This is a genomic window from Flavobacterium subsaxonicum WB 4.1-42 = DSM 21790, from assembly GCF_000422725.1.
Classification (GTDB): Bacteria; Bacteroidota; Bacteroidia; order Flavobacteriales; family Flavobacteriaceae; genus Flavobacterium; species Flavobacterium subsaxonicum.
The window spans coordinates 115,344-173,014 of the sequence record NZ_KE383911.1 but is presented as its reverse complement, the minus strand read 5'-3'; the positions used below and the strand labels follow the sequence as shown (position 1 = coordinate 173,014).

Genomic DNA, 57,671 nt, shown 5'->3' with positions numbered 1-57,671 from the left:
TCCCTACGGGAAATCTATCTTATCGTGTAAATTTTTTCTACCGAAATGTAATCCCTACGGGATATAGTAGAGGTTTAGCTTTCTTATTGGGGAATAATTTTGATGTTATAACAAATTGTTTAAGCTTATATTGCGAAAATAATTTGATACAAAAGTGAGGGATATTGCTTGATTTATCCCGGAGGGATTACATTTCGGTAGAAAAAGAGAAGGCTGGTTTTAATTTTCCCGTAGGGAATTAATACTAACTGCTGCGATAGCGCAGATTAACTAAAGAAGTAAATGGTATACGAAAATTGGGAGTTTTCGAGTAAGGCAGAGGTTGAAGATATATTGGGTATAGGTACAAGCGATGCTATTGTAAGGGCAATTGTAGGGGCTGTAAATGGTATTGATGATTGGGTCTGGCTACAGGATTTATGTTGGAAATATACGGATCATCCTGATTTTTGGGTAGCTAATGCTGCGATACGAGGTTTAGGTGATATTGCCCGACTACACAAAACTTTAGATGAAGCCAAGATTATGGAAAATTTTAATAAAATTTCAAGCGTAAGATTACAATCTTCTATAAAGGATGCTTTAGAGGATATTGAGATCTTTTTGAGGTAAAATTTGTGTGATTATAATTATATAGGTTGAAATTCCACAATCCAAAATTGTTAATTATGAAATTATTCGACATTTCCGGTTCTAAGGATTCTCTTAAAGGCAAGATAGAAGCTATTAAGGTTGAGATGGAGAAAACTACTTTGCTTAGTTTTAGTGGTAAAGTAGATGTAATGCATTATGGTGCTTACGAGATAAATCCTAAGTATCTGGTGTTTTGGATATGTATAGGTGCTGATGAAGACAAGAAAAGCTTACAAAATAATGTAGAGCTAAATAGCCGGTTACGAAATTTACTAATTGAACATAAATATCCGGCGGAAGCTATTGGCGAAGTTTATATAGGATTTGAATCTCAGGAAACCGTAGACAGAGAGTCTGGTGGAAATTGGTGGCACCATTTTAAGTAGTAGTCATCAGCCCCTTTACTGAAACAATCCTTTCAGTACTACATTAAAAATAGCAGCGTAATTTTGCAGCTATAAATACTTCCCGTTACATATTTGCTTAGTTACCTTTTAAAATGTTTAACCATTTTAAGCCAACGCCCAAAAAAGCAATTGCCGGGGGTGGCACGCCTCAAAATAAACAACGAACTTATATTAAATTCGGTTATTTTTTAGGCGACCCTGTTGCGCTTGCCAGAGCCCGGCATCCTAAAGCCGACCCAATTCCTGCTGAAAGCCCTGTTTCTGAACCTATACTTACGCAGATTCCTGCCCTTATACGTCCTAAAAAAATAGCAAAGAAGGCCTCTGCGCGCAGTTATCTGTGTAAAGACTCTTCTGTTTTGGGCGTAAATATCAATTTCACAAACCGCAAACGTAGCCTTACGGCTGACGAATTATTTGGGATTATGCCTAATACCAACACATCGCAACAACATTGCCGTGGCGGGCCGTAAACTTTAATTTTCCTAATAGTGTAACCTGATTTCCTTCCGTTCTTTGACATATTGAAATTAATGCGTAACATCTAATTATCCAATAATCTAAAAATCTAACCATCAAATTTTTGCTTTCTTTTCTTCGGCAAGTTCTATATCATCGGCATCGGCTTCCATAGACTCCTGCTCGTGTACGGCTTTGGCTTCGTACTGAAGGTTAATATAGATGGGAAAGTGATCGGAATCAAAGTTGTTTAAACGCCTCATTTCTTTCAGCTTAAAGTCGGTCGAAATAAACGCGTGGTCTAACGGAAACCGCATTATGGGGTAGTGCGCATGAAACGAATTAAAAAAGCCCCTGCCACGGCGCGGGTCGAGCAGGCCACTCATTTTAAGGAACAACTCTGTAGTGTAGCTCCAGGCCACATCATTAAGGTCGCCAATAACAATAACCGGCAGGCTGTTATCTTTAGCAAGGTCGGCCACCAATAGCAACTCCTTATCGCGCTCGGTACTTCTGGGGTTCTCGTTGGGTACCGGCGGGGTGGGGTGCACGGCGTAGAGCTGTACCTGCTGCCCGTTCTTTAACAGTACTTTGGTGTGGATGGATGGTATGTCTTTTTCAACCAAAAACTTAATTTCAGAGTCTGCCAGTTCCAGTTTAGAGTATAGTAGCATGCCGTACGTGTTGTCTATAGGTACTTTTACGCTAAACGGATATTTAGTACTCAGTTCGGCCGTTTCGTTATCCCAGCGGTGGCTGGTTTCCAATAGCAGTACAATATCGGGGTTGGCTTTGTTAATCTCGGCCAGGCAGCCTTTGTAGTTGGTGTTATCTTCAAAAACGTTGGCAATCATCAGGCTCACGCTTTGGTCGGCCACGTGTTTTGTAACGCGCAGCACCTGCTTTTTTCCAAAAACGGTAAAAGGCGCAATTAAATACGCCAGGTATATAATGTTGGCACCAATGGCAATAGTTAGGCACCAGTGCAAAATATCATCTCGTTTGAAGTAGTTTATGAGCAAAAAAAAGCTCACGCAAGACATGGTAAATTTTTGCAGCCTGGGGTAATCAAACACCCTGAACACCCAATAATCGTTTTTTATTAGGGGCAGCAACGTAAAAATTAAGAGCAGTATAGCGAGCAACGTAGTAAAAATAATCATGTAGTAGCGTGGGTGGGGAATTACGTGTTAAAAAACACCTCAAAGATAAACGCTAATGTAAGGTGCTGCTGTTATAAAATACTTAAAAGATTACACTACGGTGGGTAGAAAAAAAGGCAGCCAACTTTCGCCGACTGCCTTCTGCACAAAAAAAAATTCCCAACCCTATTTCTTTATAATTTTTTTGGTAGACGATTCGCCGCCCTCAAAATCCATTTGCATAAAGTAAACCCCCGGCAGTAGTGTGGTTATGTTTACCGAATTATTAGTTATCTGGCTGTGGCTAAAAACTTTAATAGCCTGGCCTATAGTATTTATAAAAGTAATAGTGCTTAAAGCAGAAGTATTGCCCTGTATGTATACCATATCTTCGGCAGGGTTTGGATATACCATCGTTGCTGTAGTAAGCTCCTGGTCTTTAGTGCTAAGAATGCCGTTATGTTCTACTACAAAAAACAACTGGTTTGAAAGGTTTACATCGTTCCACTTGCCTTTTGTGCCCAAAGGCCAGTTGGTAAGGGCAAGGCCAAGGCCGTCCTGCCCGCCGTTTGGCCCCCAGTTATCAGGTTCGTTGCCCCAGTTGGTGTAACGGCCATCTACGGCCTGCCCGCTTGCCGTGCCCTGCCAAAACTGGTTGGCAACAGCATCGTTATTGCCGTTCCATACCCAGGCACCTTCGCTGGCCATATCATTGCCGCCAATCCAAACGTACGATGCTCCGCCGCCATCGGGCGCAACAGTTGCTGCCATTGTTAAATTGGCAAGCTGCAGTTGTATGTTTATGGCGTTTTGTTCGTAAGCGGTACCAATCTCGGCCAGGTAGCCACCGCGTGCAACAGCGCAGGCGGCAGCATCTGCCCAGGTTTTAGCCTCTTTAATAATCTCGTAGCTTTTGCCGTTGTGTGTAAACGTTAATACGTTATTTGGGTTAGCGCATTGTGCAAAGCCGGTAAATAAAGGGGCCATAATAAAAAGCAATAGTAAAGGAGTTTTCTTTTTCATAATCGTATCGTTTTAAGATTTCTATCAGTAATTTCTATAGCCAAAACTATAAATTACTAACAAAAAGCAGATTATGAAAAACCCGTGTTTACTTATGGATTTCGATTTAATGCAATCTTTTTAGGAGAGTGGTTTAATCGGATAAGTTATCTAATTTTAAGGATGGTTACAGATAGTCTTTTATTTTATGAGACAATACGGCAATAAGTTCTTTTTGGTAGTATTTGAATTTATCGGGTATATTGAGCACCACTATTTTGCCACCGTGCTTGTTTGCAGTGTATTGTTTTACCGTTTTAGAATGGCTGCTTTCCATCACAAAAATAATATCGGCCCAGCTTAAAAGATCTTCGGTAATGGGGTTGGTGCCTTCTTTTTCACACAGTTTAATGTTGGTGCCACACGATTTAAAATGCAGGTGGGGGTAAAGGCCGTTAAAATAATCTTCGCCGGTTTTAGAACGCTGCTTATTAGCCGAACACACAAATAGAATTTTCCGGCTCATGTATTCTTATTTTTTGAAGATGCGATGTATAAGTAGGAGGCAATTGCAAAGAGTATAAACCAGTGTACTATATTAAAAAGTAGTATATAGAACCAGTACATTATAGAACCGCCACCGTCTGACTGATAAATAAGCCCATACACAAAGTAAGAGGTGTAAACCAAATTAGCACCCCCATTTATAAACAGCACCACTTTTTTATTTTTACTTTTTGATACGAGCCAAAACAAAGTTGCCCAAAAAATAACGAATACTAAAATAAGTAATTGGTTGTCGCTGTTCATCTAAGTCTATTTATATGCTTCTTTAAAAGTAACAGCCAAATATTGTTGTACGTCGTAAAAGATTTTTAATGCAGATACATGATGTAAATCCTCCGCATCTATCAATACCCATCTATAGGTGGCTGATTTGGATTGTGGTCCATTTATGATGATGGTTACCATAGCATCGTGAGATGCCTTTGGAAGGCTGTAACTTAGATAGTGCTTTTTACTTTTTTGTTTTGCCTTATCGTTTTTTTTCTGAATTTCATCTTCTGTAAGTTGTATAATGTAGTTCAGGTTCTTTTTTAAAAGATTTTGGTAGATTACATCAGCGTCAAAAGTAAAGATTTCTGTGAGCATAGGTTGTGTGCTTTCAATTTTTGGCAACATATCATTCTCCAAATTTTTAATAAGATATCCGCTATAATTATTGTCGACTTTAGTGATGTAAAATTCGCGGTAATTTTCCGGAGTTTTAATAATTACCGAATTTTGAGGATTGATTAACTTTATGATGGAATCGCCAACATGGCTAAAAGATAAAGTGCTCTGTGTTCTCGTAGCTTTAGTAAGCTCTTGCGATCTCAGGTTAAAACCTGAAATAAGTAATAGCAATAGAATAATGATTCTCATTATAGGATTCTTAGTTATCAAATATACCCAAATAACCGTAACCTAAAAACAAAAACCACCCTTGTGGGGTGGCTTTGCTGTAAATATTCAGATAATTAGTTTCGGTTATACACCCTTATGTAGTCTACCAGCGTAGTGCACGGAAAAACCGCACTGGGTACAATGGCACCGCCATAGCTGTAAGTATCATTACCGCCCACACCCGCCGAAAGTATAAAGTAAAATTTATGCTCAAAAGGTTTCCATTCGTTAAAATGGTTAGTGTACTCTGATTTCATTACGTTCTTGCCGTTAATGCTAACGGTGCTCTTAGCATCCTCGCCATCGGGGGTGTTGCCCAGGGCAGCGCCATCGTTCATGTAATTAATATGATACACATGCTCGTCTATACTAAACTCAATACGGTCCATGTACCAGTCGATCCTGTATAAATGATAACCGCCAGATCCTGTATTAGGTGTATTATCTGCCACCGGCCATCCGCCAAACTGAGGGTCGGTGTTGGGTTTTTGCTGTTCGGCATAATTGTAGTAAGCGCCCATGTGGCCGTGGTTCCAGCTCTGAAACTGGTTGTTCTCCCAAAACCAGGCATAGTGCACGCTGCCAAGGTTGGCATAGGGTATGGCGCCCACATATTCCATAACATCAATTTCGCCGCCCTGTGGCCACATAATATAAGGCTGGTCGGCAGGTTTTTCGGCAGGCATCATCCAGAAGGCAAAGCCCTGGCCCTTGTATTTTACATCGCGCGCCCAAATGCGCGCCTCGATACGCGTGCCCGGCCCGGCCGAAAATTTAGTGTTGGTATTAATGCGTCCGCTGGTATAATTGCGGTCCATATAGGTTTCTTTTCGGGTAGTAATGGCAAGGGCACCCTCGGTAGTAGCGGTAGGGGCTAAAAAGCTTACATTCTCCGGCCTGTCGGTGGCGCGGTCAAGCTGGCCGGTACCAAAATCGCCGTTAACACCGGTACCGGTTTCGTACACCCATTTTGTAGGGTCTAAGGCGGTGCCTTCAAACTCGTCGTTCCACAGCAGGGTATAGCCCTGGTATTGGGTAATTACAGGCACAAGCACAGCAGGTGGAGTTTCGGGGTCGGGTTGTGGCTCGGGGAATATAACAACAGGCTCATTGGCGGTAGCAGAATCGTCGCTGCCGCAGCCCGCAAGCACTGCGAGCATAAAAAATGCACTAAAAATACGTTTCATAAAAATGCGAATTTGGGTTAGAATAATTGGATCTGGAAAAGTTTTTTTTATAAAAAATGGATACGCAAATATAGCTAAATTTTGGTTTTACTATATCGGTTTCGAAATTTTATGTGTTTGATATGGTGGGAAGTAATAGTGTGTTTTTTACACTAAAGGAAGGTTGGGAGGTAAGGATGCCTGAAGATGTGGCGTATTACTAAAACGTGGTGTATATGCTACCTTTTCAGGACTGGTTGCGGAGCAGGCATAAAAAAACCACCGCGTGGGTAGTTTAGATTGTTATTTTATTTTAGGCAACCCCGTTTTTTTTAAGGTTGCATTTGCCTTGTCTAATTTATCCTGAAAAAGTGGTTTCGTTTTATATTCTTCCAAACTTTTGTCGATTATAATAGACGGGATTTTGTATATGTTCATTGTGTCTTATATTTTATGTATTGACCATCTGGAATTTGGTTTTAACTGTGAAACTCCATCTATCTTAATAATTTTTCCATCCCTACCATCTCTCAACATTTGTCTAAAATTAAAGCCGGGCTTAGGTCCAATTTTATTAGATAAAATTCCGTTCTCATTTAATAGTTCGGCACATTGATCCGCAGTTAATGAAGATATATTGTTTTCAATCATATATGACTGAAGAAAAGTAGAGGCAGTTTTAATCAGGAGTTCGTTATATGATATCATAACAATTAATGTTTTTGTTTCAGATTAAGATGTGATTTTATTATTACTCTCAAATATAATCATTTAAAACAAAAAAAACCGCCCTCATCAGGCGATTTCATATATAAGGTACAAGAGAAGTTATATTCTCTTTAACTGCTGTTTCATCATCGTAACCTGGTCTTTCAGCATGTTTTGCTTGTCCAGTTTTTTAACCTCTGCAAGTAAGCCTGTGGCTTCTATCTTACGGCGTTTTGTAATGGCAATACCGGCAAGGTTAAGTTTGGCCATAGCCATATCTTGGTCCATATTAAGGCCAAGGGCAACTGCTTTTTTAAGGTGCTTTTCGGCTTCCTTAAGGTTGGTCTGGCTTAGCATAAGGCCTTTAAGGTAGTTATAGTAGCCTTCCTGCTTAGGCACAAGGGCCGTGTGCGGGTCTTTTATTTTATCCAGCCATTTGTTGGCGCCTTCAAAATCCTGTTTTCTTAATTTTAAGAAGGCCAGGATAATAATTTCGTTTTTAAAATACAGTAAAACAAACATACCGGCCAGCAATAATAAGAAAATGCCGTTGCCAATATTACTCTCTGTAAACTGCCATACGGCTGTTATAACGGTTAAAGCGGTAAGAACCAGCTTAAGGTTTTTATTAAACATAAGGTTTATATAATTTTACGGCTGCAAAGGTAGTAAATTCCAATAAAAAATATTTTTTTAAAAAGTACTTGTGCAAAAAAAAAAGGTTTGTATATTTGCACTCGGTTTTAGGGTAGCTATATCCTTATTCCTAAGATAAAGATATTTCAACACAAGATTTAAAGATACAAAGCAATGAGTAAGAGAACGTTTCAACCATCGAAAAGAAAAAGAAGAAATAAGCACGGTTTTATGGACAGGATGGCTTCTGCCAACGGAAGAAAAGTGCTTGCTCGCAGAAGAGCTAAAGGAAGACATAAGTTAACTGTTTCTTCTGAGCCAAGACATAAAAAATAATGTTTATATTAAACATATATAAAGGTGTTACTTATTTTTAGTAACGCCTTTTTTTATACCCAACAAAAAACCCCCTTCCGTAACTACCGGAAAAAGGGGGATTTTTTTGAAAAATAAAGAGTAAATTTGCACCGTCGCCCCGCAGGGAATTTTAAACACAACTACAATACAAAAAAATGCCTAAAGACACTTCCATCAAATCTGTTTTAATCATCGGCTCAGGCCCTATCGTTATTGGCCAGGCCTGCGAATTTGATTATGCCGGCTCTCAGTCTGCGCGCTCTATCAGAGAAGAAGGTATAGAGGTTATCCTGATAAACTCTAATCCTGCTACTATTATGACCGACCCATCAATGGCCGATCATGTGTACCTGAAGCCGCTTACCACAAAGTCGATCATAGAAATACTTAAAGCACACCCAAATATAGATGCTGTACTGCCTACCATGGGTGGCCAGACGGCGCTTAACCTTTGCCTTGAGGCCGAGGAAAAAGGTATTTGGAGCGACTTTAACGTAAGGCTGATTGGTGTAGATGTTAATGCCATTAATATTACCGAAGACAGGGAGCAGTTTAAACAATTGCTTGAGCGTATAGGCATACCGGCAGCACCGGCTAAAACGGCTAACTCTTTTCTTAAAGGTAAAGAGATAGCGCAGGAGTTTGGTTTCCCGCTGGTTATACGTCCGTCATTTACCTTAGGGGGTACAGGGGCCGCTTTTGTACACCGCAAAGAAGATTTTGACGACCTGCTAACCTACGGATTAGAAATGTCGCCTATACACGAGGTGCTTATAGATAAAGCCCTTTTAGGCTGGAAAGAATACGAATTAGAGCTACTGCGCGACCAGAATGATAACGTGGTAATTATTTGCTCTATCGAAAATATGGACCCAATGGGCATCCACACCGGAGACAGTATTACTGTAGCGCCTGCAATGACGCTTAGCGATACTACCTTCCAGAAAATGAGGGATATGGCCATCCTGATGATGCGCAGCATTGGTAACTTTGCCGGTGGCTGCAACGTTCAGTTTGCGGTAAGCCCCGATGAGAAAGAAGATATCGTGGCCATCGAGATTAACCCTCGTGTGTCGCGTTCATCGGCCCTGGCCTCTAAAGCTACGGGGTACCCAATTGCAAAAATTGCCTCTAAACTGGCATTAGGCTATAACTTAGACGAGCTTCAAAACCAGATAACAAAATCTACATCGGCCTTATTTGAGCCTACGTTAGACTATGTTATCGTAAAAATACCACGCTGGAACTTTGACAAGTTTGAAGGGGCTGACAGAACGTTAGGCCTTCAGATGAAATCGGTAGGCGAGGTTATGGGCATTGGGCGCTCGTTCCAGGAGGCGCTGCACAAGGCTACACAATCGCTCGAAATTAAGCGTAACGGGCTTGGTGCCGATGGTAAAGGCTACACAAACTACGAGCAAATTATAGACAAACTTACCCACGCAAGCTGGGATCGTGTGTTTGTAATTTATGATGCCATACAAATGGGCATTCCGTTAAGCCGCATCCACGAAATTACTAAGATAGATATGTGGTTCCTTAAACAATATGAGGAGCTTTACAGCCTTGAAAGAGAGGTTTCTAACTTTAAGATAGACACACTGCCTAAAGAACTTTTACTTGAGGCTAAGCAAAAAGGCTTTGCCGACAGGCAAATTGCCCACATGATGGGTTGCCTTGAAAGCGAAGTGTACAACAAGCGCGAAGAAATGGGCGTTAAGCGCGTTTATAAGCTGGTTGATACCTGCGCAGCCGAGTTTGAGGCTAAAACACCTTACTACTATTCTACTTTTGAAGCCGAAATTGAAAGGGCAGACGGTAGCCGATATGTACATAACGAAAGTATAGTATCTGACAGGAAAAAAGTGGTGGTACTGGGCTCTGGCCCTAACCGAATTGGCCAGGGTATTGAGTTTGACTACTCTTGTGTGCACGGTGTTCTTGCCGCGTCTGAGTGTGGTTACGAAACTATTATGATTAACTGTAACCCGGAAACAGTATCAACCGATTTTGATACGGCCGATAAGCTGTACTTTGAGCCGGTGTTCTGGGAGCATATATACGATATTATCCGCCATGAAAAACCGGAAGGTGTAATAGTTCAGTTGGGTGGGCAGACTGCCCTTAAGCTGGCCGAAAAGCTGGACCGTTATGGCATTAAAATATTAGGTACCAGCTTTGATGCGCTGGATCTTGCCGAAGACAGGGGCCGTTTTTCTGAACTGCTTACCGAGCTTGGCATTCCTTTCCCACAATTTGGTATAGCCGAAAGCGCTGATGAAGCGAGCAAGCTTGCCGAAACGCTGGACTTCCCGCTATTGGTGCGCCCATCGTACGTACTGGGTGGCCAGGGTATGAAGATCGTTATCAACAAACAGGAACTTGAAGAGCACGTTATCGACCTGCTTAAAAGCATACCGGGCAACAAGCTGCTTTTAGACCATTACTTAGATGGTGCCATAGAGGCTGAAGCCGATGCCATTTGCGATGGCGAAGATGTTTACATTATAGGCATCATGGAGCACATAGAGCCTTGTGGTGTACACAGCGGCGATAGTAACGCTACCTTGCCACCGTTTAACTTAGGCGAGTTTGTAATGCAGCAAATTAAAGACCACACCAAAAAAATAGCGCTGGCGCTAAAAACGGTAGGCCTTATAAACATACAGTTTGCCATTAAAGACGATATTGTTTACATAATAGAGGCTAACCCACGCGCAAGCCGCACGGTGCCATTTATTGCCAAAGCGTATGGCGAGCCGTATGTAAACTACGCTACCAAAGTTATGCTGGGCGCTAAAAAAGTAAAAGACTTTACTTTTAACCCGCAGCTTAAAGGCTTTGCTATCAAGCAGCCGGTATTCTCTTTCAGCAAATTCCCTGGAGTGAATAAAAAACTTGGACCGGAAATGAAATCAACCGGAGAGAGCATCCTCTTTATAGACGACCTTAAAGACGACCAGTTTTACGAACTGTACTCACGCCGTAAAATGTACCTGAGCAGGTAACATTATCCGGTAGAGGCGTTGCACCGCAACATCTAAATATGGATTGCAAAGCAATATTTATTATAACCAAAAGCCCTCAATCGAGGGCTTTTGTTGTTTATATCGGGTTTTGATATTACTTTTTAATTCGCGTTAGCAGCACATCCAGCCTGCGTTTGTTGTACTGCTGTACCAGCGCCGGATAAAAATGGAATAGCACATTGCTTATCAATAGCGGTACTACGGCCATGTTATGCGGCTTATAACGGTAGGCAAAGGCAGCTACAGCCAGTACGCATATAAACGCAACAAGGTGACTAATTTCGGCGTAGGTCATTTCTTTTCTAAGGTTAAGCAGTTCGTCTCGCGTAGCCCTCCCGGTAATTTTAATTTTAGGATTAAAGTGCCTCCAAAAGCTGGTTATAAGCATCTGCCTGAAATAAAGCACTCCCAAATATTTATTGGCCTTATCACTTTTTACAAAATTAAGGTGCGACAGCCTATGGTAAAACGGCAGGTTCATTAAAATATAATTAATAAGCAGGCCCACAACGGCAAAACCAAAGGCAATAGTTATAGATCCGAATACAGAGGCAAGAGTCATAATCAGTGGTTTATAAAAAGGTAAATATAGCTAAATCTAAAAATTGGGCAAAACAAAGCCCCACAATTGCAGGGCTTTGAAATTTATAAATGATCTATATCTTATTTAAGATGCCTTGCAAAAAAGCCCATCATGCATTTGTACAGCTCAATGCGGTTCTCTTCGCGGCCAAAGCCGTGGCCTTCGTCATACTTAACCATGTATGGGGTGTCCATGCCTTTTTTTCTAAGGCTTTCAACAATCTGGTCGCTTTCGTTAATGTTAACCCTTGGGTCGTTAGCACCCTGAACCACAAACAGCGGTTTCTTCATCTTATCGATATTCAGTGCCGGAGATACCGCCTTCATAATCTCCTGGTCGGCAGGGCTGTTCTCGTCATACCACTGCTCATACACCTGTGCCAGGTACGGTTTCCAGTACGGTGGGAACGATTTAAAGAACGTAAACAGGTTAGAAACCCCAACGTAGTCGATACCGCAAGTGTATAAATCAGGCGTTTTTACAAGGCTGCCAAGGGTAGCAAGGCCACCGTAGCTGCCGCCGTAAATAGCCACTTTATCTTCTTTAATTAAGCCAAGCGTTTTAGCGTAGGCAACACCATCTTCGAGGTCGTTAAGCATATTGCGGCCAATTTGTTTGTTGCCTGCCATAGAAAACTCCTTGCCATAACCACCGGAGCCACGGTAATCTACCTGCAAAGTGGCATAGCCCCTGCTGGCAAACAATTGCGTTTCGGGGTTAAAGCCCCAACTGTCTCTTGGCCCGTAAGGCCCGCCATGCGGATTAATAATCAACGGAACTTTCTTAGATTTAGAAGCCTCTTTAGGTATGGTAAGGTATCCGTAAAGGTCTAAACCATCCCTCGACTTGAATTTAATAGGGCGCATTTCGGCCATATCTTCTTCCTTAAGCTGTGGCGCAAGGTTAAACAGCTCTTTAAAGGTGCCTTTGGTAATATCATATAAATAATAGGTGCCATACAGCTTATCGCTGGTAACATACACCAGGCATTTATCCTCATTATCGGTAACGCCGGCAATGCCAAAATCTTTATCGCCAAATTGCTTTTGCATCTGGGCATGGACCTTTTTATAGGTAGCACTTACGGGTATGGTAAAATCTTTCTGGCCGCTGTAAAAATAGTAATCTACCTCGTAGCCCCTTTTGCGCGATGTTACCAGTCCGCCAACGTCAAACGTGGAGTTAGCGTACACCTTTTTAATGGTTTTCTTTTTCTCAAGGTCGTATAAAATAATCTCGCGGGTGTTGTTTTCCAGGTTGGTAAGCACATACGCATCGTGCGGGTTAGGCGTGGTATAGTCGAAATCAATAATCGAAAAATCGTCTTTCCACGTGGTTTTCATAACCTGTACAAACGGTTTGTCATCTGCAGTGCGGTAAAACAATACATTATCGGTACCGTTTTGTTGCTGGGTGTAGCCGCGCAGCTTACCGTCTTTATCAAAATCGTAACCGCCAATAGGGTTGGCAGCATCTTTATTTTCGTACAGCTTAACCAATTCGCCGGTTTTAATATTTACTTTATACGGCTCAAAAATTTCTTTGTTGTCCTTATTCATAAGCACGATCATAAAATCGGGCTGATCTTTTAATAGCTTCAAAATATTGGCCTTAACACCATCAAAAGGGGTAAGGTCTTTTTTGTTGCTGCCATCCAGGTCTACCGCGTTGATGTGAAAGTTCTCATCGCCACCCTTATCCTGCATAAAAATAAGGCGGGCATTACCGGCCCATGCATAGCCGCGAATAAGCTCGTCTTTTTCTTCAATAACCTTTTTAACATCGTTATTGGTAGTGTTTTTTACATACACGTGGCTCTTGCCATTAGCATCGCGCTCTTTGTACGACAGGTACTGCCCGTTAGGCGAAAACTGAAACGAGCTTTGCGATGGTTTTTTAAAATAATCGGCTACAGAGTATTTGTAGGTACCGGTTTCGGCGGCAGCAAGCTTAGCCAGGTCTTCTTTAGACGATACCAGCGCCGGGTTGCCGGGCAGGGTTTCTTTGGCAGTCTGCGCGCCTGCAAGGCTAACGGCGCTACATGCCACAATGGTTGCTAACAGTTTGTTCATTTTGTTGTTAATTGATTTGATGATTATAAGATTGTACCCAAATATAGAAAATATTAGTAAAAGTAATTTTACAAAATGCATTGTTCTTATCAGGGTACTGCTAATATGTCGGCAATTTTAATAAAATGTTACAGTAATGTTAAATAAAAGTATTGGCCGATACCAAATTAATATTACATTTGCCCAAACACGTAACCTTTAACATGAAACCAAAACTACTAACCCTTAGCGCTTTATGCTCTAAAAAAATGTTGCTTGCAGCCCTGCTTTTTTTGCAGGCCGCAGCCTATTGCCAGGTTAACTTTACCCAAAGCAACCTGCCTATTGTTATTATTAATACCGATATTGACCCCAATACCGGGCAGCCAACCGTAATACCGGATGACCCTAAAGTGCCGGCCAGTATGAAGATTATTTACCATGAAGACGGCTCTACTAATTTTGTAACCGACCAGGATACCGAAGATTTTTTAGATTATGAAGGGCGCATTAAGATAGAATTGCGCGGCTCTACATCGCAGGATTTACCTAAAAAACAATACGGCTGGACAACCTACGAAGATAATGACAGCACCAAAAAAAAGGTAAGCATTATGGGTATGCCTAAACAAAACGACTGGATACTTAACGGCCTGGCGTTCGACCCATCGCTTATGCGCGATCACCTTACCTACAACCTTTCGCGCGCTATTGGCTATTATACGGTGCGCACCCAGTATTGCGAAATGGTGCTAAATGGCGAATACAAGGGCCTGTACGTGCTGCAGGAAAAGCTTAAAGACGATACCAACCGCATTAATATTGAGGCGATAGACGAAGATGCCGATGCCGGTATGGCCCTTACAGGCGGCTATATTACCAAAGCCGATAAAACTACAGGCGGCGACCCTGTGGCTTGGGTTATGCCATCGTATGCAGGAACAACCGATTTTATACACGAATTGCCTAAGCCCGAAGATGTTACCCCGGCGCAAAACACCTACATACACAATCAGTTTTTAGCGTTGGCAAGCAAAGCGCATACTAATAACACCAATTTAAGTACGGGTTTCCCATCAGTTATAGATATCCCTACGTTTGTAGATTTTTTTGTTATGAACGAGATTTCGTCTAACGCCGATGGCTACCAGATAAGTACGTTTTTTCATAAAGATAAAGGCGGCAAACTGCGCGCGGGCCCCATCTGGGATTTTAACCTTACTTACGGTAACGATCTGTTTGCATATGGTTTAGACCGCAGCCATACCGATGTATGGCAGTTTAGCGATGGCGGCAACGAAGGCCCTAAATTTTGGACCGACCTGTTTGATAACCCTACCTTTAAATGCTATTTTTCCAGAAGGTGGAATGAAGTTACTGCCGATGGCCAGCCGCTTAGCTATGATAAGCTTGAAGAATTTATAGATACAACGGTTGCGCTTATTGCCGATGCTACCGTGCGCGAACAGCAAACATGGGGCACTGTACCCAACCATGCTCAGGAAATTGCCAACCTAAAATCGTGGCTACAGGAGCGCATAAGCTGGATAGACGCACACATTGGCAGCTACAGCGCCTGTGATAACATCGAGGTTCCACCACTGGTTATAACCAAGATCAATTACAACCCTGCGGAGTCGGACGAGTTTCCGGAATCTGACGACCAGGAGTTTATCGAAATTAAAAACATAGGTACTACTACTGTTAACCTTACGGGAGTGTATTTAAGGGAGCTGGGCGTATCGTACCAGTTTCCGGCAGATGCTACCATAGCGCCACTGCAAAAAATACAAATTGCCAGTAACCCCGATGTTTTTGAGGCCAAGTACGGCGTTACGGCATTTGGGCAGTTTCAGCGCAATTTGTCTAACAGCAGCCAGGCTCTTGTTTTGGCCGATGGCTGGGGCAATATTATAGATGCCGTAGAATACAGCGACAGCGCCCCGTGGCCGGATGCCGATGGCAGTGGTGCTTACCTTATACTGGTTGATGAAAACTCAGACAACAGCCTGCCGGGCAGCTGGGCGGCCTATCAGGATGGCGATCTATCGGTTGCAACCCAAAGTGCTACAGCAGCGACTATCGTGATGTATCCTAACCCGGTTAGTAATATACTTACCATCCAGGCTAACGATGTGCTTAAAAACATCGAGGTGTACGATATATACGGTAAGCTATTACAATCGGCTACAGCCGAAACCACTACTTTAAAAGTTGACTTAAGTGGCTATGCGCAGGGCATTTATTTTGTAAAAGTGGCCGGTACTAAAGGTAGCGTAACCCAAAAGATCATTAAAAATTAATTAGAATAGTGTTCAATAATAAATCCGGATGGGCTGTAGTGCCTCTCCGGATTTTTTTTTGCCAATTTAAGCCGTAATACTGCCTGTAAATTATAAGTGCCCTTTTGCTACATTTGTTGCACCAATCTCCCCTAACAATGGATTTTTTAAAGAAGATCAATACCAAAGCCAAAGCCAGCGAAACCACCGGTTTTGGTACCAGCGCCTCCAGCTATGGCGGGCGTTTTATTAATAAAGACGGGTCGGCTAATATAGAAAAGCGCGGCCTTACCTTTTTTAGCCGCATTAGCTGGTACCACACCATGCTCAACATGCCGGGCTATAAGTTTTTAGGCCTGCTGCTGGCCTTTTATATGGGCATTAACTTTGTGTTTGCCGTGCTGTATTATGCCATTGGTGTAGAATACCTTAGCGGGATTGAAGCAGGCGGATCTGAATGGTTGCGGTTTGGCAAGGCTTACTTTTTTAGTGCCCAAACGTTTACAACCGTGGGTTACGGGCATATTAGCCCCAGCGGTTTTGCCACGAGCGCCCTGGCTGCCGCCGAAGCCCTTACCGGCCTGCTGAGCTTTGCCATTGCCACGGGTTTATTTTACGGACGGTTTAGCCGGCCAAAGGCGTTTCTTAAATTTTCGCACAATGCTTTAATAGCGCCTTACCGTGGCGGTATGGGGCTTATGCTGCGCATGGCGCCCTTTAAAAATAACACGCTTATAGATGCCGAAGCCCGCATGACCCTGGGCATGACTATTAAAGATGATGCCGGCAATATGGTTAATAAATTTTATGTGCTTCCGCTGGAAATAGAAAAAATAACAACCCTTTCGTTAAGCTGGACACTGGTGCACGCCATTACCGAGGAGAGTCCGTTTTTTGGCTTTACCAAACAGGATTTTATGGGTGCCGAAGGCGAGGTTATTGTGTACATAAAAGCGTTTGACGATTTGTTTAGCGCCACGGTAGCCGCCAGTACATCCTACACTTTTGATGAGGTGGTGTACGGCGCAAAATTCGATATGATGTATACCGAGAGCCCCGATAAAACCAAAACCATTCTGCATTTGGGCAGGCTGAATAGCTTTAAGGAAGTGGTAATATAAATAGGTTTTGGGTTGTGGGTTGTGAGTTATGGGTTTGGAGTTATAGGTTATGAGTTATAAAAGGTCGTGTAAGTTATCTATATTCTCTCCTATTGTTTTTAATTCGCAACTTGGCAACTGGCAACTCCAGACCCCAACTCCAAACTCGCAACTCATAACTCCAAACTCGCAACCCCCAACTAAAATATCGAATACTAAATAGAAACCCCTATATACTAAACCGTAAACGGGTAGATTCTAAATAGGCATGTAGTGCTACTTTAAATAGCGTGTACTTTGTAGTATTATTACTAAAACAAGTATACAATTTAAACAACACTATCATGAAAAAACTATTACTATGCACTGCCTTATTTGCCTCTGTAGCTTTGAGTGCTCAAACCACCCATGTTATATCGTGGTTTATGGGCGTGAGTGAAAGCCAGGCTTCTATGACGGTTAATGCCGGCGATATTGTAAAATGGACGTGGGATGACACCCTGCCACACACCGTTACAAGCGCATCGGGCGGTGCCGAAACTTTTGCCAGTGCCCAGCTTACCGGTGCTAACCAGGAGTACAGCCATACCTTTACCGTAGTGGGCAGTACTGATTATGCCTGTGCTATACACCCAATGATGGCCGGTACCATTACTACACAACCCCTTTTAGCGGTTGATGATGTTACTGCCCTTGACTTTGACTACTTTCCTAACCCGGCAACCGATGTGGTTACCATTAACGGTAAAAACACCATAGACAGGGTAGTTGTATACGACATCGCCGGAAGGCAATTATCGGACACCGCAACTACTACAAACACCGTAAAAGTATACCTGCAGGGCTATACCGAAGGCACGTACCTTGTAAAGGTATTTAGCGGCAGCCAGTCTAAAAATATAACCCTGGTTAAAAAATAATAAGTAAGGTTTTTAAGTAGAAAGCCCCGTCTATAGGTAATATAGCGGGGCTTTTGTGTTTGTGAATATTGGTATCTTAGTTCTTCTTTAAAAGTATTTTTTCCTGTGTAAACTGGTAGGCAGTATCTAAAAATGCCAGCATGTTTTTCCAGTTGGTGGCAGGCTCATAATAATTGGCATAATACTTATTGGTATTGATTATAAGTTTATCGCCCTCTATTTTTGCAGTGCTTATAAACCCACCGGTAGCGTTTTCTACATTCTTATTTAGCTTATCAAGGCCCGAAACAGTATAGCCTGCCGGGATGGTAAAGGTTATATTCTCGCTATACGAGCGCGGATACTGCATGTACACACCTTTTGTACGGTTTCTGTCTTTATCTTCAAAGTTGGTTTGCTGGCTAATAAGCTTGCCAATTTCTATAACATAGTTTTGGCCTGTTTTTTTAATAAGGTTGTTTTTTACGGCAAACTCTTCTTTGTAAACAAAAGGCTCATCTGCGGCATAGCGGCCGGTTTGTACAATTTCCAGCTTCTGGTCGGCAACATCAAAGCCAAACTCGCCTTGCAGCGACTCTTTTTGTTCTTCCTTCTGCCTGTCTGAAAGCTTGTTTTTAAGAGCATCGAACTCGCGCACAAACTGCTCTTTTTTCTTTTTACTCATAAGATCTGCCACAGACTTGGTTTGGTACTTAGCATAATCTTCGTCTACATAATTAAAAAAGTACAGCTTCTCGGCCTGTTCCTGCTCTTTATTATGGCCGTAAAGAGATGATTCCCTTGCAATGTTAACCGTGGCAAGATCGTCGCTAAGCGTAACGTTAAGCACCTCTTTACTGCGGTTGTCTTTATGGGTAGTGGCAGGCAGTTTAATTTCTTTAACGCCAGATACCTCGTGCTTGGTAACATTAAGCTCGTAGGCGTTGGTACCTTCTATAGCATAAGCAAGCTGGTTAGCAGTGGTAAAGCCGCCAAACAGGCTTAGGTACACAGGGTTATCAGTATTAACTTTTATTAATAGCTGGGTGTTGGCCTGTAGTAACAGGTCGGCTATCGGGCCATTTTCGCGCGGTGTGGCAACAATAATGTCATAGCTAATTTTGTTGTCTTTGCAAAAAGCCATAAAGTGTTTAATGAATTCAGTTTCAGAGTCCATTAAAATAGGGTAGGCCCCGTACAGGCTAAACGGATCTATAATATTGGCCTTGTAGGTAGTAAACGCCTCAATATAACGGGTAAGGTACTGGTGGCGCATAAAGTAGTATACGGCAATTACCTTTTCTTCGTCGTTTTTAAAGGTGTTCTTTTTAAGAAACCTCTCAATATCGGCCATATCGCCGTAAGGCCATAATTTCTTTTTGTAATAGTCTTTTACTTCTTCTTTAGAAACCGTTTGTTTAATAATGCTTTCTTCTTTAGGTAAAAAGGCCAATGCGTTTTTTTCGAAAGCGCCGTTACGGGCAAAATATACCTGGAATTTGTAGCAGGGCATTTCTGCCAGAGGTAAAAACCAACGCGGAAAATCGTTCTTTTCAATATCTGTAGCAACCAGCTCGTACCTGCCTTCGTTATCTTTACCGGGCACTTTTTTAAGTTCCGGTGCACCGTTATAGGTCTGGAAGTTTACAAAAAAGTCGTTTTCTGATTTAAAGCTTACCCTAAAATTCATGATAGGATATTCGTCGCCCAGGGTTAGCTCAATAGGGTCCCAGCCGTATTCGCTGGCCGTTTTAAAAGGCTCTATAGCGTAAAAGTAGTAATCTATAATATCGCCAATTTCCAGGTTGGGGATAGCGATTTTTTTACCTTCTTCTACCTTAACGGCTTCTTCTTTAACATCGATTATTGTTTCAGACCCATTGGGTTTTATTACTTTAATGCCTATAGATTTGGTGCCTTTTCTTATCCAGAAGTTATCCCTGCGCTCTACCTGGTCTTTAAAAGAAAATTCTGAAAACTCTTTAACAGCAGCCTGGTCCAGTAGCTTTACCCTGCGGCGTACCGATGAGGTGTAGGTAACCGTCATGCCGGTTTTCTCAAAAATATAATCTTCGTTCTTGTAGATTACTACTGCCGACTCACCCTTCCATTTATCCGGAATGGCCGTAACCGATTTATAGGCATCTGTAGGGCCCCAGAATAATTCTTGTACTTTGTCTTTTTTTTGCGCAAATGCAAAGCCGCTGTATAAAAACAGCAGCATAATAAGCAATCTCGTTCTCATTATTGTTTGGTTAGTGTAATTTGGTCGTTATAAAGGCTTTTAAGGCTGGTAATAGATTGGTTCCAGGTAGTAAAATCGGCTTTTTTAATGGTGCCCGTTTTAACGGTAAAGTGTTTTTTGTAAAAAATGCTGTTGCCTTTTTGCTCGTAAGATACATCCATGCTGTACGCATCGTTAGCAATAGTATAGGCATCGGGTAGCCTGGTTACGGTATATCCGGCAGGAATTTCTAACGTAGTAACCGACTCATAATCTTTTTTGTAACTAAACTCATAATCGGTTTTACGCTCTTTAAAATCCAGGCTGCTAAACTCTTCAAGGTAGTTTAGGTCTACGTACATTTCGTTATCAAAAGACGATACCTTATTTTTAACCGCTGCGTTATATTCTACTGTTAGCGTTTTATCGCGGTTGGTAAGGTCTGACGTTACAATGTTGGTAACGGCAAGGTTTTTATCGCCGCCGGAAAGGTAGTACTGCAGGGCGTTTTCTTTCTTGTCGTTTTTAATGTTGTTGTAGCCGTATAAAAATGAGGCACGGCTTTCGCCTTTAATGGTGCCGCTTATTTTGCCCACAAGCATCTCGTTATCTATCTTAAAGCTGTTGGCATACGTTTCTTTATTGGCGGCAGGCAAAGCCATTGGCACTTTTTCTATAATAAACTTATCACCATCTTCTATCATTACCTCTTTGCCCTGTATCCTTTCGGCATATTCGCCAAACGAATTGTATTTTTCTGTACCATCTAAAAAGTACTTTTTGCCGTCTTTAAACAGCGTGCATATCATGTGGTTATCTACGCTAAGCGATGGCGTAGTATAATCGTAAGCAATGTGGCGGGTGCCAATCCAGGTAAGGCGGGCATCAAAACCGGCTTCTTTAAGCATTTGGCGCATAAGGTTGGCCATGCCCTTGCAATCGCCGTAGCGTTTTGTAAATACATTTTGAGATGCCTCCGGCTTAAAGCCTGCAAGGCCGTCTTCAAAAGCTATGTACCTAATATTATCCTGAACCCAGTAATAGATGCTTTTTATCTTTTCTTCGTCAGTTTTTGCGTTGGCGGTAAGCTCTTTAACCTTGTCTTTTAGTGCAACAGGCTTTTCTTCGATACCGTCTACTAACGATTTGTACCACTTATACAAATCGGCGGTGGCGTTAAAAAGCGTGGTTTTTTTACCGTCTTTAGTAAACGACTTGGCAATTATAAGCAGGTGTGGGTACAGGTACGACGGCCCCGGGGTAGACTCCTCCTTTACCATAGCATCGGCATTATCCAGCGTGTAGGTGTAGGTTACCGTTTTATGGGCGGCATCGGGCTGTTTGGATTTTTTAATATCGTAGCCATTAAAATTAAACTCTTTAATTTCCAGCTCCAGCCAATCGGGCACCGTTATGGTAATTTGTTTTTTAAGGTTAGGATAATTATCCTGAAAGTACATGGTTGTAAAATACTTTACATCTTTATACTTTTTAGTAAGCTCGTAATTATAGGTATAGCCCTGCACCGGAAAATCAACATTCATGTATTTTACGCGGTAATCGGCATAAAAAAGGTCGTTGCTGTTGTAAAATTCGTCTTTAACTAAAAAATTAGCGTTTTTATCGTTGCGGTATTTTATGCTAAAATCTTCTATTTGCGACTCGCTATCGTAAAATTCGTACTTCTGGATATCAGCACGGTGGTTAATATTAATCAGTTTTTCTTTTACGTTATGGCTTACCGTTACGTTATTATCGGTTTTGCCAAAGCTTACAGTCTCGTTACTAAACAGTAGTGCCACATCATCCTTGCTGTGCTTAGCCCTAATTTCTTTGGCCATGGCAATGTCTTCGGGGGTTGGGTCTATGTTTTTTTGAGACCATGCTGTAGTAGCGGCAATGGTTAGCAAAAGGGTAAAAAAGCGTTTCATTTTGAGGGGGATGGATTATGGCCGAAATATATAAAAAATTTTATCATTTCTTTAACATTTTCCTGCATTAAAATGCAATGCTTCTTAAAATAAAGCTTACGGGCAGGTGGCAGCTAAACTGTTTATCCACTGCTCTATAAGGGCTACCGCTTCCTGGTGCACTAATTTTCTGCCAAGGGGCGGCATCATTTCCGATTGTATGGACGTATTCATCCTGAAATGCATCAGCGACCCTTCTGCATCCTGGCCGGTTACAATGTACTGCTGGTTGCCGGTTACAAAGTCTACCGGTGTCCTGCAAATGCCCATATTATCGGGCGTTAAGCCGCTTTTGTTAAAGGCAAAATTCATGGGGGTATAGCCGCAATCGGTATTATCGGTATGGCAATGGGCGCAGTTGATATCTACGTACGATCGCACACGCAGTTCCAGCGGTTGCGAGGCATCAGTCCAGTCTACTGTAGATATAATGGTTGATGGAGCGGTGTTAAGGTAACCAAACTCTATCCATTTGGCCAGCTGGTTTTTAGTGCCATCGGCATAATTGTAAAGTTTATTAAGGTTTTGGGGCTTAGGCCCAACAGCCGTTGCCGTTTCGCTAACCTCGTGGCATTGTATGCATTGTGTGGTAAGCGGCACAACATAATCGGTGGTTTTAATGGTGCCGTTTTCGTCAAACTTAATGCGTTGTGTAAAGCCGGTAGTGTTTAGTACGGCTTCGGTTTGCGCTTCGTTCCAAACATAGGTGGCAAACATCCAGCCCGATTCTTTACGAATCATAACCCTGGTTTCTATTATAATAGTACTATTATCGGGCACCACCGTATTGTAGTAAAACGTTTTTATAAGGGCAGTACCTGTAGGGAAATCCAACACGGTTCCATCTGTAGTATACGTAGCTTTTTTGCCGGCGGGTATCCATACAAAACGTTTTTTCCTGGCATAATCTGTAAAGAGCGAGCTGTTAAGGTCGTACGGAAGCACGCCATATACCGGCGACAGGTTTTTAAGGTCGCCCTCAAAAAAATTATAATCTGATAACTTCGCATAAGGCACCGTGGTAAGGTCCATTACTACCGGCGATTGCGGCGCAGGCGTAACGGTATCGGTAGGCAGGGTATCTACAGGCGTGGGGTTAGGATCGGTATAATCGGTACCGTCATCCGATCCGCATGATAAAAACACCGAAAAAAACAGGACAAGCAGTAGCGTTAACGGGTAGTGTTTTTTCATGTCAATTTGTTGGAAAAAAGGCAAATATATAAAAAACGCTTACAATTCGTATTTTACCCTGTAATCTTTTAAGGCGGCTAACGCCTCGGGGGTGGTATGGTCAAACGTTTCTTCGTGCAAATCACGTTCTTTCTTGAGGCTGATGCGTTTAACGGTATTGAAAAAGCGGCGTACATCTTCTAAACTGCAAAGCAGTAGGGGCGGAACCGTTACGTTTTTACCCTCGTTATCCTTTGCCACCATGGTAAAGTACGATGAGTTGCAGTGCTTAACCTTACCGGTCTGGATATTTTCTGACGTTACACGGATGCCCACCACCATAGAGCTGTTGCCCACGTAGTTAACCGATGCTTTCATGGTCATAAGTTCTCCCACCTCTATAGGGTTCAAAAAATCTACGCGGTCTACACTGGCCGTAACGCAGTAGCTGCCACTGTATTTGGATGCCGAAGCAAAGGCAATCTGGTCCATAAGCATAAGGATATACCCCCCGTGAATTTTGCCGCTAAAATTAGCGTGCGATGGCAGCATAAGCTCTGATATGGTTACTTTAGAGGCACTTACTTTTCTATGGGTATGATGGCGCATAACAATTAATTAGGTATTATAAATTAGGTATCTGGGTAGGCGCATCGTTATCAAAAAGGCCTTCTTCCTCTTGTTGCAGGGCACGGGTAATAATATTTTCGGGTAACGATTTTTTGGCTTTGGCACCCATTTTCTTTAATTTTTCTATGGATGTAATGATGTTGCCACGGCCATCAAACAGCTTGCCCATAGCATTTTGGTACTCGCTTTGCGCATCGCGCATTTTTGTGCCCACTTTGGTAAGGTCGGCAATAAAGCCCTCAAATTTATCGTAAAGCGCACCGGCCTGTCGGGCAATTTCATAGGCGTTTTCCTGCTGCTTCTGGTTGGTCCACATGCTGTCTATAGTGCGCAGGGTGGCCAATAGGGTAGTAGGGGTAACAATAACAATATTGCGCTCAAAAGCCTTGCTGTACAGCGTAGCATCTTCGTTAAGGGCCAGTGCAAAGGCAGGCTCCATAGGTATGAATAGTAGCACAAAATCAGGGCTTTCTATTTTGTAAAGGTCGTGGTAGTTTTTATCGCCCAGCTGGTCTACGTGCTTGCGTATTGAGTTAACGTGGTCTTTAAGGTATACCAGTTTCATAGGGTCGTCGTCGGCATTAATATAGCGTTCGTACGCTATTAAAGACACCTTACTATCCACTATCATTTTCTTGCCATCGGGCAGGTTAATAACCACATCGGGCAGTACGCGGCCGCCATCTTCTAACGCGTGACTTTGCTGAACGTAATATTCGCGGCCTTTTTCCAGCCCCGATTTTTCCAGTACGCGCTCCAGCACCAGCTCGCCCCAGTTACCCTGCATTTTGGTATCGCCTTTAAGGGCACGGGTAAGGTTAAGGGTTTCGCGGCTCATGGTTTCGTTCATTTCGCGCAAGCCCAGTATTTGCTGGCGCAATGCAGCATGATAGTCAATGCTTTCTTTATGGGTATCTTCTACCTTCTTTTCAAAAAGATGGATCTTTTCCTGAAGCGGCGACAGTATAATTTTAAGGTTCTCGCGGTTTTGCTCGGTAAACTTAACCGATTTTTCCTCCAGGATCTTGTTGGCCAGATTCTCAAATTCTTTAGTGAATTTATCGCGAAGCTCGTCCGTTTCCTGGCGCTGCTCTTTCATGCGCTCAAAAAGGTTATCAAAGTCGGTTTCCTTTTTAGTAAGCTGTATGCTAAGGGCATCTTTAGCAACGCGAAGCTCGTTACGCTCGTTTTGCAGCGGTATAAGTTGTTTTTCTATGGCCTGCCTCTCGTTGGCGGCCTGTATTTTTAACTGTTCTATGGTAAGCAGCAGGTTGCTGTGGCGCTCTTCGTGCACTTTGGCATCGGCAGCAGCCTTAGCTGTAAACAGGGCTTTGCCAATAAAAACACCAAGGGCAAGGGCAATTAAAAACGCGAGTAATAAGGTAAGGGTTTCGGGCATTTGGGCTATAATTTGGAAAAGGTAAAAGTACGGAAAAATAATAATTATTATCTTGCGTTCTCTGTAAGTTTACACCTATAAACAAGACCTCCCAACTATATGAAAAACCTTTATTTACTACTGTTGCTTGCCTGTGCGTTTGGCTATTCTCAGGATGCCGCCGTGGTTAACTGGATAGATGCCAATGCCATTGCGATTGAAGGTGCCGGCCAGGATGCCCCACTCAGCAACCTGAAACAAAATACCCCTGCTATTTTTAACGATGTAAAATTGTTTGGCTTTGGCGAGGCTACCCACCATACCAAAGAATTTTTTGATATAAAGGCGCGGTTTTTTAAGTACCTGGCAGAGAACAACGGCGTTAGAGTTTTTATGATAGAAGATGGTTTTGGGCCGGACTATAACATAAACGCCTACATAGCCGGTGGTGGCGGTACAGCTAAGGAAGCGGTAAGCCAAATGGGGTTTTCGATTTGGATGACTGAAGAAATGGTGGCACTGGTAGAGTGGATGCGCGCCTTTAATGCTAACCGGCCCAAAACCGACCGCATTACATTTTATGGTATAGACAACCAGTTTGGGCGAAACATTAATGTGATCATCAAAAATTTTGTTGCGAAGTACAATGTGCCGGTAGACCAGAATTTTACTGCCGTGATAGACAGCAGTGCCGTTTTGCACGGACAAAGGGGCAAAGGCAACCCGAAGGCTAAAGGTTATGCAAAGCAGCTGGCTGATGCGGCGCTTTTGCTCAAAAACAACTTTAAACCCGCCGATGCTGCCCAGCAAAAAGAACTGGACGCTACCCTGCATGCCTTTGATGTTTTACAGCAATTTTTAAAGCACGTGGATGGCGGCACACCCAAGGAGCGCGATGCAGCTATGGCGAGCAATGCTATTTGGGCGTTGCAGCACGAGGGCACCGCTGCCAAAGGGTTTATATGGGCGCATAACGAGCATATAGAAAATGCCGGGGGTGCGCAACGCCTGGGCCATATTTTAAAAGCAACCTACGGCAGTGCCTACTATAGCATGGGTTTCGATTTTGGCAAGGGTATGCTGTACAGCAGGTATTTAAACGGTAATATGTCGGCGCCCGCTATATTTACCTTGGAGGCACCTTTTAAAGACAATTACGCCTTTGTATTGAGCCAGGCTAAAGCCGATGCCTTTTTTATCGACTTTAAATTGGCGGCTAAGGATGCGGTTATGGATAAATTCATCAACAGCAACAGGAAGAACATTACCACAGGTGCCACCGGGTACAACCCTATTTTTAAGGGCAACAAACAGGATATTGCCAAAGCGTATGACGGACTGGTATTTGTAAGGCAAATTACATTGCCCACCTATTTAAAGTAATTGGCTGAGTAGGCAGGTTTTATAAAAGTAATTACTTTAGCGGCTTAAAAGTATGGTGTTATGAAACATTTTTATTTGATGGCAGTGCTGTTGCTAACAACGTTAAGCCACGGCCAGAGTGCCAAAGAGGCATTGCTTGCCGAAAACAGTGTAACCGTAGCGGCGCAGCTTAAGCTGATGAACTATCTTGATTATTGTACCATGAAGTATGTTAGGCTTAACGCGCAGCAAAGGGCACAGGCCGATGTTGGCTTTGCATCGTACTACCGCGATGTTGTAGCCCTGAGCCCGTATCCGGATATGGATATCCCGGCGTACCTTGGCTATGCTAAAGACTATACGCCCACCACATGGCTGGAATTTGTGGTGCCCGTTTATAAAAAGAACCTTGAGAATTTAATTGCCCTGATAGAAAAGTACGGCTACCTAACCACCGAGCGTATTACAAAATACGATAACCAGGCCGGTATTTTTGCGCCTTACTACATATCGCGCAACAAAGATTATGATGATGTGCTTAAAAAACTGATTAAGCGCGAATATAAAGAGGGCAACATACCTCAAAATGAATATAAGGATGTTATGCTGGTTCTTAAAAGGGGAACAATTATTAACTTGTCCGATTTTAAGCAATCTACCGATTTTGGGATAATAAGGAATTAAGATTTTAAATTCCAAAAGACAAAAACAAAATCTAAATGACAAATTTCAAATCGCAAATCTGAAAAGTAAATTTCAAATTTGAAAAAGGAGCGTTTAATAGCGAATCTCGAAGTCCGATTGTGAAATATTAAGGATAAAATTACTTGCTTAGCTCCAGTTGTTTGGTGGCTTTTACAATTTTTTCTGATATGCTGTTTAGCCATACCAGTTGCTCTATAACCAGGTGGGCTTCCTCCATTTTTAGCTTAAATTCCTGATCGTCGGTAAGGTGAATTTCGCGTAACTCTTTGGCACGTATGTTTTTAAGTTCGGTAAAACGCATGGCAAGCTCTTCATTTTGGGCCTGCAGGGCTTCCTGAGCCTGTACTCCTAAATTTAGTAGCGTAATGGCGTGGTCTAAATTGCGTATAACGGTGGTTACCACCACGTTAAAAGCTTCCGATGCCTGGTAGGTTTTATGCGATTGCGTATATGTGCCCAACGATGCCAGCGACGATAACAGGGTGTGGTTCAATACCGCAAGCTTATACACCTGCTGCTGCTGCTTTTGCTTGGACTTAGGCTCCTGAGCCATACGCTGGTAGCTGCTCATAAGGTTGCCCAGCTCTATAAAAGCATTTTTGCGCGCCAGCCTGTAACCCACTGTAACACTGCCTTTTTCGTTATAATATTGTGATATTTGTGCCAGGTAGTCGCGGTTGGCTTCTATCGATTTTTTGATAAACACGGGCAGGTTCATAAACTCCCAAGAGGGCCAGAACAGGTAGTTGCCTACAAAGGCCAGCACAGCACCCACAGCGGTATCTATAATACGGTACTGTATAACGTGGCTTATATCGGGCGTAAGCAGGGCGTACAAAAACACCACGTAAATGGTTACAAACGTGGCACCTATACGATAATTGATAGCCGTAAACGTAAAGCCCAACAACATGCATACTATGGTTAGCGTACCGATGATAACCGGCTCGTGCACAAAGTGTAAGAACGCAAAAGCTATAATAGCCCCGGTAACAGTGCCAATAATACGCTGGTACGAGCGTTGTTTGGTAAGCCCGTAGCCCGGCCGCATAATAACCACTATGGTAAGCAGTATCCAGTACACGTTTTGCAGCGGGAAGAGTGCCCCAACCACAAACCCCAATGCTATGGTAATAGCCAATCGCAGCGAATGCCTAAAGATGGTGCTCGAAAAACTTAGGTTATCGCGCAGCGCCCTAAGCGGGTAGTTTTCAGGAGTTAAAAATTTGTCTAAGTCCTTATCCCTGGTCTTGCTTAGCTCTTTAAAGGTAATGTTTTGGGTAAATGCACGTTCTATAATCTTTATCTTTTCTATCTGCTTTTCGGCGTAGTGCATCATGTTTTTAAGCATGTACACGCCTTCGGCAGCGGCCTCTGGCCCAAGCAGTTGCTCGTAGTCAGTAATGGCTTTTTCAAGGGCGGCCAGGTCGGCAATCAGGTCGTGTTTGGCAATGTATTTTTTGCCGTTCTCTATACTTTTTCCCACCCGTTTTAGGGTAGAAGCCAGGTTGTAGGCGAGGTTTTGATAGGTGCTCAGTACTTTACTATGGCTCCCAAACTTTTGGTGTAACTGGCTGTGGTCGAACGATGTAGATAATGCCAGCTCCAATATTTCCATGAGCGATATAAACAACAACAGCATTTTTCGGCTGCGGTTCGAGTTTCCGGCAACGGTTCGGTTCCTAAACAAAACCTCGCGTAAATTTTCGTGAATGGTATTTATTTCCACCTGCAGGTGCAACTGCTTTTCTACAATAGAGGCCCTGTCGGCATCGGCGTTCCAAAGGTCGCCGCGCAGTTTCATGTACTTGGCGGTAAGCTTAAGACATTCGGCCACAGTAAGTTCGGTGTATCGGTGCGGACTCAAAAAGTTAAACGTAAGTGACAGCACCACATAAAAAAGCGATCCGCCAAGAATAAGTCCGGCATATTCTACAATTTCCATCCCCACATGTATGTGCCCGGTTCCCAGTGCAATAGCTAACAGTCCGGAGAAGGCAATCATGGTGGCGCGCTGCCCGTAGACCGATATCATAGATAGAAAAAATACCAGCACCGTTATAAGCGGGTAAAACAGCCACGGCAGCGGGTGCAGCAAATTAACGGCCACGGTAGAGCCCATCACCACCACAGTGGCAGCAAGCAGGCCGCGGGCGCGGTGCACTATATTGCTTGGAATATCAGCCGGATAGGTTAAAAAAGCACCTATGGCTACGGTAAAGCCGGTTTCAAAATAGCCCAATTTAGATAGTACAAGCACAGGCAATACCGCAGCAACCGTAACTATTACGGCGCGGGTAAAATTTACATTATCGGTAAATTGCCTTATTTGTTGTATCATCAAAAGGGGGTATATGGCAAAGGTAGTAAATGCGGTTGCGATTATAGAGATGCGGTGGAAATTCTCACATAATTTTAGCATTTAAGCAAGAGATGAAGTAGCCACGAATTACACGAATTAGACAAATTTCTAATTGAGATATGTCAACGTGTTTGCAATTTGTGAGAATTTGTGTCAAAACTTTTTACTGGTTTGTAAAAATCTTAAAAATAATGTATTAATTTATTTTATTTTCTACTCAATAATTTGGTTTTTAAGTGTTTGTGAAAATTTGTGTAATTGGTGGCAAAACTTTAATAATGTATAAATGCGTTTGCAGGGCTGTTATGGTTAATCATTTTAATTTACTATTTTTGCCACACAGAATAAGGGCATTGTAGAGCCAATATGCTGAATTTAAAAGCAAAACGATTATGATATTACCTATAGTAGGATACGGCGACGCGGTTTTAAGAAAAAAAGGAGTAGAGATACCGCAGGAATACCCTGCCCTAAAGCAAATTATAGCCGATATGTACGAGACTATGTATAATGCTTACGGAGTGGGCCTTGCAGCGCCGCAGGTGGGCCTTGCCATAAGGCTTTTTGTAATAGATACCCGCCCTTTTAGCGAAGACGACGACCTTAGCAAAGAAGAGCAGGAGCAACTTGCAGGCTTTAAAAAAACCTTTATTAACGCTACTATTGTAAAAGAAGAGGGCGAAGAATGGTGCTTTAACGAGGGCTGCCTTAGCATACCCGAAGTGCGTGAAGACGTATATCGCCACGAAAAAATTACCATTGAGTATTTTGACGAAGACTTTAATAAGCATACCGATGTTTACGATGGCCTTATTGCCAGGGTAATACAGCATGAGTACGACCATATTGAGGGTATTTTGTTTACCGATAAAATATCATCGCTTAAAAAGCGTTTAATACAAAAAAAGCTACAGAACATAATGGAAGGCAAAACCAGGCCGGATTATAAAATGAAATTTGTTGCCAAAAAAGGCAGATAATTTTTGTTTTTAAAGTCAAAGATTAGATATTTGCCAACCTATTAAAAAACGAACATAATGAGTATTGATAAAATATTAGCTATTTCCGGAAAACCGGGATTATATGAATTAAAGCTGCAAACAAGAACTGGTTTTGTAGCCGAATCGCTAACAGACGGAAAAAAAATAACAGTAGGTTTAAGAAGCAACGTAAGCTTATTATCTGAAATATCTGTGTACACTTACAATGGCGAGGTTCGCCTTGCTGAGGTATTCAGGGCTATTGCCACTAAAGAAGGTAACGGCCCGGCTCTGTCTCATAAAGAAGATAATGCTACCCTTGATGCTTACTTTAGAGAGGTATTGCCTGAGTTTGACGAAGACAGGGTATATGCATCTGATATTAAAAAGATACTTAACTGGTACAACATGCTACAGCCAAAAGGCCTTGTAACTAAAGAAGAAGCTGCGGCTCCTGCTGCTGTTACTGCCGAAGCCCCTGCTGAAACAGAAGAGGTTAAAGCCGAAGAATAGTACACTATACATTATAAAATTATCCTGCCTTTTGCTTTTAAAGGGCAGGATTTTTTGTTTTATGAAAGGAAAAATCCAGGATTGTTTATAAAAATTAAAAGCATTACTACAATTAGAACTACTGATATTAAAAAATACTGATAGATTTTTAACCTGTCTTTATATATCAATTTTAAACCCCAAGTTATAATTACAGATATTGCACTTGCTACCATCAACCCGAATCCTAACACAGCAACAACATCTCCCGTTAAAAAAATCATTTTATAATTTGTTAAGAGTCAAATATAATCAAAGCAAATTATGCGAAAAGAATTTTTTGTTGTATCACTTAAAGTTGAAGTTTGAATAAATTAAGATTATCAGGAACAGTATAACAATAAGTAATATAGATATTATTACATACCAGTATAGTTGTAGCCTGTCTTTAAATACAGCTTTTAAAAGTAAGGTAATTATGATTGATAGTACACTTGCTAAGAGTAATACAAATCCCAATACAGTAACATATGCGTTTAAAAAGATTATCATAATTTGTTAGGAGTTTTATCAATGGCATTTACAATGCGTAGATTTTAGAGTGTCCTCTATTTGTGTATGCTTTAAATTCCTGCTGAAAATATACCTTGTTTATAAATTGGCCTGCTAACCTACTTTAAATTTGGTTTAAACATATGATTTAGGCACAAATAAAAATAAAGTTTATTATTCTATTATTTCAATATATCGGATTCTTTACTTTTACGCAAAATTTATACACCATGAACACACGCCAGCAGCAGCTTGATGCCTTTAACAGGCTTTTGGATATAATGGACGACCTTCGCGAAAAATGCCCGTGGGATAAAAAGCAAACGCTGCAAAGCCTTCGCCACCTTACCATAGAGGAAACGTACGAGCTTGGCGATGCCATACTGGACAACGACCTGCCCGAAATTAAAAAGGAGTTGGGCGACCTGCTGCTGCACCTTGTTTTTTATGCCAAGATTGGTAGCGAGACCGGCGATTTTGATATTGCCGATGTAGCCAACAGCATCTGCGACAAGCTGATCCACAGGCACCCGCATATTTATGGCGATGTGGTGGTGGAGAACGAAGAGCAGGTTAAGCAAAACTGGGAAAAACTGAAGCTTAAAGAAGGCAAGACGTCGGTGCTGGAAGGTGTGCCTAAAAGCCTTCCTGCGCTGGTTAAAGCCAGCCGTATTCAGGATAAGGCCCGTGGTGTAGGTTTTGACTGGGAAGAGGCCAACCAGGTTTGGGATAAGGTGCAGGAAGAGTTGCAGGAGTTTCATGATGAGGTAGAGGCCGGCGATAAAGACAAGACCGAAGCCGAATTTGGCGATGTGCTTTTCTCGCTTATCAACTACGCCCGCTTTTTGGATATTAACCCCGAGGATGCCCTGGAGCGCACCAATAAGAAGTTTATTAAACGTTTTATGTACTTGGAAAGTAAAGCATCGGAACTGGGCAAACCTCTTGCCGATATGACCCTTGCCGAAATGGATGTATTTTGGAACGAAGCCAAAAAATTATAAATGAACAGAATTTTACTTATCTGCCTGCTGTTTAGCGGGTTTTGTTTCGCACAAAAAGCTACCGTTGCCGACTTAGAGATTAAACTGGAACCCGGCGCTACCGAAGAGCTTATGTATGGCTTTGCTGCCGGAGACCGCGTTATTTTTAACATTACCCCTAACGGTGCTCCTGTTTCTGAGATTACCGTTATGCAATACCCTGACGTAGTTAAATACAGGGGGCAGGAGATTAAAAAAGAAGAGAAGAACGAATTTACGGTGACAGATAAGTCGGTTTTTGTGTTTAAATTCACCAATAAAGCCAAAGGCAAGCGCAGTTGCAAAGTAATGCTGCAACGGGTTGCCAAAAATGCCGACACCAAAAATTTTAATACGGCGGTAAAATGGGCTACGGTTCAGGATACGGTGTATAACGCATTGACAAAAGATGTGGTTGCCGGCTACGATACGCTGCGTGTACAAAAAACACGGCGCGTAATAGCATCTGAAAAAAAGTATGAAGAACTGGTTTTAGATAAAAGCCAGCGCGTTAATGCCAAAACATCGTTAGGCGATACTAAGGCGGCTGTAGCTTTTACGCTTCCCGTAAACAGCACCTCTAAAGATGAGACTAAAAAGGTAGTTGCCTGGGCGTACTGGGTAGGCGTGGGCGAAGAGAGCAACGAGTTCTGGAAACAAAACCGCAAATTAATTGTTGAGGGGGTTAAGGGTGTGGCCACCTATTTTACGTCGCCCCTTGGTGGCGTAGCAGCGGGTGCGCTAACCAGCCTGGCGCTTCCGGTTAACGGCGAAGATGTACAATATGCCCTGGTTAACGAGTTTAACAGCACCTTGTTTTTTAAAGACAAAGCCTATAAAGCGTATGACGATGGCAAGGGTATAGCAGCCTACAAGCGCTTTACCGATGCTACCCTGCTACAGGGCAAATTCTACATGGTACTGGCTAACGATAATTACATACAGCCGCTGGATGTAAACGTAAAGGTTTCGGCTATTATAGAGCACATAAAGTATAAAGACGAAAAGTATATGGACACCACCATTACCCCGCGCTACGAAAAAAAGATTGTCCGCGAACCCCAAATTGTAACAACCAAAATACCTGTTACTTTTGATTATAAATAATAAGAAACCGGCTGTAAGGCCGGTTTCTTATTTATTGATTTTCTAATTTATATTGGTTTAAACGCGATTGTAAGAGTTTTTCAAGTTCATCAAAATTATATTTAATATTGCTACCTGTGATAATTAATGTTGTGCCAAACTTTTTGAGGTTAAGCAAAATCATCTTTTTTTTAAATAGATTTTTATCCTTCATGTACTTTTCAGGATTTACGGTGTAGATCATTATAAAGCAGGCACCTCGCACCTGTATCATCTTTATGTCGGTAATTTCCTTCCACGCTACAAAGCCACCACTAATAGTACTATAATTATTAAGAATGCCCTTATCATTAATAATAATCGCGGGTTTATTATTGCGCAGTTTTTTTGCAGAATAAATTAGTGCAGCACCAAACAGCAAAAATACAACCATAGTTAATATTTTCATAGAAATGGCATTTAAAGGAGATTGTTCGTTGGCAATAAACAGTAGCCAAACACTTCCTGCTACAAATAGTAACGCTACTATAAACAAGCTGATTACATCGAATTTATTGGGCTTAATTATTACTACATCCACACTTTTCTTGTTTATTGATTTCTAATTTATATTGCTCTAAGCGTGATTGTAGGAGTTTTTCAAGTCCATCAAAACCATATTTAAGAGTACTTGATGATATGCTTAATGGTGTGCCGTACATTTTAATTCCTAATTTTCTCATATAACTTTTAAACGGGTTACTATCATTCAAGTATTTTTCAGGATTTACAGTGTAGATTAGGAAAAAACGAGTTGATCGCACTTGTGTGATACTAATATGGGTTATATCCTGCCAGGCAATAAAGCCTACAGCCACACCACTGGAATTATCAGTAATACCTTTGTCATCAATAATAAGTGCCGACTTGTTATCAAACAATTTTATAACAGAGTAAATAAGCCCAATTCCAAAAAAAAGAATGCCTATTACGCCTATTATCTTTAAGAAGAGCGGATTTCGGCGGGTTTGTTCATCGGCATGCAAAATCATCCAGACACAAGCAAATACAAATACTCCGGCTCCTAATCCGATCAATGCAATTTTGCCCTTACTCGATTTGATTGTAACTGTATCCACAAAATTAGTTTAAAAGGCAAATATATAATTAATCAGCTATAAGAACCTTATTGCTGTAAATAACCTTGCCATTTTGTTCCAGCCTTATAAAGTATAGCCCGGCGGTAAGGTTGTTGCGGTTAAGGGTAATTTCTGTTCCGTTAAGATTATTGAGTTGCTTTACCTGCTGACCTAAAGAGTTAATAATACTAAGCGATGCATTATTTAAAGCCACAGCTGTTGTAATGGTTGCACTACTGCTGAAAGGGTTAGGCGCTAAGCTTGTGCTAAATGTAGTTAGCTCTTTAACGGCAGCAGTAACCTGTGGGCAATCTATTGGGGTGCCGTTGTTTAAAAGGCCGGTGTTATAAACGTTCTCCCCATTGGTATAGCTGCACCTTACGGTAATTGCTGGGTCGCTCATTAGCTCGTAGCTTGGTATTAGCGGGTGCTCTGTACTGCCAACGCTTTCAATCCAGTTTTCGCTGTTCATGGCTATATTGCCTTCATAATGTAAAAGGTAAATGCGTACCCTTTTACGTCCCGTCATTACGGGTACAGAATCTCGGTACAAAACATTGTATAATTTACCGTCGGGCAGGGTAGTGGTTTCGCCTACCTGTAAGTTAAAATCGTAAAGCAGTTCGTCCTGTCCGTCTTTATAGCGGTACACTTTGCGTGCGGCAACATCTTCCCTTACTAAAAATTCGGGGCCGTCGGTTTGCCCGGCATTTACAAATTTGGCATAGGTGTTAACGCCCTGCATTACGGTACCGTCCTGCTCGATGGCGTAATTGTAAGCACCGCCAAAGTTGGCTACGTTTATATTCCACGCCGTATTATCTAAAAACGGAATGTAATCCTGTGCAGATACCGCACCGGCTGTAGCTAAAAATAACAAGCTTAAGAGTAATTTTCTTTTCATAGTAAATAGGTTTTAAGAATTTTAATCTAAACATAACACTTAAAATGTTATTTACCCTACTTTTTAAGAAAATTGTTAAGGAGTTGATAGTGTTGTTTGCTAATTGTACTTCTTTCTAAAGTAAATTAAATTGTTTTCTGAAACTAAAAAAGAAAAAGATTTACAACTCATCCCCTTAATTCTACAATTGGGTAATGTGCTTTTTTTTTGGATGTAAAAAGTGGGCATCTTTGCTCTATCAAATAACAACAACCAATTAAACCTTAAAGTTATGATACGATTAATTACCATGATTATTGTTTTTGTTTGCAGCACCGTTAGTGCTCAATCGCAATACGAAACCGGAATGAAAAAAGCATTTTCGCTTTGGGAAGAAAATAAAAGCAGCGAGGCTTCGGCACTTTTTGAAAGGATAGCCGCTGCCGAGAAAAACAACTGGCTGCCATCGTACTACGTGGCGCTTGTAAATACTACAGAGGCTTTCCAGACCAAGGATAAAGAAAAAATAAGCGCCCTGCTTATAAAGGCGCAGGCCGCGCAGGACAACGCGGTGGCAATTTCGCCCAATAATGCCGAACTGCTGGTTATGCAGGCCATGATACACACCGCGTGGATTGTTTACGACCCTATGACCAACGGCATGAAACTATCAGGCACGGTGAACGAAATTTACGAGAAAGCCATTGCCTTAGCGCCTAACAACCCGAGGGTTGTGTTTAGCAAAGCCGAGTTTGAAATTGGCGCGTCACGTTATTTTGGCAGCGATACGGCACCTATGTGCAAAGAGGTAGAACGTGCAATTGGTCTTTTTGCTACCTTTGAACCCGAAACACCTTTTAGTCCTAAATGGGGTAAGGATAGGGCAGAACAGGCACTTAAAGAGTGCGGAAAATAATAGGCAATAAGCAATTGGCAATAAGCGATAGGCAAAGAGAATACACACTATATGAAACTACTGACTAAAGAACTTTTACGGGCACTAACCCTGGGCGTTATAATATTTATTGTGCTCTACCTTATAGCGTTGGCCGGTGGCCGCCCACTGGGGTGGAATATAGATATTTTCAGGCAGTTTTTGTTTGTAATGTTATATACTGTTATGCTGCACCTGGGCAACATGAGTGTGTTTATTGTAATGGATAAAATTTTTCATGGTGTGCAAATGTCGGCCAGGCGTTTAATGGCCGGGTTTATAAGTTCGTTTGTAGTATCGGCAGTTATTGTGTTTTTGCTTCGCATTTTCGAAGATATTGTAATACAGGGCAAAACGCTGGTGCAGTTTTTTATAGATGAGCAAATTAGCAACTACTATGTTGCCATGATCATTACCATTGTAATTACCTTTTCGCTGCACCTGTTCCATTATTATAAAAAATACCAGGAAAACAGGGTAAAGCAACAAAAAATAATTGCAGGTACGGCATCGGCAAAATTCGAGACTTTGAAGAATCAGATCGATCCGCACTTTCTGTTCAACAGCCTTAATGTACTCAGTTCGCTTATAGAAGAGAACCCCGATGCCGCCCAAAAATTTACCACATCGCTCTCTAAAGTGTACCGCTATGTGCTGGAGCAAAAAGATAAGGAGCTGGTAAGTATTGAAGAGGAGCTTGCTTTTGCAAAGACCTACATGAACCTGCTTAAAATGCGCTTTGAAAACAGTGTGTTTTACGAACTGCCGGTAAAGGTGTCCAGCCCAGATGCACGGGTGGTGCCACTATCGTTACAATTGCTCTTAGAAAACACGGTTAAGCACAACATTGTAAGTCAGGAAAAGCCATTATATATACGTATTTACGAAGAGAATGGCTACTTGGTGGTGCAGAACGATTTCCAAAAAAAGGCCGTACTGCAGGACCGCAAGGGTGTAGGGCTACAGAATATTATTAGTCGCTATGCCATTATTAGCAGCCGAAAGGTTGCCATTGAGCAGACAGAGAAACATTTTACGGTAAAGCTACCGGTATTAACCAAACAAGTTACTATTATGGAACCTATATATACCACAACCACCGATAAGGAAAGCAGCTACTATAAAGCGCAGAAAAAGGTAGAAGAGATTAAGGGCTTTTACGGCAACCTCTTTTCGTACATCATCATCATTTCGGCATTAGCCATGCTAAACCTGTACACGTCGCCGGGGCACTGGTGGTTTTTATATGCCGCTTTGGGCTGGGGTGTGGGTGTTGCCATACATGCCATGAGTGTGTTTAACTTTATTCCGTTTTTAGGCTCGGGGTGGGAAGAACGCAAGATTAAAGAAATGCTGGATAAAGAACGTAATAATAAGTGGAGATAGAAGGAGCGAGTTGATGGTTGATGGTTGCCAGTTGCCAGTTGTTGGTTGCCTATTGCAAATTGCCCATTGCCAGTTGCCCATTGCCCATTGCCCATTGCCCATTGTCTATTACCAATTGCCTATCGCCCATTCCTATTGCCAGTTGCCTTTCCTCAAAATCAAATAAAAAAATAAGATCATGGAAGATATAGATATCGAAGTTTACAAAAACGTAAAAAAAAGGGTTAGGGATATTAAGCGTTTTTACATTAACCTTACCAGCTATGTGGTGGTTATTTTTACGCTGTTTGCCATTAATATGCTTACCTACCCATACTATTTATGGTTTTTATGGCCGGCCTTGGGCTGGGGTGTGGCTATTGCGCTACACGGCATGAGCGTGTTTAACCTTACGCCTTTTTTAGGCGCCGGGTGGGAGGAAAGAAAGATCCAGGAACTTGTGGAGAAAGAAAAGAGAAAGTTTTAGTGTTCAGTGATCTGCCTGCCTGCCATAGGCATGGTTGCAGTGATCAGTATCAGTATTCAGTTAGTTACATTTAAAACAAAGCATTATGGAAGAGTACGATAGAATAGCTTATAAAAAAGCAAAATGCAAAGTGCGCGAAATAAAAGGTTTTTACTACAACCTGTTGTGCTACTGCATTGTAATTCCGACCTTAATTTACGTTAACCTTACCTGGTCACCCCATTTTCATTGGTTTTGGTTCTCGACCGTAGGGTGGGGCACCGGCCTTATTTTTCATGGCATGGGGGCGTTTGGCTACATTCCGTTTTTGGGGCGCGACTGGGAAGAACGCAAGCTTAAAGAGCTGATGGATAAAGACAATACCAATTATAAAACAGAGTAGCCTGCACGGGCGGTAAAACCAATAGTATCATGGAACATTTTTTAACCGAAACCGAAAAAAATACCTTGGCCTCTAAAAAAATTGAGCGCATTAAAAGCTTTTATACGCATCTGGGTGCCTACATTTCTATTAATATTGTGCTGCTTATTTTAATGATTTCGGGCGCGGTAGTGGTGCACCAAACATTTTGGCAAACTACCTTTACTGTAACCGCGGGCCTTGGTGCCCTGGGTGTTGCTGGCCACGGATTGGGTATTTTTGGCTACAGGCTGCTGCTTTCTAAAAACTGGGAAGAACGCAAGCTGAAACAATTACTGGATAAAGAAAACAACAAATAGTATAGGGCCGGTACAGGCTCATAACAAATTAAGATTACGATGGAAAATTCATTTGAAGACGAAAGGAGAATAGAAAAGGCCCGTAAAAAAATACAGGCTATTAAAGGGTTTTATAAGCACTTTGCCGCCTATGTTATTGTAAACATAGTGCTTATAGTTATGCATTGGGTAGATATGGAACCCGGCGAGCATTTTTTAGAATGGAACACTTTTTCTACCGCCTTTTTTTGGGGCATAGGCTTACTGCTGCATGCTTTTGGGGTATTTGGTACTGATGTTTTTTTGGGCGCCGACTGGGAAGAACGCAAAATTAGGGAGTACATGGATAAAGATACCGGCAAGAAGAATAAGTGGGAATAATCTGGATTTGAGATTTCAGATTTTAGAATTGAGAATTCAGATTATAGATGATAGACGTCAGATAATAGACAAGATCCGATGACCATCAACCAACAACCAACAACCAACAACCAACAACCGACAACCCATAACCACAAACCAAACCAATGAACGTTATAATTATAGAAGACGAAAAGCCTGCGGCACGCCTGCTGCAACGCAAACTGCAAAAGCTGGATATAACGGCCGGCACTATGCTGCACTCGGTAGAGGAGTCGCTGCAATGGTTTGCTAATAACCCGCACCCCGATCTGATTTTTTTAGATATACAGCTGTCAGACGGGCTTTCGTTCGAAATTTTTGATGCGATGCCTATCAGCAGTGCCGTAATTTTTACAACTGCTTATGATGAGTACGCCCTGCGCGCCTTTAAGCTTAATAGCATCGATTACCTGCTAAAGCCTATCGATGAAGACGACCTGGAGGCGGCGGTAAATAAATTCCGCGAACGCCAGCCCAAAGCGCAGCCGCTGTCGCTGGATTTCGATCAGATTAAGCAAATGCTGTCTAACCCCTCCGAAAAATGCTATAAGAAACGCTTTACCATTAAAATGGGGCAGCACCTTAAGATGATAAACGTTGAGGATGCCGAGTGCTTTTACAGCGAAAATAAAGGCACCTACATTCACACTACCGATAATCGTGATTACCTGCTGGAATGCACCCTGGAACAGTTGGAAGCCGAACTGGACCCGAAGCAGTTTTTCCGCGTAAGCCGAAAATTCATCGTGTCCATCAATGCCATTAAAGATATTGTGGTGTACACCAACTCCCGCCTAAAGGTTATACCGCCCACCTATAAAGAAGATGAGGTTATTGTGAGCCGCGAACGCGTAAACGATTTTAGGGAGTGGCTGGGTTGAGGAAGTTTACAGTGTTCAGTCACAGTAGGCAGTTTGATACGGTTAAATAAGTTGCTTGTGTTCATCCTCTCCCCCAACCCCTCTCCGAAAGAGAGGGGGGCAGCTTCACTCGGTTATTTCAATGCATAATATTTGATAATAGTCATACAGCCGAACTGTACCCGTTTTCGGCTCCCCTCTCCTTCGGAGAGGGGTTGGGGGTGAGGACAATAGATCAATTCTATTTACTTCACTGTGCTAACTTCCTTCCTCTTAGTATTCAAAGCACCGCTGCCAAAAAGTGCCCACCCAATTAATACCGGCTGAAAGAGCAATCGCGCCAGTCGTTTATTATCGGTATCAAGGCCAAAGCCGTCGCGATGGTTTTTATACTGCGCCACATTGCCCGGAAAAACTGCTGCAAAAAAGCTTGCTGCCACAATACCTGTTGTAACCCGCTCATTTTTTAGGCCGGCAATAGAGGCACCCAACAGTATCTCGGCAACGCCCGATAGTAATACAACAGTATCTTTATCCATCGGTACCCAGTTGGGCACCTGCGCCTGAAATTCCTTACGGGAAAAACTAAGGTGGCCAATACCTGCCGTTACCAACATTGCGCCTAAGGCTATCCTCGAAATATTTTGTGTTTTTGTGTACGGTGTGGTAGTCTCCATAATGTAACTTTTTATATAAAGTTAGGAGCATCCAATTTTAAAAGCACACATTTTAAAGCAACTTTATGATTGGTGTAATCAATGTCAGTTTTAAAAGTAAAGTTTACTATTGTAGCATTTAAAATTTATGTTGTATAATGTGTTGATTATTAAATTAATGTGTTTCTAATTTAAATATTTTCTTACCTTTAGATTATAAATTTAACCATTATGCAAAAATCTATACCTACCACAAAGGCACAAGATATCTTTAGGATATTACTTGGCGTCTTACTTTTATTTACCGGCATAGGGCACCTTACGTTTGTACGTAACGATTTTGCCGCCCAGGTACCCAGTTGGGTTCCTTTAAGTGTTGACACTGTAGTTGTGCTATCGGGCATTGTAGAACTTACCCTTGGCTTTGCATTAGTTGCTTTGGGCAGGTATAAGGTGTGGGTTGGCTGGGTAGTAACGGTTTTTTTTATTGCTATATTCCCCGGAAACTATGCACAATATGCTAACCATGTAGACGCATTCGGACTGAATACCGACAATTTAAGGCTTATACGCTTATTTATGCATCCTATACTTATTATTTGGCCACTATGGAGTACAGGTGCATGGAAGGCCACTTTTGGGAAGAAAGAACGTGTAAGTTAGTATGGTAGAATAATTAACGACTAAAATTATCGCAAAAAAAAACTGTTCGGCAAACAAAGTATGTTTACAGAACAGTTTCGGAATATGTGGTATTTTTCCTGAAGGAAAATCCGGCTTATTGGAATAAAGAAAGAATTTCTTTTTTCGCTTTGCCAATTTTCTGTTCAAGACGTCCCCACATTTCATCGTCTTTGCCTTCCTCATATTTCAGATCGTCGTCTGTAAGTTCGGCATATTTTTGTTTAAGTTTTCCTTTAAATTCGTCCCAGTTTCCTTGTATTTCAGTTGAATTTGGCATGATAGTATCGTTTATAGTTTGTATTTCGTTTTATAAAGATACTACTAACTATAACGCATAAGTGGTAACAAAATTGTAAATCTATCCTAAATAATACTTAATAAAATGCTTGGTTGTAAGCTAACTACTTAAAGCTTATACGATAACGACAACATTACAATCCGAGGTAAAATGTAGGTGCTCTGACTGGTTATATAAAAGTCGGATACTGTGTTGGTATTCCTGCGGCGGGTATCTAAAATATTGGTGGCGTTAATTTCAAACAGCCACGGGCTGTTTTGCGGACGGTATTCCAGGCTGGCATTCAGCGTACTAAAATCGGTTGGCAGGTTATTGCTGTCTTTATTGCGTTGATAATTGTAATATACTTTAAACGCAAAATCCTTCTTTATAATTACTTCATAGTCAGCTGAAAAAACATCCGAAACTACCTTAGAATCTAATACGCTTTTAAAAGTAGTAAAGTTCTTGTTGTACCTTAAAGTAATGTAAGGCCACTTTACGTTTCTGGTTTTTAGGGCTATACCAACATCCTGCGAATTTAAGGTAACATTATTGCGTTGTGCGTTAATGGTTTGTGCATACTTGTAACTGGATAGGTTTGTATTAATGCCTATATTAAACTTGTAAACATCTTTGGTAATAGTACCCACAAAATTTAAATTAGTTTCGGGGTTACTACGCTGAACAGGAGTAGTGTACTGGTTAATGTCCTGTAAAACAACCTCGTCTATAATGGCATTGTTTTTCTTGTAATAACTAATGAATGTGTTGAGCATAAGGCCATAAAAAATGTTATTCTTTTTATAGTTAAGGTTGTGGCGGTGGTAGCGTTCGTTTCTCAGCATCGCGTTACCCTTGTATATGGCTTTATAATTTTGTAGTGTATACATGTCGGCCAGCCTGTTATATCCCGGAAATTCGTTATCCAGCTTATAATCATACGTTAACGATTCGGCATTGCTAAACGCATATTCGCTGTACCAGGAAGGCTCTGCCAGCACCCGCGCAAAGTTATTGTCTACCGATAAATTGCTGGTATTCATACTGTAAACGTGCAGAAACACGCTTGGCCTGTTGGTCCATTTACCGATTAAGAATTTATATTCGACTCCCGCAAAGGCATCGTTAAAAGTATAATTCAAATTATTGCCAAAGCCGGCCGAAGAAAAATCGTTAATGTTGCCGTTCTGCATCTCCTGCCAATCTCTCGTATTATAGTTGTATAGGTCTAAAATATTACCGGCCGAAAAGTAAAGGTGGTTAAAATTATTGGCTATCAGGTAGTATTTTAAAAGTGCGTTAAGGGTGTTGTTCTTTACATTTTTATACTGTTGCAGGTTGTAAAAATCGTCCTGCTGTAGCGGAATAAGCCCCGACAGGAACAGCTCGTCAGTCATCCAGGTGTTGTCTATCTGCCTGTTATCAAACGAATGGCTAAGCACAAAAGAGGTATTGGCTTTAGCCGAATGCGACTTGTGCCACTCTAAAAACTGCCTGAACGAAAAGTTATCCTGATTGGCAGCAGTAGTAAAATTAGTAGTATTAATGTTAGTTTGAGAAACTAATAAATTGTTGGCATTAAGGGTATTAAACTTAGCATTGGCCGTATAGGTGTACTGTTCTTTAGCGTTTGGGTTGTACTTAAGCTTTAATTTAAGCAGCGTAAAAGCAAGGTTGTTGCTACCCGTTGACAACCTGTTCTCGTAAGTAGTAGTGCTGTTTTCTAAATATTCGGTAAAGGTTTCATTTTTAGTGTTATTGTCGGTACCGGAGTTAAGCGCATACCCAGATACCTCTAACTTTTTTGTAGCCTGGAACAAAAAATTTGCAGCTGCAAAACGGGTCTTATTGTCAACAACATCTTTGTTGCTGCCGGCGTAGTTAAAAAGCTCGGTGCTGGCTTTTTTATCCAATAAAAAACTGCTACCGCCTTCAAAACGAGCAATATCAGAAAAATCGAGCATACTGCTGCCAGTGTTGTTCAGGTCGCCAATAAAGCTTATATTAAGGTTGGGTTTGTAGTAAAACAGGCCGGTATGGAGCTTATAAAAATCATCGGGACCCGATGCCGCCTGAACATCGCCAAACACAAATTCTTTCTTGTCTTTTCGTAACTTTATGTTAACAGCCAGCTGGTTACTGCCCGATACTTCTTTCATAAACCCAACTTCAGAAAAATGATCCAGAAACTCTACCTTGTCTACCGCATCGGCCGGTATGTTTTCTACACCCAGTTTTGTGCCGCCGCCAAAAAAGTCTTTACCCTCTACCATAAAAGTAGTTACCTTTTTGCCCTGCAGCATTACATTGCCCTCTCTGTCTACCTCTACACCCGGCAATTTTTTAAGCTGGTCTTTAAGCTTGCGCTCTGCACCGTTGGTAAAGCTTTCTACGTTAAAAATAAGGGTGTCTTTTTTTACAGTAATGGGGGTTACCTCATAATCAATAACAATTTCTTTAAGCGTTTCGTTATTATTAAGCAGCTTAAAGTGATGTTCTTTAACATTGTCGTGCGGTTTAATGGTAAAACTTTCATCGTTAAAGCCAATGTAAGATACTGTTATAGTGTATTCTAAAGTAGCTTCGAGCACCAGCCTGTACCTGCCCTTATCATCGGTAATGGCAAATTTTAAGGCAGCCTCTTTTTGTGTGGGCTGCGCCATTACGCTAACACTCTCCAGTGGGCCTATAGAGTCGTTAACGGTACCGGTAACCACCCTGTTTTGGCAAAACACAGCAACACAGTTTATAAGGCACAATAAAAGTAAAAGGCGTTTCAAGAAGCAGGCGCGTATTAGTTGGTGGTAGTTTTAGCCGCTTTTTTAGCCGCTATTCTTTTTTCTATTTCGTCACTTTTAATTTTGCGAGCCTTTATATCATTTTCTACCATACCTCTAAATTCCTGTGGTGTCTTATTAAAAATTATTTCTCTCACTTCTTCCTGAGTAAGTACTTTACCTTTTTCAAGCCGGTCTATCGCCGGATCTTTATCCAGGTTAAGGTCAATCTTTTTTACGTAAAGCGTTGTGGTATATGTTTGTAACTCTAAAATTAAGCCTGGTAACCCATGATAGCCGTTTGGCCCGTAAGCAACCGGAATTTTTGGAGTATACCAAGCCGTAATTGTAAATTTAGGGTTATCGTCCCAACCGTTACTATTATGTTTTATCGATGTGGCTTTATAACAGGTATAACCGTTAATTATCTTTGTCTCGTTAGTAAGCTCCCAGTCCGATTTTTGCTCGTAGTTAATTAAATACTCATTACCACATAACAAACCATCGTGCCTGTACTGATTTTTTGTAGGGGCAACGTAAAATTTAGATTCTACCATAACCAAAGAGCAAAAATCTTCTATGGTTTGGCCGTCTACAGGCATACTTGGATTTACATAAAAGTATGATTCTTTGGGAGTGAACTTGAGGTTAAATGTATAAAGAACAGTGGCTTTAGTAGTTTTATCCAGTTCGCTTTTAACAACATCCAGGGTTTCTTCGTCCGGATCATATAAGGTTTTGATACCGTATTGCACCACACCATTTTTTATTTGCGAAAAGGCAAACGAACACGACAGTAAAAGCAGCAGGCTAATATTTTTCAGCATTTTTTTTGAATTTAAAAAAGGCTAACAGAACCTGATATCTGTTAGCCTTGATTGATATTAGTTATGCTGCTAAACTAAACTTTAAATGCGCTGCAAGCCTGCGGGTTTCTCGCAGTTAACATTTTTTTAACTTTATGTGAATCAGTATTTTCCGACTATGACTGAATTGTTGGTACGTGGTTTCTCCTGCTTTCCAGTATCATGTAAAACTGTATACCAAACAGTATAGAAGCCGTTACAACGTGGATGCTTTGCGAGGCAAACGGAAAATCGAAATTGTACATGGCAATGCCCGATGCTACTTCTACCAAAATAAGGCACAGTACCCAGCTTGTTTTGGCAAAGCCAAGTCCTTTTTGCTTGTTCATTATAAACAGCCAGATATTTACGGCCAGTACCACCATAGAGAACGAGCGGTGAATGTAGAAGTTTATAATAGGTTCGTCCATTACAAGGGCAAGGTTTTCGTAGCCCAGCATTTTAATGCGCTCGTCTACAAACTGGCGCACTTCTGTACCTAAAACCACCTGTATAAGGGTAAGTAACAGCGAGAACCACAACAGTACTTTAAAGAACCTGTCGGTTTTAAAAATGGTTTGCTGGTGTGTAAGGTTTTTGGCTTTATCTAAAATGTAGAGTATAAGTGCCACAATTACAAGGGCGGCTACCATGTGTATGGTTATTTTAACCGGGTTTAAAACCGAATACACCACCGTTGCCCCAAGCCATGCCTGGAAACCCATTAAAAATACGGCCAGCCATGAGAGCAATATAATACTTGACTTTGTTTTTTTGAACCCGAACGATGCTATTGCCATTGCCAGTACCGCAAGGCCTGCCAGAGCACCCACAAGGCGGTTTACATATTCTACCCAGGTGTGTACGGGGTTAAATTCGGCGTAATCGTGTTTGGTGTACTCGTCCCAGTTGGTAGCGTTATATTCGGTACCTGTGGTAAAGGTTTCTTTAGCCACCCAAAGTTTTTCATCTTTTATAATAACCTGCCCCGATTTAAACTCGCGGTTAGGGGCCCACATAAGCTCCTTAATATCAGTAGGGGGTATGTAATAGCCAAAACACCTTGGCCAGTCCGGGCAGCCCATGCCAGAGCCCGTCATGCGTACCAGCGCACCGGCAACAATTACAAGGTAAACAAGTACTAACGCTATTTTTGTAATTTTTGGAAACAGTCGTTTCATTATGTATGGTTTTAATTTCCCGCAAGGTCTAAAAGGCGTTGCAGGTATAAAATGATAAAAGTCATTTTGTAGCCTATGATCACTGCGTTCGTTTTATTCGAATTGCTATCATTTTCGTTTTTCACGCGTAGTCATTGCGAGGGAGGCACGACCGCGGCAATCTAATACAGCAATGAGATTGCTTCGTTCCTCGCAATGACAGTGCCGGAGTAGGATGCAACTCACAATCCGTAACCCAAAACTCTAAACTAATCAACAACTACAAGTCCCAACTTCTTAGCCCTTTCCATCATGTAATCGTGGGCGGCCTGGTACTCATTAGGTATTTCGCCTTCTAAAATAGCCTCTTTAATGGCTTCTTTTAAGATGCCAATTTCCTTAGACGGTTTGATGTTAAAGGTAGCCATGATCTCTTCGCCCGATATTGGCGGCTGAAAATTACGAACGTGGTCGCGCTCTTCTACCTCCACAATTTTTTGGCGTACAATCTTAAAGTTATTGTGGTATTTTTTAAACTTATTAGGGTTCTTGGTGGTAATATCGGCTTCGCAAAGCGTCATCAGGCTCTCTACATCTTCGCCGGCATCAAAAACTAATCTGCGTACAGCCGAATCTGTAATAATATCCTGCGCCAAAACAATAGGGCGCGAGCTGAGCATCACCATTTTAGAGACAAACTTCATTTTATGGTTAAGCGGCATGTGCAGGCGTTCAAACAGTTTTTTAACCATTTTGCCACCCACAAATTCGTGACCGTGAAAGGTCCACCCCACTTTTTTGCTAAATTTTTTTGTGGGAGCCTTGCCAATATCGTGCAACAGGGCAGCCCATCGTAGCCATACATCATCGGTATTCTGGGCAATATTATCGACCACCTCAAGGGTGTGGAAAAAATTATCCTTATGCGTTTGGCCCTCAACCTCTTCAACGCCTTGCAGGTTGGTAAGTTCGGGCATTATGATGTGAAGCAGACCGGTTTGGTGCAGCAGCTTAAACCCAACCGACGGCACAGCAGCCGACAGTATCTTGTTAAGCTCGTCTACAATACGCTCGCCGGTAATAATTTTTATACGCTCTTTATTGCGCCCTATAGCCGTAAGCGATTCGGCCTCGATGGTAAAACCCAATTGCGTGGCAAAACGAATGGCGCGCATCATGCGTAACGGATCATCAGAATACGTAATATCCGGGTCTAAAGGCGTACGGATTATCTTGTTCTTAAGGTCTTCTATCCCGTTAAACGGATCTACCAGTGTACCATAATCAGCCTCATCTAAAGACAGTGCCAGGGCGTTAATGGTAAAATCGCGGCGGTTCTGGTCGTCTTCCAGCGTACCGGTTTCCACAACAGGGTTGCGGCTATCGGTGCTGTACGATTCTTTTCGGGCGCCAACAAATTCAATATCAATACCTTCAAAACAAAGCATGGCAGTGCCATAGGTTTTAAAAACCTGCACTTTTGGTTTGTTAGGCAATAAGGAAGATACCTCCTGGGCAAGCGCTATACCGCTGCCAACGGCTACAATATCTATATCTTTTTTAAAGTCGCGCTGCAACAAAAAATCCCTTACAAACCCGCCAATAACATAACTTTTTACGTTAAGCTGGGTTGCGGCCTGCGAGGTTATTTTAAAAATTTTGTTATCTAACGCTTCTTTATGGGTGGTCTTTTTCATTAAGGTCGTATCACTTTCACCGTCAAATCGTTACCAAGTTTTATAATGGTAGATGGTTTTGCGGCAATTTTATCGTGCTGCAAATTTACAATATAGTCTACGCCGTCCAAAATATGATGGTCAATTTCTTTAAAAGAATTAGGGGTAGGCCTGCCGCTTATGTTTGCCGATGTGCTGACCAGTGGTTTTTTCATGCGCTCCATAAGCTTAAAGCAAAATGGGTCTTTTACCAGCCTAACGCCAAGTGTTTTATCCGGTGCTATAAGGTTAGGCGCCACATTGCGCGGGTTATCCAGCACAAGGGTGGTAGGTTTTTCAGATAAATCGATTAACTGCCACGCCACTTCCGGAATTTCCTTAAACACATTGTGCATCATGCGGTCGCTGTTCATAAGCACTATCATGCTTTTGCTTTCCATGCGCTGTTTAAGGTCGTATATTTTTTTAACAGCATCGGGGTTGGTGGCATCGCAGCCAATGCCCCAAACGGTATCGGTAGGATAAAGAATTATACCACCGTTTTTTATCGCCTCAAAGGCATTGTGTACTTCTGTATTAATATCGGGTGTGCTCATTAGTAAGTGTTTAAAACATCCACAACTTTGGTAACTTCTAAATCTGTAAGCACGGGGCTTATAGGCAGGCTTAGTACTTCGCGGTGAATTTGTTCTGTAATGGGCAAAGATAAGGCACTTAAATTAATATATGCCTCTTGTTTATGAATGGGAATAGGATAATGTATAAGCGTCTGTATATCAGCGGCAGCTAAAAAGCGTTGCAACCTGTCACGTTCCTTTGTACGCACCACAAAAACGTGCCATACATGTGCTAAATCGTCTACAGGGCGTTGCGGCAGTTTTATTTTAGGGTTGGTAATGTTGGTAAGATAATAATCGGCTATTTGCCTGCGGCGCAGGTTTTCGGTATCCAGGTACCTGAGCTTAACATCCAGCACGGCTGCCTGAATTTCGTCTAATCTGGAATTCAACCCCTGATATTTGTTGACGTATTTAGTATCCGACCCGTAATTGGCCAGTGCACGTATGATTTTTGCCAGCGCATCATTGTTAGTGGTAACCGCACCGGCATCGCCTAAAGCACCTAAATTCTTGCCAGGATAAAAGCTAAAGCCCGCAGCATCGCCCAGGTTACCGGTTTTAATACCGTTGCATTGCGCACCAATGGCCTGTGCGTTATCTTCAATTATTTTGAGGTTGTGCTTATCGGCCAGGTCTTTTAATTCCTCCGAAAAAACTACCTGCCCATACAAATGGACTACCATGATAGCCTTTGTTTTAGGGGTTATTTTTTCTTCAATCTTGGCGATGTCTATGTTGTACGTTTCAATAGTTGGCTCAACTAAAACGGGAACCAGATTATTATCGGTTATGGCAAGTACAGAGGCTATGTAGGTGTTGGCGGGTAAAATAACTTCATCTCCCGGTTGCATAACACCTAACTCTATATACGCTTTAAAAATGAGGCGCAGGGCATCTAAACCATTAGCTACACCAATGGCATGCCTGCAGCCAATGTAAGCGGACAGGTTTTTCTCGAAACCCTTAACTTCTTCGCCTAAAAGATACCAGCCACTCCTGAAGGTTTTAATCAGGCGGTCTTCTATTTCCTGCCCGTGCAGGAGGTTTATTTTTTGCAGGTCGAGAAATTTTATCATAGGATAAATTATTTTTCGGAAAGCAATTGCTTTGTTTTTAATGATGATGAGATGGGTGCTCCCTTTAAGAGTAAAAAGAACAGGCTCCAGTTTTTTGGCTTTACAATACTGCTAAAAAAATATTTTACAAGCATAAAGCTAAGCACGCTAAGGCGGCCAAATATGCCATAATGCTTTCGCAGCACGTACAGCAATGATATTTTAAGCTCTTTTTTTATGGCGATAGATTTTTGCGTGCTTGCACCATGATAGTGTATAAATTGTGCTGCCGGTATAAGGTAGGCATTTTTGCCGTATGCCTTAAGGCGTTTGCAAAGATCGGTCTCTTCGTAGTATAAAAATATGTTGGTATCAAAACCGCCAATGGCATTAAAATCGGCTGACCTGATTAGCATAAAGCTGCCCGACACAAAATCTACCTTAACCGGCTGGTCGTACAGTTTTTTCCTTTTCGGATAACGTTTGCTGTTAATGGTTTCCAGAAACTTACGACCTAAGATTTCGCGTGCCGGCGATGCAAAATGATCCATAGAGGTTAAAAAAGCGTCGTTGCCCTTAAAGCTTTGTCCGCCCACAAGCCCCATTGTACTGTCTTGCTCCAGCGCAGATTTTAAGATGGTAAGGCAGTCTGTTTTTAAAACCGTATCGTTGTTTACAACCGCCAGATAGCGCGCATTGGCATACTGAACGCCCAGCATATTACCCCCGCCAAAACCGGTGTTTATACGGCTGCGCACCAGTTGCAAATTGGGCAGGCTTTGTGCATCGCACCAATTTTTAAGCTGTACATAATCAGCGTATTCTGAGTTGTTGTCTATAACTATTATCTGATAATTGCATGTTGCCGATGTACTGCTTACAATAGATTGTATGCAATTTTGGGTAAGCGTACCGGAGTTATAATGAATTAGTATTACAGCTATATCAAACATTAAAGTTGTTTTTGTTGGGGCTAAGTTGTTAGTTGTAAGCGTGTTTTATTTTAAAAGCGATTGGTAAACCTTAAGGTATTGTTTTGCGGCAGTATCCCAGTTAAAGCTGTCGGCACGTTTTTTATACTCGGTGCTGTAAAAGTCTTTATTGGCGTTGTAAGCGTCGAGGCCTTTAAACAATACAGCCGCCATATATTCAGGGTCAAAATCATCCCAATAAAAAGAATGTTCGCCGCCAATTTCGGGCAACGATGCCCTGTTGGCTAAAAATATGGGCTTGCCAAACTTCATGGCTTCTATGGGCGGAAGGCCAAAACCTTCGGCTACAGATGCCAGTACAAAACCCTTGCAGTGCTGCATATAATACTGCTTGCCCTGGTTGCTGACTTTACCTGTTAAAAACACCCTGTCCTGCAGGTTGTTGTCTATAATACATTGTTTAACTTCTTCGCCGTAAGGCTTATTATTGTTGCCTGATATTATCAAATTAAAACCGGGTACATGCAGCATCATTTTAATAATGGCTGTAAAGTTTTTTTTGGCTATAAAATCCCCTATAGAATATAGAAATGGCTTATCTGTAGGAACTTCGGGTTTGTAGGTCGATGTGTCTTCTAAAAACGTAACCGGGTTGCCATTGTAAATAACATACTCCGGCACGTTGGGCACATCAAAATATTTGTGGGTTTGCTCTTTAGCAAAGTTAGAAATATACGTAATGGCGTTAGAGCGGTTAAGCTTTTCTACAAACGTATTGTATTTTTTATTGTTGGTGTAGGGTTTAGAGATGCCCTCTGCAAAGTTAACATCATGAACCGTAAGCAGGTACTTGCTTACCTTATGCGGCTCAAACTTAAGATTTTGGTTAACCGAATGCCATAAATCGTGCTTATCGCGTACTCGGAACATTTTATACCTGTTGAGGCCAATAAGTTTTTTGTACTTAAACTTATCTTTAAACTCCTGCGCTACCTTGCCCGGGTTTTCGGCGCATAGGGTAAGGGTCAGGTCGCCAAAGTCCTGATGGCTCAGGCCGGTAACCAGTCCGTGGTTAAAGGTGCCAAAGCCCGTAGCGGGGTTTTTTATGTTGTGCGTTTCTAAAAAAACGTTTTTCATTGCATCAATTTGGTGTAAAAATATAAAAAGCATTTAATTACTCAACTAAAACAGCAAATAAGGGCGGCAATCTTAACCTATTTTTAAATAAAATTAAAGCCTCAATTTCAAAATGGTTATTTTTGCACAAAATTGTACCGCTACATGAATAAAGTTATCGCCCCAAAATTTTTAAACCAGCAAAAGGAAATTACCGGCATTATAGAAAATTTTGATACCACTGGCACTTTATTTGTAAACGGCAGGCGCAACAAAATAAAAACCTTTAACCTAAACGGATTGGTGCTTAACGTAAAGTCGTTTAAGGTGCCCAATACTATTAATAAGGTTGTGTATCGGTTTTTCAGGAAATCGAAGGCAAGGCGCTCTTACGAGTATGCCAACCTGCTTTTAGAAAAAGGCATTGGCACGCCACAGCCCATTGCTTATTTTGAAAACTCCAACAGCTTTAGCTTTTTAGACAGCTACTACATTAGCGAGCAGCTGGTAGCCGACTTAACTTTTCGGGAACTGGTAGAAGTGCCTGATTATCCGGATCATGATACTATTTTACGCCAGTTTACAGCCTTTAGCTTTTTGCTGCACGAAAAAGGTATTGAGTTTACCGATCATTCGCCGGGCAATACACTGATTAAGAAGATAGGCGATGGCAAATATGCGTTTTATTTAGTGGATTTGAACCGTATGAATTTTCATGACCACATGAGTTTTGAACTGCGTATGGAAAACCTGAAACGCCTTACTCCAAAACCCGAAATGGTTGCTGTAATGAGTAACGAATACGCCAAATTGTACAACAAGCCTGAAGCCGAGATAAATGCCCTGCTTTGGGAAAAGACAGCCGAATTTCAAAGAAAATTCTGGCGAAAGAAAGCACTTAAAAAGCAGTTTAAATTCTGGAAGAAATAACTATCGGGTAGCTTTTACTGTTATAGGCCTGCGATAGGTTTTTAGGGTAAAATACTTAAGCAGTTTCCTAACTTTATATTTCCTTACAAGATTTAGCGGCTTTGGTTTAAGATGCGATTTATCTTTATTTAAAAACGCAATACAGGCATCAATCATGCGCCCGCTCGATTTACCGTCGTAGTAGGGGTGTGTCCACTCCACATAATCTTTAATGGCTGCCATAGTAGCGGCGGGCTTTGTAAGTGCCAGTTGAATGGCGCCTTCAATTTCAGAAACTTCGGTAACATCTATTAAATGGTCACCCGGTTTGTTGTTGCAAAACGTAACCACCGGTTTTTGCTGTAGCAGAAATTCGATAATAGCCGACGTAGTATCGCTAAACATTATATCGGCGCGTTTAAACAGCGGAATAAGGTTGGTGGTATCGTAGTAATTAAAGTTATCGCCTTCTAAACCTATAAACTTATCCTTGGTTTCCTGATCCAGTTTTGGATGCAGTACACATAAAAACTGGTACTTGCCTGTAGCGGCCAAGCGTGCAATCTCGTTAAAAACAGCATCGTTTTTGGCAAGGCTAAGGCGGGTAGTAAATGTTGACGATATTAATATAACAGGCTTATCTGTAGCAGGCTTTTCCTGAATTGGGAAAAGCGGGTCTACCTTAGGCCAGCCTGTTTGTACCACCTCAAAAAAGCCGTATTTTTCGGCCTGTTGCTTAAAGATCTCTGTTGTAGAGGGGCCTTGGGTAAGATACAGGTCGAAAAAACCGCGAATTTTAAAATGGTCGCTCATAAGCGGCCTTTTGTTAGCCGAGAAACCATGAAAGATTTCCACCTTAATACCGGGGAAAAAGTCGGCAACAGTATCTGTAGCGGTTAACACCACATGCGGATTGTAAGCCAGTACTTCTTCAACGGTATTTAAAACCGGCTCGTTATCTTCAAAATATTTTTTGGTATACTCCAGTTCGCTAAACCACTGCACATCATACCCGCGTTTACGGATTTCTTCCTGTAAAGGCTTGCAGATAGGTATGCTGTACGGGTGGGCTATGTAGAGTAAAAATTTATACATTAGTTTTTTAGGTGCGTTTGCAAAAACTGGTTCAGGCTATCAAATATAAGCGATGGTTTTAAGAAACTGTAAAAATGCTCAAACTTTTTCTTAAGCGTTTTGGTAGAATTTTTGGCAATTAGCTCCGGGAAAAAGTCGTTAACGTGTACCGCTTTGTTAAAGGTGCCATCTTCAAAAATACTCCAGCTTTCTTTTTGTATCCACGGCGAAAATATAGTAAACGTAGGCTTGTTGAGTGCTTTGGCAATGTTAATAGCACCACCATCGTTACCAATGTGCATGGTACACTCGTTCATTATTGCCATAAAAGAGCGAATGTCTTTGCCAATAATATCAAGGTCAGTTTTTTGTTGGGCTTCCGCCGAACATAAATTATAGATCTCGTTAATTTTGCCCGATTGTGCCGGTGTATAATTAAACAGCAGTTTTACATTGGGCTTTTGCGCAATAAAGTTAATAAGCTCTACCATATACGGTATAGGGTAGGTTTTATTTACCTCGCTGCCTAAAATGCTAACCATTATAAGGTTAGTGGCAGTGCTGTTTATGTTATGCGACTGTAGCAGTGCCGTGGCTTTGGCTTTTTCGGCCTCGGTAACAAAAAGCTTAGGGCGGTTGTCTATAGGCGTGCCGTGCATTAAATCTTTAAACAAATTTTCGCGGCGTTCTATAGCAAGGCCATCGGTACTTTTGGGTATGTGAGGGTGCGCCACCTGAACATTATATGCCAATAGCTTTTCTTTTTCGCCATAGCCAATGCGTTTTTCGGCACCCGAAAATAACGTAACAAGGTTGCTTTCCAGCTTGCCATACGCATCTATTACAATATCGTATTTTTCATGACGGATGTTGAACAGGAATTTAAAGAACAGCCATTTACTTTCGCGATACGTGTTTTCAAACAACACTATCTTATCAATAAAAGGGTTGTTCTCTACTACCGGCTTGGTAAAAGGGTAGATAAGGTATTCAATTTCAGACTGTGGATACGCAGCCTTAAGGTTGTTGCAAATAATGGTGCTAACCAATACATCGCCAATCATTTTTTGCTGAATAACCAGTATGCGCAGTTTTTTTACAAAACCATCGGCACTCTGCATTTCTTTTAGATACACATAGCGCATGTACTCGTCCATGCTTAAAATATGCGCAATATCATAACCGCGCCTGCCGTTAAGCACGCCAAGTTTTAAAATGTAATATTTAAAGAACCTGAACTTAGGGCGAATCTTAAAATGATAAGTAGTAGGTTTAATATCCTTATCTAAGAGCTCTTTGGCTTTTAGCTTAGAATACATAAGGCGCTTGTTTAAAAACTCTTCTTTGGTTTTAAAAGAATAGTGGTCTATAGCAGCCTTTAAACCGCCTGTTTTGCCGTTAATATTCAGCTTTTCGTGTACCAGCTTTTGCGAGTAGTGGCATTTAGAACGCCTAAAGAGCCTTACGGTCTTATCGGTATTAAAAATATTGTTTATTAAGCGTTTACCTTCGTAAAAAAAGGTACGCTTAACAAAAAAGGCAACCTCTTCGGGTTGGCTGTTTACTTTGGCAACAATTTCCTGGGCGCCTTTTTTAGATACCCTTTCATCGGCATCAAAAAACACCACCCAATCGTGTGTTGCCAGTTGCAGCGTATAGTTACGCTGACTGGAAAAATCGTCGAATACCCGCTGGTAAAATTTTACATGCGGGTATTCTGATTTTATAATTTCCGGAGTTTTATCTGTACTAAAAGAGTCTACCACAACGATCTCGTCGGCAAACGACATGTTTTCCAGGTACTCCCTTATGTTGTGCTCCTCGTTATAAACAATGGCAAGGGCAGATATTTTAGTGGTGTTACCGCTCATTTATTGGTGGTTAAACCGCTACGTCGTATTCCCTTAAGGCGTTATTTAGCGAAGTCTTTAAATCGGTCGATGGTTTACGTTTGCCAATAATAAGGGCGCAGGGCACCTGGAATTCTCCGGCGGCAAACTTTTTAGTATAACTACCCGGTATAACAACGCTGCGTGCCGGTACAATACCTTTCATCTCTACAGGTTCGTCTCCGGTAACATCTATAATTTTTGTAGATGCAGTAAGGCATACGTTGGCGCCAAGAACCGCTTCGGCCTCAACACGAACACCCTCTACAACAATACAGCGCGAGCCAATAAAGGTACCGTCTTCTATAATAACGGGGGCAGCCTGTAGTGGCTCTAAAACGCCGCCAATGCCCACGCCACCGCTAAGGTGTACGTTTTTGCCAATTTGTGCACAGCTGCCTACTGTAGCCCAGGTATCTACCATAGTACCTTCGTCTACATAAGCGCCAATGTTTACATAGCTTGGCATTAATATAACGCCAGATGATATGTAAGCACCATAGCGTGCCACGGCGTTAGGCACAACACGAATGCCTTTTTCGGCATAGTTGCGCTTAAGCAGCATTTTATCATGATATTCAAAGATACCCGCTTCAAGGGTTTCCATTTTCTGGATAGGAAAGTACATTACCACAGCTTTCTTAACCCACTCGTTAACCTGCCAGCCGCCTTCTACAGGTTCGGCAACGCGTAGTTTTCCTGTATCGAGCAGTTCTATAACTTCGCGAATGGCATTAGTAGTGGTTTCTTCCTGCAGCAGGGCGCGGTTATCCCACGCGTTTTCAATAATGGGTTGTAAAGTGTTCATAGCTATTGTTAGGTGGTGCAAAGATACTAATATGGTTAAATTAACTTTAGTGTTTACGGCTAAAATCACAACATTAACGTTAAAAATTATAAATACGTGTTAGGCAAACATTTTTTATCTTTACGTTTAAACCACAGCAATGAAAGACAATTTTTCTGCACAGGCAAAAGCATACGCACAATTCAGGCCGTATTATCCGCCCGAAATGATAGCCTACATAGCATCGTTAACCACAAATAAAACCGCTGCGCTTGATGTTGCAACCGGTAACGGGCAGGTAGCTGCCCAATTAGCCAACTACTTTAAAGAGGTATATGGTACCGATATTAGCGAAAAGCAATTGCAAAATGCCACCCCTGCACCTAACATAACCTATAAGGTAGAAAGGGCAGAGGAGACGGGCTTCGGCGAAAGCCAGTTCGACCTTATTACCGTGGCCCAGGCCATACACTGGTTCGATTTTGATGCTTTTTATAAAGAGGTTTACCGCATACTAAAACCCGATGGCATTTTTGCCGTTTTGGGCTATGGGCTTTTTAATACAAATGCCGATACCGATGTGATATTGGATAAATTTTATTACGACATTGTTGGCCCGTATTGGGA

General features: G+C 41.8%; 55 protein-coding genes (1 of these 55 only partly in view). 24 read left to right on the top strand and 31 right to left on the bottom strand.

Features of this window, described 5'->3' with window-relative positions; all coding sequences use genetic code 11:
- The first annotated feature begins 282 nt into the window (after positions 1–282).
- The 3 genes from G509_RS0119210 (at position 283) to G509_RS0119200 (ending at position 1,513) form a co-directional block, all read left to right on the top strand.
- On the top strand, positions 283–612 hold the full coding sequence (locus tag G509_RS0119210) for a hypothetical protein (protein ID WP_026993023.1): 330 nt from the start codon (positions 283–285) through the stop codon (positions 610–612).
- Positions 613–668: 56 nt separating this feature from the next.
- On the top strand, positions 669–1,019 hold the full coding sequence (locus G509_RS0119205) for a hypothetical protein (RefSeq protein WP_131450730.1): 351 nt from the start codon (positions 669–671) through the stop codon (positions 1,017–1,019).
- Between the two features lie 113 nt (positions 1,020–1,132).
- Complete coding sequence (locus G509_RS0119200; protein ID WP_026993021.1) at positions 1,133–1,513, top strand: hypothetical protein; 381 nt, start codon at positions 1,133–1,135, stop codon at positions 1,511–1,513.
- Between the two features lie 102 nt (positions 1,514–1,615).
- Here G509_RS0119200 and G509_RS0119195 read toward each other — a convergent pair whose 3' ends face one another.
- From G509_RS0119195 to G509_RS0119160, 7 genes are all read right to left on the bottom strand, one after another.
- Positions 1,616–2,662 (bottom strand): endonuclease/exonuclease/phosphatase family protein, encoded by a 1,047-nt coding sequence (locus tag G509_RS0119195; RefSeq protein ID WP_026993020.1) that lies wholly within the window; start codon positions 2,660–2,662, stop codon positions 1,616–1,618.
- A 165-nt stretch (positions 2,663–2,827) separates the two neighbouring features.
- Positions 2,828–3,664 (bottom strand): T9SS type A sorting domain-containing protein, encoded by an 837-nt coding sequence (locus G509_RS0119190; RefSeq protein ID WP_026993019.1) that lies wholly within the window; start codon positions 3,662–3,664, stop codon positions 2,828–2,830.
- 166 nt (positions 3,665–3,830) lie between these two features.
- Positions 3,831–4,169 carry a phosphotyrosine protein phosphatase gene (locus tag G509_RS0119185; protein WP_026993018.1) on the bottom strand — a complete coding sequence of 113 codons (339 nt, stop codon included), beginning with the start codon at positions 4,167–4,169 and terminating at the stop codon, positions 3,831–3,833.
- A 290-nt stretch (positions 4,170–4,459) separates the two neighbouring features.
- Positions 4,460–5,068, bottom strand: a complete 609-nt coding sequence (locus G509_RS0119175) for a hypothetical protein (protein ID WP_026993016.1) — start codon at positions 5,066–5,068, stop codon at positions 4,460–4,462.
- 95 nt (positions 5,069–5,163) lie between these two features.
- Positions 5,164–6,276 carry a glycoside hydrolase family 16 protein gene (locus tag G509_RS22575; protein WP_051200384.1) on the bottom strand — a complete coding sequence of 371 codons (1,113 nt, stop codon included), beginning with the start codon at positions 6,274–6,276 and terminating at the stop codon, positions 5,164–5,166.
- A 423-nt stretch (positions 6,277–6,699) separates the two neighbouring features.
- Positions 6,700–6,963 (bottom strand): hypothetical protein, encoded by a 264-nt coding sequence (locus G509_RS0119165; RefSeq protein WP_026993015.1) that lies wholly within the window; start codon positions 6,961–6,963, stop codon positions 6,700–6,702.
- A gap of 120 nt (positions 6,964–7,083) precedes the next feature.
- Positions 7,084–7,599 carry a tetratricopeptide repeat protein gene (locus G509_RS0119160; RefSeq protein WP_026993014.1) on the bottom strand — a complete coding sequence of 172 codons (516 nt, stop codon included), beginning with the start codon at positions 7,597–7,599 and terminating at the stop codon, positions 7,084–7,086.
- Positions 7,600–7,773: 174 nt separating this feature from the next.
- Here G509_RS0119160 and rpmH point away from each other — a divergent pair, with 174 nt between their 5' ends.
- Both rpmH and carB read left to right on the top strand, forming a co-directional pair.
- Positions 7,774–7,935, top strand: a complete 162-nt coding sequence (gene rpmH / locus G509_RS23195) for a 50S ribosomal protein L34 (RefSeq protein WP_008464848.1) — start codon at positions 7,774–7,776, stop codon at positions 7,933–7,935.
- Between the two features lie 176 nt (positions 7,936–8,111).
- Positions 8,112–10,964 carry a carbamoyl-phosphate synthase large subunit gene (carB, locus tag G509_RS0119145; RefSeq protein WP_026993013.1) on the top strand — a complete coding sequence of 951 codons (2,853 nt, stop codon included), beginning with the start codon at positions 8,112–8,114 and terminating at the stop codon, positions 10,962–10,964.
- 115 nt (positions 10,965–11,079) lie between these two features.
- Here the strand turns inward: carB and G509_RS0119140 are convergent, their stop codons facing one another.
- Complete coding sequence (locus G509_RS0119140; protein ID WP_026993012.1) at positions 11,080–11,547, bottom strand: glycosyl-4,4'-diaponeurosporenoate acyltransferase CrtO family protein; 468 nt, start codon at positions 11,545–11,547, stop codon at positions 11,080–11,082.
- 101 nt (positions 11,548–11,648) lie between these two features.
- Entirely contained in the window at positions 11,649–13,640 is a 1,992-nt protein-coding gene (locus G509_RS0119135) for a S9 family peptidase (RefSeq protein WP_026993011.1), read from the bottom strand.
- A 203-nt stretch (positions 13,641–13,843) separates the two neighbouring features.
- Between G509_RS0119135 and G509_RS22570 the strand changes: the two genes are divergently transcribed.
- The 3 genes from G509_RS22570 to G509_RS23030 all read left to right on the top strand — a co-directional run bounded on the left by G509_RS22570 (position 13,844) and on the right by G509_RS23030 (position 17,921).
- Positions 13,844–15,922 (top strand): CotH kinase family protein, encoded by a 2,079-nt coding sequence (locus G509_RS22570; protein ID WP_051200383.1) that lies wholly within the window; start codon positions 13,844–13,846, stop codon positions 15,920–15,922.
- A 137-nt stretch (positions 15,923–16,059) separates the two neighbouring features.
- Positions 16,060–17,022 carry an ion channel gene (locus G509_RS0119125; RefSeq protein ID WP_026993010.1) on the top strand — a complete coding sequence of 321 codons (963 nt, stop codon included), beginning with the start codon at positions 16,060–16,062 and terminating at the stop codon, positions 17,020–17,022.
- A gap of 323 nt (positions 17,023–17,345) precedes the next feature.
- On the top strand, positions 17,346–17,921 hold the full coding sequence (locus tag G509_RS23030; protein WP_051200382.1) for a T9SS type A sorting domain-containing protein: 576 nt from the start codon (positions 17,346–17,348) through the stop codon (positions 17,919–17,921).
- 76 nt (positions 17,922–17,997) lie between these two features.
- On the opposite strand, the gene G509_RS0119115 is transcribed toward G509_RS23030, so the two are convergent.
- From G509_RS0119115 to G509_RS0119095, 5 genes are all read right to left on the bottom strand, one after another.
- Positions 17,998–20,145, bottom strand: a complete 2,148-nt coding sequence (locus G509_RS0119115; protein WP_026993009.1) for a DUF3857 domain-containing protein — start codon at positions 20,143–20,145, stop codon at positions 17,998–18,000.
- Positions 20,145–22,055, bottom strand: a complete 1,911-nt coding sequence (locus G509_RS0119110; RefSeq protein ID WP_026993008.1) for a transglutaminase-like domain-containing protein — start codon at positions 22,053–22,055, stop codon at positions 20,145–20,147. Before G509_RS0119110 ends, G509_RS0119115 begins: the two co-directional genes overlap by 1 nt.
- A gap of 96 nt (positions 22,056–22,151) precedes the next feature.
- A complete protein-coding gene (locus G509_RS0119105; protein WP_026993007.1) occupies positions 22,152–23,288 on the bottom strand; it encodes a hypothetical protein in 1,137 nt (378 codons plus the stop codon).
- A gap of 39 nt (positions 23,289–23,327) precedes the next feature.
- Complete coding sequence (locus G509_RS0119100) at positions 23,328–23,876, bottom strand: acyl-CoA thioesterase (protein WP_035739349.1); 549 nt, start codon at positions 23,874–23,876, stop codon at positions 23,328–23,330.
- A gap of 16 nt (positions 23,877–23,892) precedes the next feature.
- Complete coding sequence (locus G509_RS0119095; protein ID WP_026993005.1) at positions 23,893–25,296, bottom strand: DNA recombination protein RmuC; 1,404 nt, start codon at positions 25,294–25,296, stop codon at positions 23,893–23,895.
- Between the two features lie 99 nt (positions 25,297–25,395).
- Between G509_RS0119095 and G509_RS0119090 the strand changes: the two genes are divergently transcribed.
- The gene (locus tag G509_RS0119090; RefSeq protein ID WP_026993004.1) at positions 25,396–26,658 is read left to right on the top strand and encodes an erythromycin esterase family protein; all 1,263 of its coding nucleotides are present in this window, start codon (positions 25,396–25,398) and stop codon (positions 26,656–26,658) included.
- A 60-nt stretch (positions 26,659–26,718) separates the two neighbouring features.
- On the top strand, positions 26,719–27,321 hold the full coding sequence (locus G509_RS0119085) for a polysaccharide deacetylase family protein (protein ID WP_026993003.1): 603 nt from the start codon (positions 26,719–26,721) through the stop codon (positions 27,319–27,321).
- Positions 27,322–27,460: 139 nt separating this feature from the next.
- On the opposite strand, the gene G509_RS0119080 is transcribed toward G509_RS0119085, so the two are convergent.
- Positions 27,461–29,683: an FUSC family protein gene (locus G509_RS0119080; RefSeq protein WP_026993002.1), complete on the bottom strand. Its 2,223-nt coding sequence runs from the start codon at positions 29,681–29,683 to the stop codon at positions 27,461–27,463.
- A gap of 413 nt (positions 29,684–30,096) precedes the next feature.
- Here G509_RS0119080 and def point away from each other — a divergent pair, with 413 nt between their 5' ends.
- From def to G509_RS0119055, 4 genes are all read left to right on the top strand, one after another.
- Positions 30,097–30,684 carry a peptide deformylase gene (gene def, locus G509_RS0119075; protein WP_026993001.1) on the top strand — a complete coding sequence of 196 codons (588 nt, stop codon included), beginning with the start codon at positions 30,097–30,099 and terminating at the stop codon, positions 30,682–30,684.
- 57 nt (positions 30,685–30,741) lie between these two features.
- Positions 30,742–31,197: a DUF5606 family protein gene (locus G509_RS0119070; RefSeq protein ID WP_026993000.1), complete on the top strand. Its 456-nt coding sequence runs from the start codon at positions 30,742–30,744 to the stop codon at positions 31,195–31,197.
- 761 nt (positions 31,198–31,958) lie between these two features.
- Positions 31,959–32,732 carry a nucleoside triphosphate pyrophosphohydrolase gene (gene mazG / locus G509_RS0119060; protein WP_026992998.1) on the top strand — a complete coding sequence of 258 codons (774 nt, stop codon included), beginning with the start codon at positions 31,959–31,961 and terminating at the stop codon, positions 32,730–32,732.
- Positions 32,733–33,857, top strand: a complete 1,125-nt coding sequence (locus G509_RS0119055) for a hypothetical protein (protein WP_026992997.1) — start codon at positions 32,733–32,735, stop codon at positions 33,855–33,857.
- A 31-nt stretch (positions 33,858–33,888) separates the two neighbouring features.
- On the opposite strand, the gene G509_RS0119050 is transcribed toward G509_RS0119055, so the two are convergent.
- Genes G509_RS0119050 through G509_RS0119040 form a run of 3 tightly spaced genes read right to left on the bottom strand, consistent with a single transcriptional unit; the run spans position 33,889 to position 35,858 of the window.
- A complete protein-coding gene (locus G509_RS0119050; protein WP_026992996.1) occupies positions 33,889–34,416 on the bottom strand; it encodes an STM3941 family protein in 528 nt (175 codons plus the stop codon).
- Entirely contained in the window at positions 34,397–34,954 is a 558-nt protein-coding gene (locus G509_RS22555) for an STM3941 family protein (protein ID WP_051200381.1), read from the bottom strand. The genes G509_RS0119050 and G509_RS22555 overlap by 20 nt, the downstream gene beginning before the upstream one ends.
- A 28-nt stretch (positions 34,955–34,982) precedes the next feature.
- Entirely contained in the window at positions 34,983–35,858 is an 876-nt protein-coding gene (locus tag G509_RS0119040; RefSeq protein WP_026992995.1) for a T9SS type A sorting domain-containing protein, read from the bottom strand.
- 271 nt (positions 35,859–36,129) lie between these two features.
- On the opposite strand from G509_RS0119040, the gene G509_RS0119035 reads away from it, so the two are divergent.
- The 7 genes from G509_RS0119035 (at position 36,130) to G509_RS0119000 (ending at position 40,605) form a co-directional block, all read left to right on the top strand.
- Entirely contained in the window at positions 36,130–36,753 is a 624-nt protein-coding gene (locus G509_RS0119035) for a tetratricopeptide repeat protein (protein WP_026992994.1), read from the top strand.
- Between the two features lie 51 nt (positions 36,754–36,804).
- Positions 36,805–38,157, top strand: coding sequence for a 2TM domain-containing protein (locus tag G509_RS0119030; protein WP_026992993.1), 1,353 nt, complete (start codon positions 36,805–36,807; stop codon positions 38,155–38,157).
- Between the two features lie 178 nt (positions 38,158–38,335).
- Positions 38,336–38,623, top strand: coding sequence for a 2TM domain-containing protein (locus G509_RS0119020; RefSeq protein WP_026992992.1), 288 nt, complete (start codon positions 38,336–38,338; stop codon positions 38,621–38,623).
- Between the two features lie 85 nt (positions 38,624–38,708).
- Positions 38,709–39,005, top strand: coding sequence for a 2TM domain-containing protein (locus G509_RS0119015; RefSeq protein ID WP_026992991.1), 297 nt, complete (start codon positions 38,709–38,711; stop codon positions 39,003–39,005).
- A gap of 29 nt (positions 39,006–39,034) precedes the next feature.
- Positions 39,035–39,343 (top strand): 2TM domain-containing protein, encoded by a 309-nt coding sequence (locus G509_RS0119010; RefSeq protein WP_026992990.1) that lies wholly within the window; start codon positions 39,035–39,037, stop codon positions 39,341–39,343.
- Between the two features lie 39 nt (positions 39,344–39,382).
- The gene (locus G509_RS0119005) at positions 39,383–39,703 is read left to right on the top strand and encodes a 2TM domain-containing protein (RefSeq protein ID WP_026992989.1); all 321 of its coding nucleotides are present in this window, start codon (positions 39,383–39,385) and stop codon (positions 39,701–39,703) included.
- Positions 39,704–39,849: 146 nt separating this feature from the next.
- A complete protein-coding gene (locus G509_RS0119000; RefSeq protein ID WP_026992988.1) occupies positions 39,850–40,605 on the top strand; it encodes a LytR/AlgR family response regulator transcription factor in 756 nt (251 codons plus the stop codon).
- 224 nt (positions 40,606–40,829) lie between these two features.
- Here the strand turns inward: G509_RS0119000 and G509_RS0118995 are convergent, their stop codons facing one another.
- The gene (locus G509_RS0118995; RefSeq protein WP_026992987.1) at positions 40,830–41,261 is read right to left on the bottom strand and encodes a DoxX family protein; all 432 of its coding nucleotides are present in this window, start codon (positions 41,259–41,261) and stop codon (positions 40,830–40,832) included.
- A gap of 210 nt (positions 41,262–41,471) precedes the next feature.
- On the opposite strand from G509_RS0118995, the gene G509_RS0118990 reads away from it, so the two are divergent.
- A complete protein-coding gene (locus G509_RS0118990; RefSeq protein WP_051200380.1) occupies positions 41,472–41,903 on the top strand; it encodes a DoxX family protein in 432 nt (143 codons plus the stop codon).
- 115 nt (positions 41,904–42,018) lie between these two features.
- On the opposite strand, the gene G509_RS0118985 is transcribed toward G509_RS0118990, so the two are convergent.
- From G509_RS0118985 to G509_RS0118945, 9 genes are all read right to left on the bottom strand, one after another.
- Positions 42,019–42,201, bottom strand: a complete 183-nt coding sequence (locus G509_RS0118985) for a CsbD family protein (protein WP_026992985.1) — start codon at positions 42,199–42,201, stop codon at positions 42,019–42,021.
- 128 nt (positions 42,202–42,329) lie between these two features.
- Positions 42,330–44,984 (bottom strand): carboxypeptidase-like regulatory domain-containing protein, encoded by a 2,655-nt coding sequence (locus G509_RS0118980; protein ID WP_161627188.1) that lies wholly within the window; start codon positions 44,982–44,984, stop codon positions 42,330–42,332.
- Positions 44,985–44,998: 14 nt separating this feature from the next.
- A complete protein-coding gene (locus G509_RS23025) occupies positions 44,999–45,808 on the bottom strand; it encodes a GLPGLI family protein (protein WP_051200378.1) in 810 nt (269 codons plus the stop codon).
- A 155-nt stretch (positions 45,809–45,963) separates the two neighbouring features.
- Positions 45,964–47,007 (bottom strand): COX15/CtaA family protein, encoded by a 1,044-nt coding sequence (locus G509_RS0118970; RefSeq protein WP_026992983.1) that lies wholly within the window; start codon positions 47,005–47,007, stop codon positions 45,964–45,966.
- A 248-nt stretch (positions 47,008–47,255) separates the two neighbouring features.
- On the bottom strand, positions 47,256–48,683 hold the full coding sequence (locus G509_RS0118965) for a CCA tRNA nucleotidyltransferase (protein WP_026992982.1): 1,428 nt from the start codon (positions 48,681–48,683) through the stop codon (positions 47,256–47,258).
- Positions 48,683–49,258 carry an L-threonylcarbamoyladenylate synthase gene (locus G509_RS0118960; RefSeq protein ID WP_026992981.1) on the bottom strand — a complete coding sequence of 192 codons (576 nt, stop codon included), beginning with the start codon at positions 49,256–49,258 and terminating at the stop codon, positions 48,683–48,685. Before G509_RS0118960 ends, G509_RS0118965 begins: the two co-directional genes overlap by 1 nt.
- Complete coding sequence (locus G509_RS0118955; protein WP_026992980.1) at positions 49,258–50,358, bottom strand: DegT/DnrJ/EryC1/StrS family aminotransferase; 1,101 nt, start codon at positions 50,356–50,358, stop codon at positions 49,258–49,260. Before G509_RS0118955 ends, G509_RS0118960 begins: the two co-directional genes overlap by 1 nt.
- Positions 50,359–50,366: 8 nt before the next feature.
- Positions 50,367–51,290, bottom strand: a complete 924-nt coding sequence (locus G509_RS0118950) for a glycosyltransferase family 2 protein (protein WP_026992979.1) — start codon at positions 51,288–51,290, stop codon at positions 50,367–50,369.
- A gap of 45 nt (positions 51,291–51,335) precedes the next feature.
- Positions 51,336–52,406, bottom strand: a complete 1,071-nt coding sequence (locus G509_RS0118945) for a glycosyltransferase family 4 protein (protein WP_026992978.1) — start codon at positions 52,404–52,406, stop codon at positions 51,336–51,338.
- Positions 52,407–52,550: 144 nt separating this feature from the next.
- Between G509_RS0118945 and G509_RS0118940 the strand changes: the two genes are divergently transcribed.
- Positions 52,551–53,315 (top strand): hypothetical protein, encoded by a 765-nt coding sequence (locus G509_RS0118940; RefSeq protein ID WP_026992977.1) that lies wholly within the window; start codon positions 52,551–52,553, stop codon positions 53,313–53,315.
- On the opposite strand, the gene G509_RS0118935 is transcribed toward G509_RS0118940, so the two are convergent.
- The 3 genes from G509_RS0118935 to G509_RS0118925 are packed head-to-tail and all read right to left on the bottom strand — an operon-like array spanning position 53,316 to position 57,065.
- Entirely contained in the window at positions 53,316–54,389 is a 1,074-nt protein-coding gene (locus tag G509_RS0118935) for a CDP-glycerol glycerophosphotransferase family protein (protein ID WP_026992976.1), read from the bottom strand.
- On the bottom strand, positions 54,389–56,239 hold the full coding sequence (locus G509_RS23020; protein WP_051200377.1) for a glycosyltransferase family 9 protein: 1,851 nt from the start codon (positions 56,237–56,239) through the stop codon (positions 54,389–54,391). The genes G509_RS0118935 and G509_RS23020 overlap by 1 nt, the downstream gene beginning before the upstream one ends.
- A 10-nt stretch (positions 56,240–56,249) precedes the next feature.
- On the bottom strand, positions 56,250–57,065 hold the full coding sequence (locus G509_RS0118925) for a 2,3,4,5-tetrahydropyridine-2,6-dicarboxylate N-succinyltransferase (protein WP_026992975.1): 816 nt from the start codon (positions 57,063–57,065) through the stop codon (positions 56,250–56,252).
- A 139-nt stretch (positions 57,066–57,204) separates the two neighbouring features.
- Here G509_RS0118925 and G509_RS0118920 point away from each other — a divergent pair, with 139 nt between their 5' ends.
- Positions 57,205–57,671, top strand: partial view of a class I SAM-dependent methyltransferase gene (locus G509_RS0118920; RefSeq protein WP_026992974.1) — the 5' portion only. The gene runs 268 nt beyond the window's last position; only the first 467 of its 735 coding nucleotides appear in the window; the start codon lies at positions 57,205–57,207; its stop codon lies off the right edge, out of view.

Excerpts from the sequence above, each read along its gene's own strand:
- G509_RS0119110 (WP_026993008.1), bottom strand. The coding sequence starts at position 22,055 with ATGAAACGCTTTTTTACCCTTTTGCTAACCATTGCCGCTACTACAGCA.
- G509_RS0119210 (WP_026993023.1), top strand. The coding sequence starts at position 283 with ATGGTATACGAAAATTGGGAGTTTTCGAGTAAGGCAGAGGTTGAAGAT.
- G509_RS22575 (WP_051200384.1), bottom strand. The coding sequence starts at position 6,276 with ATGAAACGTATTTTTAGTGCATTTTTTATGCTCGCAGTGCTTGCGGGC.
- G509_RS0119090 (WP_026993004.1), top strand. The coding sequence starts at position 25,396 with ATGAAAAACCTTTATTTACTACTGTTGCTTGCCTGTGCGTTTGGCTAT.
- G509_RS0119010 (WP_026992990.1), top strand. The coding sequence starts at position 39,035 with ATGGAACATTTTTTAACCGAAACCGAAAAAAATACCTTGGCCTCTAAA.
- G509_RS23025 (WP_051200378.1), bottom strand. The coding sequence starts at position 45,808 with ATGCTGAAAAATATTAGCCTGCTGCTTTTACTGTCGTGTTCGTTTGCC.
- G509_RS0118990 (WP_051200380.1), top strand. The coding sequence starts at position 41,472 with ATGCAAAAATCTATACCTACCACAAAGGCACAAGATATCTTTAGGATA.
- def (WP_026993001.1), top strand. The coding sequence starts at position 30,097 with ATGATATTACCTATAGTAGGATACGGCGACGCGGTTTTAAGAAAAAAA.
- G509_RS0119185 (WP_026993018.1), bottom strand. The coding sequence starts at position 4,169 with ATGAGCCGGAAAATTCTATTTGTGTGTTCGGCTAATAAGCAGCGTTCT.
- G509_RS0119020 (WP_026992992.1), top strand. The coding sequence starts at position 38,336 with ATGGAAGATATAGATATCGAAGTTTACAAAAACGTAAAAAAAAGGGTT.
- G509_RS0119085 (WP_026993003.1), top strand. The coding sequence starts at position 26,719 with ATGAAACATTTTTATTTGATGGCAGTGCTGTTGCTAACAACGTTAAGC.
- mazG (WP_026992998.1), top strand. The coding sequence starts at position 31,959 with ATGAACACACGCCAGCAGCAGCTTGATGCCTTTAACAGGCTTTTGGAT.
- G509_RS0119080 (WP_026993002.1), bottom strand. The coding sequence starts at position 29,683 with ATGATACAACAAATAAGGCAATTTACCGATAATGTAAATTTTACCCGC.
- G509_RS0119095 (WP_026993005.1), bottom strand. The coding sequence starts at position 25,296 with ATGCCCGAAACCCTTACCTTATTACTCGCGTTTTTAATTGCCCTTGCC.
- G509_RS0119125 (WP_026993010.1), top strand. The coding sequence starts at position 16,060 with ATGGATTTTTTAAAGAAGATCAATACCAAAGCCAAAGCCAGCGAAACC.
- G509_RS0119115 (WP_026993009.1), bottom strand. The coding sequence starts at position 20,145 with ATGAGAACGAGATTGCTTATTATGCTGCTGTTTTTATACAGCGGCTTT.
- G509_RS0119000 (WP_026992988.1), top strand. The coding sequence starts at position 39,850 with ATGAACGTTATAATTATAGAAGACGAAAAGCCTGCGGCACGCCTGCTG.
- G509_RS0119030 (WP_026992993.1), top strand. The coding sequence starts at position 36,805 with ATGAAACTACTGACTAAAGAACTTTTACGGGCACTAACCCTGGGCGTT.
- G509_RS0119005 (WP_026992989.1), top strand. The coding sequence starts at position 39,383 with ATGGAAAATTCATTTGAAGACGAAAGGAGAATAGAAAAGGCCCGTAAA.
- G509_RS0119190 (WP_026993019.1), bottom strand. The coding sequence starts at position 3,664 with ATGAAAAAGAAAACTCCTTTACTATTGCTTTTTATTATGGCCCCTTTA.
- G509_RS0118955 (WP_026992980.1), bottom strand. The coding sequence starts at position 50,358 with ATGATAAAATTTCTCGACCTGCAAAAAATAAACCTCCTGCACGGGCAG.
- G509_RS0118970 (WP_026992983.1), bottom strand. The coding sequence starts at position 47,007 with ATGAAACGACTGTTTCCAAAAATTACAAAAATAGCGTTAGTACTTGTT.
- G509_RS0119135 (WP_026993011.1), bottom strand. The coding sequence starts at position 13,640 with ATGAACAAACTGTTAGCAACCATTGTGGCATGTAGCGCCGTTAGCCTT.
- G509_RS0119105 (WP_026993007.1), bottom strand. The coding sequence starts at position 23,288 with ATGAAAAAACACTACCCGTTAACGCTACTGCTTGTCCTGTTTTTTTCG.
- G509_RS0119070 (WP_026993000.1), top strand. The coding sequence starts at position 30,742 with ATGAGTATTGATAAAATATTAGCTATTTCCGGAAAACCGGGATTATAT.
- carB (WP_026993013.1), top strand. The coding sequence starts at position 8,112 with ATGCCTAAAGACACTTCCATCAAATCTGTTTTAATCATCGGCTCAGGC.
- G509_RS0119140 (WP_026993012.1), bottom strand. The coding sequence starts at position 11,547 with ATGACTCTTGCCTCTGTATTCGGATCTATAACTATTGCCTTTGGTTTT.
- G509_RS0118950 (WP_026992979.1), bottom strand. The coding sequence starts at position 51,290 with ATGTTTGATATAGCTGTAATACTAATTCATTATAACTCCGGTACGCTT.
- G509_RS0119160 (WP_026993014.1), bottom strand. The coding sequence starts at position 7,599 with ATGTTTAATAAAAACCTTAAGCTGGTTCTTACCGCTTTAACCGTTATA.
- G509_RS0118985 (WP_026992985.1), bottom strand. The coding sequence starts at position 42,201 with ATGCCAAATTCAACTGAAATACAAGGAAACTGGGACGAATTTAAAGGA.
- G509_RS0119175 (WP_026993016.1), bottom strand. The coding sequence starts at position 5,068 with ATGAGAATCATTATTCTATTGCTATTACTTATTTCAGGTTTTAACCTG.
- G509_RS0118940 (WP_026992977.1), top strand. The coding sequence starts at position 52,551 with ATGAATAAAGTTATCGCCCCAAAATTTTTAAACCAGCAAAAGGAAATT.
- G509_RS0119205 (WP_131450730.1), top strand. The coding sequence starts at position 669 with ATGAAATTATTCGACATTTCCGGTTCTAAGGATTCTCTTAAAGGCAAG.
- G509_RS0118960 (WP_026992981.1), bottom strand. The coding sequence starts at position 49,258 with ATGAGCACACCCGATATTAATACAGAAGTACACAATGCCTTTGAGGCG.
- G509_RS0119055 (WP_026992997.1), top strand. The coding sequence starts at position 32,733 with ATGAACAGAATTTTACTTATCTGCCTGCTGTTTAGCGGGTTTTGTTTC.
- G509_RS0119195 (WP_026993020.1), bottom strand. The coding sequence starts at position 2,662 with ATGATTATTTTTACTACGTTGCTCGCTATACTGCTCTTAATTTTTACG.
- G509_RS22570 (WP_051200383.1), top strand. The coding sequence starts at position 13,844 with ATGAAACCAAAACTACTAACCCTTAGCGCTTTATGCTCTAAAAAAATG.
- G509_RS0119015 (WP_026992991.1), top strand. The coding sequence starts at position 38,709 with ATGGAAGAGTACGATAGAATAGCTTATAAAAAAGCAAAATGCAAAGTG.
- G509_RS0118925 (WP_026992975.1), bottom strand. The coding sequence starts at position 57,065 with ATGAACACTTTACAACCCATTATTGAAAACGCGTGGGATAACCGCGCC.
- G509_RS0119040 (WP_026992995.1), bottom strand. The coding sequence starts at position 35,858 with ATGAAAAGAAAATTACTCTTAAGCTTGTTATTTTTAGCTACAGCCGGT.
- G509_RS0119035 (WP_026992994.1), top strand. The coding sequence starts at position 36,130 with ATGATACGATTAATTACCATGATTATTGTTTTTGTTTGCAGCACCGTT.
- G509_RS0118935 (WP_026992976.1), bottom strand. The coding sequence starts at position 54,389 with ATGTATAAATTTTTACTCTACATAGCCCACCCGTACAGCATACCTATC.
- rpmH (WP_008464848.1), top strand. The coding sequence starts at position 7,774 with ATGAGTAAGAGAACGTTTCAACCATCGAAAAGAAAAAGAAGAAATAAG.
- G509_RS0119200 (WP_026993021.1), top strand. The coding sequence starts at position 1,133 with ATGTTTAACCATTTTAAGCCAACGCCCAAAAAAGCAATTGCCGGGGGT.
- G509_RS0119100 (WP_035739349.1), bottom strand. The coding sequence starts at position 23,876 with ATGCGCCATCATACCCATAGAAAAGTAAGTGCCTCTAAAGTAACCATA.
- G509_RS0118965 (WP_026992982.1), bottom strand. The coding sequence starts at position 48,683 with ATGAAAAAGACCACCCATAAAGAAGCGTTAGATAACAAAATTTTTAAA.
- G509_RS0119165 (WP_026993015.1), bottom strand. The coding sequence starts at position 6,963 with ATGATATCATATAACGAACTCCTGATTAAAACTGCCTCTACTTTTCTT.
- G509_RS0118995 (WP_026992987.1), bottom strand. The coding sequence starts at position 41,261 with ATGGAGACTACCACACCGTACACAAAAACACAAAATATTTCGAGGATA.
- G509_RS23030 (WP_051200382.1), top strand. The coding sequence starts at position 17,346 with ATGAAAAAACTATTACTATGCACTGCCTTATTTGCCTCTGTAGCTTTG.
- G509_RS0118945 (WP_026992978.1), bottom strand. The coding sequence starts at position 52,406 with ATGAAAAACGTTTTTTTAGAAACGCACAACATAAAAAACCCCGCTACG.
- G509_RS23020 (WP_051200377.1), bottom strand. The coding sequence starts at position 56,239 with ATGAGCGGTAACACCACTAAAATATCTGCCCTTGCCATTGTTTATAAC.